57 protein-coding genes (1 of these 57 running past the window's edge) are annotated in these 54,797 nt (G+C 71.9%); 36 read left to right on the top strand and 21 right to left on the bottom strand.

From position 1 onward, the window contains the following. Positions 1-1,083, bottom strand: the 5' portion of a protein-coding gene (locus ACGF3A_RS18035; protein ID WP_393730857.1) for an anion permease. The gene continues 198 nt to the left of window position 1, outside the view; the window shows 1,083 of its 1,281 coding nt (coding positions 1-1,083); the start codon lies at positions 1,081-1,083; the stop codon falls past the left edge of the window. Positions 1,084-1,292: 209 nt separating this feature from the next. Further along, positions 1,293-2,051, bottom strand: coding sequence for a lysozyme (locus ACGF3A_RS18030; RefSeq protein ID WP_393730855.1), 759 nt, complete (start codon positions 2,049-2,051; stop codon positions 1,293-1,295). A gap of 182 nt (positions 2,052-2,233) precedes the next feature. Here ACGF3A_RS18030 and ACGF3A_RS18025 point away from each other — a divergent pair, with 182 nt between their 5' ends. The 5 genes from ACGF3A_RS18025 to ACGF3A_RS18005 all read left to right on the top strand — a co-directional run bounded on the left by ACGF3A_RS18025 (position 2,234) and on the right by ACGF3A_RS18005 (position 8,122). Continuing rightward, a complete protein-coding gene (locus ACGF3A_RS18025; RefSeq protein WP_393730853.1) occupies positions 2,234-3,388 on the top strand; it encodes an alpha/beta hydrolase in 1,155 nt (384 codons plus the stop codon). Between the two features lie 239 nt (positions 3,389-3,627). Then, complete coding sequence (locus ACGF3A_RS18020; RefSeq protein ID WP_393731874.1) at positions 3,628-4,887, top strand: hypothetical protein; 1,260 nt, start codon at positions 3,628-3,630, stop codon at positions 4,885-4,887. A gap of 204 nt (positions 4,888-5,091) precedes the next feature. Further along, positions 5,092-6,690: an ABC-F family ATP-binding cassette domain-containing protein gene (locus ACGF3A_RS18015; protein WP_393730851.1), complete on the top strand. Its 1,599-nt coding sequence runs from the start codon at positions 5,092-5,094 to the stop codon at positions 6,688-6,690. Between the two features lie 354 nt (positions 6,691-7,044). Further along, a complete protein-coding gene (locus ACGF3A_RS18010) occupies positions 7,045-7,266 on the top strand; it encodes a helix-turn-helix domain-containing protein (protein WP_323377788.1) in 222 nt (73 codons plus the stop codon). 76 nt (positions 7,267-7,342) lie between these two features. Then, complete coding sequence (locus ACGF3A_RS18005; RefSeq protein WP_393730849.1) at positions 7,343-8,122, top strand: enoyl-CoA hydratase/isomerase family protein; 780 nt, start codon at positions 7,343-7,345, stop codon at positions 8,120-8,122. Between the two features lie 31 nt (positions 8,123-8,153). Here ACGF3A_RS18005 and ACGF3A_RS18000 read toward each other — a convergent pair whose 3' ends face one another. Continuing rightward, on the bottom strand, positions 8,154-8,951 hold the full coding sequence (locus tag ACGF3A_RS18000) for a nucleopolyhedrovirus P10 family protein (protein ID WP_393730847.1): 798 nt from the start codon (positions 8,949-8,951) through the stop codon (positions 8,154-8,156). A 176-nt stretch (positions 8,952-9,127) separates the two neighbouring features. Between ACGF3A_RS18000 and ACGF3A_RS17995 the strand changes: the two genes are divergently transcribed. The 5 genes from ACGF3A_RS17995 to amaP are packed head-to-tail and all read left to right on the top strand — an operon-like array spanning position 9,128 to position 11,581. Then, positions 9,128-9,640 carry an Asp23/Gls24 family envelope stress response protein gene (locus ACGF3A_RS17995; RefSeq protein ID WP_393730845.1) on the top strand — a complete coding sequence of 171 codons (513 nt, stop codon included), beginning with the start codon at positions 9,128-9,130 and terminating at the stop codon, positions 9,638-9,640. Between the two features lie 50 nt (positions 9,641-9,690). Further along, on the top strand, positions 9,691-9,891 hold the full coding sequence (locus ACGF3A_RS17990; protein ID WP_393730843.1) for a hypothetical protein: 201 nt from the start codon (positions 9,691-9,693) through the stop codon (positions 9,889-9,891). 4 nt (positions 9,892-9,895) lie between these two features. After that, entirely contained in the window at positions 9,896-10,294 is a 399-nt protein-coding gene (locus tag ACGF3A_RS17985) for an Asp23/Gls24 family envelope stress response protein (protein WP_393730841.1), read from the top strand. 26 nt (positions 10,295-10,320) lie between these two features. Next, on the top strand, positions 10,321-10,974 hold the full coding sequence (locus ACGF3A_RS17980) for a DUF6286 domain-containing protein (protein ID WP_393731873.1): 654 nt from the start codon (positions 10,321-10,323) through the stop codon (positions 10,972-10,974). A gap of 10 nt (positions 10,975-10,984) precedes the next feature. Further along, positions 10,985-11,581, top strand: coding sequence for an alkaline shock response membrane anchor protein AmaP (gene amaP, locus ACGF3A_RS17975; RefSeq protein WP_393730839.1), 597 nt, complete (start codon positions 10,985-10,987; stop codon positions 11,579-11,581). Positions 11,582-11,790: 209 nt separating this feature from the next. On the opposite strand, the gene ACGF3A_RS17970 is transcribed toward amaP, so the two are convergent. The 4 genes from ACGF3A_RS17970 to ACGF3A_RS17955 form a co-directional block, all read right to left on the bottom strand. Beyond that, the gene (locus ACGF3A_RS17970; RefSeq protein WP_393730837.1) at positions 11,791-12,558 is read right to left on the bottom strand and encodes an SDR family oxidoreductase; all 768 of its coding nucleotides are present in this window, start codon (positions 12,556-12,558) and stop codon (positions 11,791-11,793) included. A gap of 26 nt (positions 12,559-12,584) precedes the next feature. Then, a complete protein-coding gene (locus tag ACGF3A_RS17965) occupies positions 12,585-13,487 on the bottom strand; it encodes an SURF1 family protein (protein ID WP_393730835.1) in 903 nt (300 codons plus the stop codon). A gap of 26 nt (positions 13,488-13,513) precedes the next feature. Beyond that, positions 13,514-14,596 carry a DEDDh family exonuclease gene (locus tag ACGF3A_RS17960; protein ID WP_393730833.1) on the bottom strand — a complete coding sequence of 361 codons (1,083 nt, stop codon included), beginning with the start codon at positions 14,594-14,596 and terminating at the stop codon, positions 13,514-13,516. Between the two features lie 141 nt (positions 14,597-14,737). Beyond that, entirely contained in the window at positions 14,738-15,373 is a 636-nt protein-coding gene (locus tag ACGF3A_RS17955; protein WP_393730831.1) for a TetR/AcrR family transcriptional regulator, read from the bottom strand. Positions 15,374-15,487: 114 nt separating this feature from the next. Between ACGF3A_RS17955 and ACGF3A_RS17950 the strand changes: the two genes are divergently transcribed. From ACGF3A_RS17950 to ACGF3A_RS17930, 5 genes are all read left to right on the top strand, one after another. Further along, positions 15,488-16,300 (top strand): acetoacetate decarboxylase family protein, encoded by an 813-nt coding sequence (locus tag ACGF3A_RS17950; protein WP_393730829.1) that lies wholly within the window; start codon positions 15,488-15,490, stop codon positions 16,298-16,300. Beyond that, entirely contained in the window at positions 16,300-17,196 is an 897-nt protein-coding gene (locus ACGF3A_RS17945) for an SDR family NAD(P)-dependent oxidoreductase (protein WP_393730827.1), read from the top strand. The genes ACGF3A_RS17950 and ACGF3A_RS17945 overlap by 1 nt, the downstream gene beginning before the upstream one ends. 4 nt (positions 17,197-17,200) lie before the next feature. Continuing rightward, a complete protein-coding gene (locus tag ACGF3A_RS17940; RefSeq protein ID WP_393730825.1) occupies positions 17,201-18,493 on the top strand; it encodes an amidohydrolase family protein in 1,293 nt (430 codons plus the stop codon). Next, a complete protein-coding gene (locus ACGF3A_RS17935; RefSeq protein ID WP_393730823.1) occupies positions 18,490-19,755 on the top strand; it encodes an amidohydrolase family protein in 1,266 nt (421 codons plus the stop codon). The genes ACGF3A_RS17940 and ACGF3A_RS17935 overlap by 4 nt, the downstream gene beginning before the upstream one ends. An 81-nt stretch (positions 19,756-19,836) precedes the next feature. Next, complete coding sequence (locus ACGF3A_RS17930) at positions 19,837-20,790, top strand: sterol desaturase family protein (protein WP_393730821.1); 954 nt, start codon at positions 19,837-19,839, stop codon at positions 20,788-20,790. Here ACGF3A_RS17930 and ACGF3A_RS17925 read toward each other — a convergent pair. Then, a complete protein-coding gene (locus ACGF3A_RS17925; protein ID WP_393730819.1) occupies positions 20,780-22,312 on the bottom strand; it encodes a S8 family serine peptidase in 1,533 nt (510 codons plus the stop codon). The genes ACGF3A_RS17930 and ACGF3A_RS17925 overlap by 11 nt on opposite strands. Positions 22,313-22,558: 246 nt before the next feature. On the opposite strand from ACGF3A_RS17925, the gene ACGF3A_RS17920 reads away from it, so the two are divergent. From ACGF3A_RS17920 to moaA, 3 genes are all read left to right on the top strand, one after another. Beyond that, entirely contained in the window at positions 22,559-22,930 is a 372-nt protein-coding gene (locus ACGF3A_RS17920; protein ID WP_393730817.1) for a DUF485 domain-containing protein, read from the top strand. Further along, positions 22,927-24,576: a cation acetate symporter gene (locus ACGF3A_RS17915; protein ID WP_393730815.1), complete on the top strand. Its 1,650-nt coding sequence runs from the start codon at positions 22,927-22,929 to the stop codon at positions 24,574-24,576. Before ACGF3A_RS17920 ends, ACGF3A_RS17915 begins: the two co-directional genes overlap by 4 nt. Positions 24,577-24,709: 133 nt before the next feature. Continuing rightward, on the top strand, positions 24,710-25,699 hold the full coding sequence (moaA, locus tag ACGF3A_RS17910; protein WP_393730813.1) for a GTP 3',8-cyclase MoaA: 990 nt from the start codon (positions 24,710-24,712) through the stop codon (positions 25,697-25,699). On the opposite strand, the gene ACGF3A_RS17905 is transcribed toward moaA, so the two are convergent. The 5 genes from ACGF3A_RS17905 to ACGF3A_RS17885 form a co-directional block, all read right to left on the bottom strand. Beyond that, positions 25,700-25,948 (bottom strand): hypothetical protein, encoded by a 249-nt coding sequence (locus ACGF3A_RS17905; RefSeq protein ID WP_393730811.1) that lies wholly within the window; start codon positions 25,946-25,948, stop codon positions 25,700-25,702. A gap of 192 nt (positions 25,949-26,140) precedes the next feature. Continuing rightward, positions 26,141-26,497 carry a DUF3099 domain-containing protein gene (locus ACGF3A_RS17900; protein ID WP_393730809.1) on the bottom strand — a complete coding sequence of 119 codons (357 nt, stop codon included), beginning with the start codon at positions 26,495-26,497 and terminating at the stop codon, positions 26,141-26,143. A gap of 256 nt (positions 26,498-26,753) precedes the next feature. Further along, on the bottom strand, positions 26,754-28,172 hold the full coding sequence (gene tyrS / locus ACGF3A_RS17895; RefSeq protein ID WP_393730807.1) for a tyrosine--tRNA ligase: 1,419 nt from the start codon (positions 28,170-28,172) through the stop codon (positions 26,754-26,756). A gap of 62 nt (positions 28,173-28,234) precedes the next feature. After that, positions 28,235-29,695 (bottom strand): metallopeptidase TldD-related protein, encoded by a 1,461-nt coding sequence (locus tag ACGF3A_RS17890; RefSeq protein ID WP_393730805.1) that lies wholly within the window; start codon positions 29,693-29,695, stop codon positions 28,235-28,237. Further along, complete coding sequence (locus tag ACGF3A_RS17885; protein WP_393730803.1) at positions 29,692-31,239, bottom strand: TldD/PmbA family protein; 1,548 nt, start codon at positions 31,237-31,239, stop codon at positions 29,692-29,694. The genes ACGF3A_RS17890 and ACGF3A_RS17885 overlap by 4 nt, the downstream gene beginning before the upstream one ends. Positions 31,240-31,469: 230 nt before the next feature. On the opposite strand from ACGF3A_RS17885, the gene fabG reads away from it, so the two are divergent. The 3 genes from fabG to ACGF3A_RS17870 all read left to right on the top strand — a co-directional run bounded on the left by fabG (position 31,470) and on the right by ACGF3A_RS17870 (position 33,452). Beyond that, complete coding sequence (gene fabG / locus ACGF3A_RS17880; protein ID WP_393730801.1) at positions 31,470-32,174, top strand: 3-oxoacyl-[acyl-carrier-protein] reductase; 705 nt, start codon at positions 31,470-31,472, stop codon at positions 32,172-32,174. A 2-nt stretch (positions 32,175-32,176) separates the two neighbouring features. After that, positions 32,177-32,947 carry an enoyl-ACP reductase FabI gene (gene fabI / locus ACGF3A_RS17875; RefSeq protein WP_393730799.1) on the top strand — a complete coding sequence of 257 codons (771 nt, stop codon included), beginning with the start codon at positions 32,177-32,179 and terminating at the stop codon, positions 32,945-32,947. Positions 32,948-33,125: 178 nt separating this feature from the next. Then, positions 33,126-33,452, top strand: coding sequence for a hypothetical protein (locus ACGF3A_RS17870; protein ID WP_393730797.1), 327 nt, complete (start codon positions 33,126-33,128; stop codon positions 33,450-33,452). On the opposite strand, the gene ACGF3A_RS17865 is transcribed toward ACGF3A_RS17870, so the two are convergent. Further along, positions 33,436-34,134 carry a FadR/GntR family transcriptional regulator gene (locus tag ACGF3A_RS17865; RefSeq protein ID WP_393730795.1) on the bottom strand — a complete coding sequence of 233 codons (699 nt, stop codon included), beginning with the start codon at positions 34,132-34,134 and terminating at the stop codon, positions 33,436-33,438. The genes ACGF3A_RS17870 and ACGF3A_RS17865 overlap by 17 nt on opposite strands. A gap of 69 nt (positions 34,135-34,203) precedes the next feature. Here ACGF3A_RS17865 and ACGF3A_RS17860 point away from each other — a divergent pair, with 69 nt between their 5' ends. From ACGF3A_RS17860 to ACGF3A_RS17845, 4 genes are all read left to right on the top strand, one after another. Then, positions 34,204-35,565 (top strand): CynX/NimT family MFS transporter, encoded by a 1,362-nt coding sequence (locus ACGF3A_RS17860; protein ID WP_393730794.1) that lies wholly within the window; start codon positions 34,204-34,206, stop codon positions 35,563-35,565. Between the two features lie 17 nt (positions 35,566-35,582). Next, entirely contained in the window at positions 35,583-35,699 is a 117-nt protein-coding gene (locus tag ACGF3A_RS17855; RefSeq protein WP_344530045.1) for an SGM_5486 family transporter-associated protein, read from the top strand. Positions 35,700-35,872: 173 nt separating this feature from the next. Next, positions 35,873-36,103, top strand: a complete 231-nt coding sequence (locus ACGF3A_RS17850) for a hypothetical protein (protein WP_393730792.1) — start codon at positions 35,873-35,875, stop codon at positions 36,101-36,103. Positions 36,104-36,193: 90 nt separating this feature from the next. Further along, entirely contained in the window at positions 36,194-36,706 is a 513-nt protein-coding gene (locus ACGF3A_RS17845; RefSeq protein WP_393730790.1) for a SixA phosphatase family protein, read from the top strand. Positions 36,707-36,763: 57 nt separating this feature from the next. On the opposite strand, the gene serB is transcribed toward ACGF3A_RS17845, so the two are convergent. Both serB and ACGF3A_RS17835 read right to left on the bottom strand, forming a co-directional pair. Next, complete coding sequence (gene serB / locus ACGF3A_RS17840) at positions 36,764-38,041, bottom strand: phosphoserine phosphatase SerB (RefSeq protein WP_393730789.1); 1,278 nt, start codon at positions 38,039-38,041, stop codon at positions 36,764-36,766. 138 nt (positions 38,042-38,179) lie between these two features. Continuing rightward, positions 38,180-39,955, bottom strand: coding sequence for a streptophobe family protein (locus tag ACGF3A_RS17835; RefSeq protein ID WP_393730787.1), 1,776 nt, complete (start codon positions 39,953-39,955; stop codon positions 38,180-38,182). A 234-nt stretch (positions 39,956-40,189) separates the two neighbouring features. Between ACGF3A_RS17835 and ACGF3A_RS17830 the strand changes: the two genes are divergently transcribed. Then, the gene (locus ACGF3A_RS17830; protein ID WP_393730785.1) at positions 40,190-42,865 is read left to right on the top strand and encodes an FHA domain-containing protein; all 2,676 of its coding nucleotides are present in this window, start codon (positions 40,190-40,192) and stop codon (positions 42,863-42,865) included. 64 nt (positions 42,866-42,929) lie between these two features. On the opposite strand, the gene ACGF3A_RS17825 is transcribed toward ACGF3A_RS17830, so the two are convergent. Continuing rightward, the gene (locus ACGF3A_RS17825; protein WP_393730783.1) at positions 42,930-43,700 is read right to left on the bottom strand and encodes a transglycosylase SLT domain-containing protein; all 771 of its coding nucleotides are present in this window, start codon (positions 43,698-43,700) and stop codon (positions 42,930-42,932) included. A 497-nt stretch (positions 43,701-44,197) separates the two neighbouring features. On the opposite strand from ACGF3A_RS17825, the gene ACGF3A_RS17820 reads away from it, so the two are divergent. The 4 genes from ACGF3A_RS17820 (at position 44,198) to ACGF3A_RS17805 (ending at position 46,720) form a co-directional block, all read left to right on the top strand. Beyond that, positions 44,198-45,355 carry a GAF domain-containing sensor histidine kinase gene (locus ACGF3A_RS17820; protein WP_393730781.1) on the top strand — a complete coding sequence of 386 codons (1,158 nt, stop codon included), beginning with the start codon at positions 44,198-44,200 and terminating at the stop codon, positions 45,353-45,355. After that, complete coding sequence (locus tag ACGF3A_RS17815) at positions 45,348-45,989, top strand: response regulator (RefSeq protein ID WP_393730779.1); 642 nt, start codon at positions 45,348-45,350, stop codon at positions 45,987-45,989. The genes ACGF3A_RS17820 and ACGF3A_RS17815 overlap by 8 nt, the downstream gene beginning before the upstream one ends. Before the next feature lie 115 nt (positions 45,990-46,104). Next, complete coding sequence (locus tag ACGF3A_RS17810; protein ID WP_393730777.1) at positions 46,105-46,350, top strand: chaplin; 246 nt, start codon at positions 46,105-46,107, stop codon at positions 46,348-46,350. A gap of 124 nt (positions 46,351-46,474) precedes the next feature. After that, positions 46,475-46,720, top strand: a complete 246-nt coding sequence (locus ACGF3A_RS17805; RefSeq protein ID WP_393730775.1) for a chaplin — start codon at positions 46,475-46,477, stop codon at positions 46,718-46,720. Positions 46,721-46,804: 84 nt separating this feature from the next. Here the strand turns inward: ACGF3A_RS17805 and ACGF3A_RS17800 are convergent, their stop codons facing one another. Next, positions 46,805-47,638 (bottom strand): hypothetical protein, encoded by an 834-nt coding sequence (locus tag ACGF3A_RS17800; protein ID WP_393730773.1) that lies wholly within the window; start codon positions 47,636-47,638, stop codon positions 46,805-46,807. A 104-nt stretch (positions 47,639-47,742) separates the two neighbouring features. Between ACGF3A_RS17800 and ACGF3A_RS17795 the strand changes: the two genes are divergently transcribed. The 4 genes from ACGF3A_RS17795 to ACGF3A_RS17780 all read left to right on the top strand — a co-directional run bounded on the left by ACGF3A_RS17795 (position 47,743) and on the right by ACGF3A_RS17780 (position 50,855). Further along, complete coding sequence (locus ACGF3A_RS17795) at positions 47,743-48,534, top strand: ABC transporter ATP-binding protein (protein ID WP_393730771.1); 792 nt, start codon at positions 47,743-47,745, stop codon at positions 48,532-48,534. Positions 48,535-48,555: 21 nt separating this feature from the next. Next, complete coding sequence (locus ACGF3A_RS17790) at positions 48,556-48,978, top strand: NfeD family protein (protein ID WP_393730769.1); 423 nt, start codon at positions 48,556-48,558, stop codon at positions 48,976-48,978. A gap of 71 nt (positions 48,979-49,049) precedes the next feature. Beyond that, on the top strand, positions 49,050-50,021 hold the full coding sequence (locus tag ACGF3A_RS17785; RefSeq protein WP_393730767.1) for an SPFH domain-containing protein: 972 nt from the start codon (positions 49,050-49,052) through the stop codon (positions 50,019-50,021). A gap of 66 nt (positions 50,022-50,087) precedes the next feature. Next, complete coding sequence (locus ACGF3A_RS17780; RefSeq protein WP_393730765.1) at positions 50,088-50,855, top strand: sulfite exporter TauE/SafE family protein; 768 nt, start codon at positions 50,088-50,090, stop codon at positions 50,853-50,855. A gap of 27 nt (positions 50,856-50,882) precedes the next feature. On the opposite strand, the gene ACGF3A_RS17775 is transcribed toward ACGF3A_RS17780, so the two are convergent. Then, positions 50,883-51,404 carry an HNH endonuclease gene (locus tag ACGF3A_RS17775; RefSeq protein ID WP_393730763.1) on the bottom strand — a complete coding sequence of 174 codons (522 nt, stop codon included), beginning with the start codon at positions 51,402-51,404 and terminating at the stop codon, positions 50,883-50,885. 358 nt (positions 51,405-51,762) lie between these two features. Continuing rightward, a complete protein-coding gene (locus ACGF3A_RS17770; RefSeq protein WP_393730761.1) occupies positions 51,763-52,302 on the bottom strand; it encodes a YbhB/YbcL family Raf kinase inhibitor-like protein in 540 nt (179 codons plus the stop codon). 163 nt (positions 52,303-52,465) lie between these two features. Between ACGF3A_RS17770 and ACGF3A_RS17765 the strand changes: the two genes are divergently transcribed. Next, a complete protein-coding gene (locus tag ACGF3A_RS17765) occupies positions 52,466-52,897 on the top strand; it encodes a barstar family protein (RefSeq protein ID WP_393730759.1) in 432 nt (143 codons plus the stop codon). Between the two features lie 5 nt (positions 52,898-52,902). Here ACGF3A_RS17765 and ACGF3A_RS17760 read toward each other — a convergent pair whose 3' ends face one another. Next, positions 52,903-53,685 (bottom strand): sporulation protein, encoded by a 783-nt coding sequence (locus ACGF3A_RS17760; RefSeq protein WP_393730757.1) that lies wholly within the window; start codon positions 53,683-53,685, stop codon positions 52,903-52,905. A gap of 136 nt (positions 53,686-53,821) precedes the next feature. On the opposite strand from ACGF3A_RS17760, the gene ACGF3A_RS17755 reads away from it, so the two are divergent. Further along, positions 53,822-54,490 (top strand): DNA-3-methyladenine glycosylase, encoded by a 669-nt coding sequence (locus ACGF3A_RS17755; protein ID WP_393730755.1) that lies wholly within the window; start codon positions 53,822-53,824, stop codon positions 54,488-54,490. The last annotated feature ends 307 nt before the right edge of the window (positions 54,491-54,797 follow it).

The raw sequence follows: 54,797 nt of genomic DNA, 5'->3' as shown, positions 1-54,797 counted from the left end.
GTGGTCGACCGGCTCCTGTCGGGAGCGGAGCCAGATCGCGGCGCAGATGGCGACCAGCAGCACCGCCACCGTGGTCACGCCCCAGTCGCCCTGGTCGGCCAGCAGGGCCGAACCGGCGGCGACGAGACCGGCGGCGGGCAGGGTCAGCGCCCAGCCGACGACCATGCGGCCCGCCGTCGACCACCGCACGACGCCGCCCTTGCGGCCGATCCCGGAGCCCATGACGGCGCCGGAGCAGACGTGCGTGGTGGAGAGGGAGAAGCCGATGTGCGAGGAGGCCAGGATGGTGGCCGCCGCGCTGGTCTGGGCCGCGAAGCCCTGCGGGGGCTGGATGTCGGTGATGCCCTTGCCCATGGTGCGGATGATCCGCCAGCCGCCGAGGTACGTGCCCAGCGCGATGGCGAGGCCCGCCGAGGCGATGACCCAGACCGGCGGGTCCGAGCCCGGCGCCAGGGCGCCGCCGGTGACCAGGGCGAGGGTGATGACACCCATGGTCTTCTGTGCGTCATTGGTGCCGTGCGCCAGGGAGACGAGGGCCGCGGAGGTGATCTGCCCGGTGCGGTAGCCCTTGGAGGTGTGCTCCGGGTCCGCGTCACGGGCGACGCGGTACGTCAGCCGGGTCGCGAGGACCGAGGCGATGCCCGCGACCAGCGGGGCCGCGAGAGCGGGGATGAGGACCTTCATCACGACGACGTCGCCGTTCACGGCGTTCGTGCCGACGGAGGCGAGGGTGGCGCCGATGAGGCCGCCCATCAGTGCGTGCGAGGAACTGGAGGGAAGTCCGGCCAGCCATGTCAGCAGGTTCCAGATGATCGCGCCGACCAGCCCGGCGAAGATCACTTCGGGCTTGATGCCGGACCCTTCGTCGATGATTCCCGAGGAGATGGTCTTGGCGACCTCGATGGAGAGGAAGGCGCCAACGAGGTTGAGCACCGCGGACATCGCGACCGCGACCCGGGGCGTGAGGGCCCCGGTGGAGATGGTGGTGGCCATGGCGTTGGCCGTGTCGTGGAAGCCGTTCGTGAAGTCGAACACCAAGGCCGTGACGATCACGATCCCGATGAGAAGCGTGATGTGTTCCATCCAGTCACCAGGCACAATCAGTTCGAAGGTCAATGACGTCGTGAACGTAAAGACGGCGGGTGAACGGAAGGTGAACTGGGACGGGCATCGAGGTGTCACCACCCGACACCTGTTGTAATCCCTCCGTCACGCTTTGCTCTATGGTTGGTCAAGCGATCGAAAACCCCGCGCTGACCTGCGACGTCACGCGTTCGTCAGCGGGGTGCGAGTCAGCCGCGAGCGTATCTTCTGAGCTGTTTCATGGACCCGTCGAAGACGTTCTGGTCACCCGGAAGACGCCCTTTGTTCGCGTACTGCCAGATGGTGCGGTATCGCCATCCCGCCGGGAGCGGGCCCGCCTCGGCGCCCCAGTCGGCCAGCCACAGCGGATGGTTCGCCCCGAACTGACGGCTGCCGCCCGTGCAGCGCTGCCACCACCGGGCCGAGGTGTAGATCGTGGGGTAGCGGTCCGTACGGCGCAGCACCTCCGCGCTGAACGACCGGATCCAGCCACGCATCCGGGCCCGGCTCAGCCCGTGACAGGGCTTGCCGTGGACCGACTCCAGGTCCACCGCGGGAGGGAGCGTGACCCCGTCCCGTCGCCACTGGCCGCCGTTGCGGACGAAATAGGCGGCCTGCGCCCGGCCGGAGGACGTGTCGGCCCGCGCGAAATGGTAGGCGCCGCGCAGCAGCCCCGCCGCGCGCGAACCGTCGTACTGCTGGACGAAGTGCGGGTTCTTGTAGCTGGTGCCCTCGGTCGCCTTGACGTACACGAACGAGGCTCCCTTCGCGCGGGCCCGTCTCCAGTCGACCTTCCCCTGGTGCGAGGAGACATCGTGCCCCCTCGGCTTCCCGGCGGAGACCGTTCCGGCGGACACCGCCGGTGCCGGGGTCTCCAGGAAGGCGGTTCCCGCGAGGGCGAGAGCGGCGGCGGTCACGGTCAGCGCGTACGAGCGCCGGCCGGCCGGGGCGACATGCGTGGCGGACATACAGGGCATCCAGGGGAGGGGACGGGGGGTCTGGGCAGGTCATATGCAGAACGCCGCCGGTCCCGCCCGGACACGGGAAGGCCCCGGTGCGCGGGCGCGCGGCCCCCGTCGCACGCCCCGTGCGTCACCCGGGCGACGCAGCCCACTGGCCGTGCACGCCGTCCCCGCTGACACTGGGCGAGATGCGTCTGCGAACGGCGGCCGTCGCCGCCTCCTCCGTACTGAGTGCCGGAGCGGCCGCCGTGGCGGCCGGACGGTACGCCGCCGGGCGCGCCCTGCGCCCCATGAAGGCCCGGCGGGACGGTCGCGGACCGCTCCCCGCCGGGTTCGAGGGTCCACCGCTCACCGTGCACTCCACGGCGCCCGGAACGGTCGCCCTCACCCGCACGCTGACGGCGGGTCTCCCCGGCGTCTACGGGCTGACGGGACGGGGCACCCACGCGGTCGTCGGACCCGTCCTCGACGCACGTACGGACGAAGGGGCGCCCTCCACCGTCGTACGGCGGCTCGACCGCGTCACACAGGGGCAGTTGAGCACCGGTTCGACCGTACGGCTCACTCCCGTCGTGCACACCGGGGACCCGGGGTCCGCGCTCGGGCTGGAGTTCACCGAGGTCGACATCCCCGGCGAACTCGGCACGCTGCCCGCGTGGTTCGTCCCCGGCGACCGCGCGCACTGGGTCATCGCCGTGCACGGCCTGGGCGCCACCAGGGAGCACCCGATGACCGTGCTCCCGTTCCTCCGCCAACAGCGCCTGCCCGTCCTGGACATCGCCTACAGGGGCGACCCGGGCGCGCCGCGCCCCCTGGACGGCATCAGCCACCTCGGCGACTCCGAATGGCGCGACCTGGACGCCGCCATCCGCTACGCCGTCCGGTACGGCGCCGAGCGCGTCATCCTGTACGGCTGGTCCAGCGGGGCCACGATGGCGCTCCACGCGGCCGCCAACTCCGCGCTGCGCGACCGGATCAGCGGACTCGTGCTCGACTCGCCCGTACTGGACTGGAAGCGCACCCTGCGCGCGCTGGCCGCCGCTCAGGGCACTCCGCGCGTCCTGCTGCCCCTCACGGTCCGCGCGGTCCAGGGGCGTACGGGCCTGTCGGAGGAGCGCCTGGCCGCCGTCGCGCACCCGGCGAGCCTCAACCTGCCGACGCTGCTGGTGCACGGCCCGGACGACACCGTCGCGCCCTGGGCCGCCTCGCGGGCGCTCGCGGAGAGCCGCCCCGACCTGGTCACGCTGCACACCGTGGAGCACGCCCCGCACGCCGCCATGTGGAACGCCGACCCGGAGGGGTACGAGGAGGCGCTGCGGCGCTTTCTGACGCCGTTGATGTGAGAGCGGGAGTGAGAACGGGGTTCCGCTTCATCCGTTTCACGCGGTTCACGTGCCGTGTTTCCGGAAAGGGCACCCCAGGTTTGGGTTTCCCCGGCACGCCAGGAAGACTGCTCCCTGTGACGTCGTCCCGTACACCGCGCGACACCCGGCTCCGCCTTGTTCCCCGACAGCCCGTCGCCGCCGCCCGGCGCACGGTGACCACCAGGCGTGCCACGAGCACGCCCAGGCCACCGGAGGGCGTGCCCTCCCGTGACCAACTGGCGCGCATGGCACGCGCGTCGCTCAAGGAGGCCGTCCGGCTGGCGCGCTGGGCCGCGCACGACGGCACCTCGCTCCAGACCTTCGCCGAGGTCGAGCGGGCCGCCACGGGCCTGGGCATCCCCGCCCGGCTCGTCCGTACGCACTGGGACCGTGCCCGTCTCGCCGGGCTCATCGAGCTGCACGGCGACACGGCCCGCGCGGGCTGGCGGCTGCGCGCCTGGGACCGCGACGACAGCGCCGTGCTGCGCGGCTGGGTCGCCCTCTTCGACGCCTGGTCGCTGGCCTACCCGGCGCCCGCCCCGCACGAGCAGGGGCTCGTCTCCGAGATCGTCGAGGCGGTGCCGCAGTTCCTCTCCGTGATGCACCTGTCCGGCGGGCCCGTCACCTTCCCGCTCCTGCACGACCTGCTCGCCCAGCGCATCGCCGAGATCCGCGCCGAGCGCGACCCCGAGGCGCCAACCACCGGGACCGCGCTGGGAGTCACCCTTCCGGGGCTGCTGGACTGGGCGCTCGACGGACTCGCCGCCGTGGGCGCGCTCACCCGCTGCCCGGACGAGGAGACGGGCGTACGGCAGGGCTCCGCCGTCCTCACCCCGCTCGGCAACTGGGCGGTGTGGACCAAGCTCGAACAGATCTGCGTCGCGGCGCAGAGCCCCGCGGGCAACATCGAGCAGCCCGCCGAGGACATGCTGCGCGGCTGCGCCCGTATGACCCCGGGACCCGCCCGCGCCGAGTACCGGGCCTGGCTGGCCGCGCGGCCCACCGGGCCCGCCGTCACCGAGCTGCTGGAGGCGGCACGGGGCGAGGACGCGCTCATCCGCGGACTGGCCTTCGAGGCGCTGCGCGTCGTCGGCGCCCCGGCCGAGGCGGCCGTACGGGAGGCGGCGGGGGAGCCGAGCCTGCGGCCGTACGCGCTGCTGTGGCTCGCGGAACTGGCCGGTACCGACCCGGAGGACCTGGCGGGCGGAGCGCCCGGCGTGCTCACCCGGGAAGAGGCCACCTGGCTGTGGGTGGACACCGCGGCGGCGGTCACCGACCACGGGGAGGAACGGCTTCTCGTCGACCATCTGGAGACGGCCGTCCAGGGCTCGGTTCCGGCCCTTCTCAAAGAGGTCCGAGCCACCGGCCATCCCCGCACCGTGCAGGTGCTGGTCGCGCTCGCGGCGGCGCATCCGGACCCGGCGTTCGCCAAGGCCGTGCGCCGTGCGGCCTTCCAGGTCCACACCGGCGGTGAGTGAGAGGTCACGCCCCGGGGCCGGAAAAGTGTTTGCCCCCCGCCGGTAGACTGGCTTCATGCCTCATCTCCTCGTGCATTAGGTGTGCGTACACCCGGCACGCCCGTGCTGACGCCGCTGCCCTCGGCGCGGCGGTCCCGGCGTGCCCTGCCCGTTCGCTGAACCCGCCTGTGCGTACGTCCGTCTTTTCTGCCTTGGAGTCCTCCCGTGATCACCGCCACCGGTCTTGAGCTGCGCGCCGGAGCCCGCCTGCTGATCGAGTCCGCCACCTTCCGTGTCGCCAAGGGCGACCGCATCGGCCTCGTCGGCCGCAACGGGGCGGGCAAGACCACCCTCACCAAGTGCCTCGCGGGCGAGGGCACCCCGGCGGCGGGCACCATCACGCGCAGCGGCGAGGTCGGCTATCTCCCGCAGGACCCGCGCACCGGCGACCTCGACGTGCTCGCCCGTGACCGCATCCTCTCCGCGCGCGAGCTGGACACCGTGCTCCGCAAGATGAAGGAGAACGAGCAGCGGATCGCGAACGGCCAGGGCGCCACCCGCGAGAAGGCGATGAAGAAGTACGAGCGCCTGGAGACCGAGTTCCTCACCAAGGGCGGATACGCGGCCGAGGCCGAGGCCGCCACCATCGCGGCCAGCCTCGGCCTGCCCGACCGGGTGCTCGGCCAGCCGCTGCACACGCTCTCCGGCGGTCAGCGCCGCCGCGTCGAGCTGGCCCGGATCCTCTTCTCGGACGCCGACATCCTGCTCCTCGACGAGCCCACCAACCACCTCGACGCCGACTCGATCGTCTGGCTGCGCGACTTCCTCAAGACCTACCGCGGCGGCCTCATCGTGATCTCCCACGACGTCGACCTGGTCGAGACGGTCGTCAACAAGGTGTTCGCCCTGGACGCCAACCGCTCGACCATCGACATCTACAACATGGGGTGGAAGCAGTACCAGATCCAGCGTCAGGACGACGAGAAGCGGCGTAAGCGCGAGCGCGCCAACGCCGAGAAGAAGGCCACGGCCCTCGCCACGCAGGCCGCCAAGATGGGGGCCAAGGCCACCAAGGCGGTCGCCGCCAAGAACATGGCCCGCCGTGCCGAGAAGCTGATGTCCGGGCTGGAGAGCGAGCGGCAGTCCGACAAGGTCGCCAAGCTCCGCTTCCCCGACCCGGCGCCCTGCGGGCGTACGCCCCTGATGGCCGAGGACCTCTCGAAGTCGTACGGCTCGCTGGAGATCTTCACCGGCGTCGACCTCGCCATCGACAAGGGCTCGCGCGTCGTCATCCTGGGGCTCAACGGCGCGGGCAAGACGACGCTGCTGCGGCTGCTCGCCGGCGTCGAGGAGCCGGACACCGGCAAGGTCGTCCCGGGCCACGGCCTCAAGCTCGGCTATTACGCGCAGGAGCACGAGACCCTCGACCCGGACCGCACGGTGCTGGAGAACATGCGCTCGGCGGCCCCGGACACGGATCTGGTGGCGCTGCGCAAGACGCTCGGCTCGTTCCTCTTCTCGGGCGACGACGTGGACAAGCCCGCCGGTGTGCTCTCCGGCGGCGAGAAGACGCGGCTGGCGCTGGCCACGCTCGTCGTCTCGTCGGCGAACGTGCTGCTGCTCGACGAGCCCACGAACAACCTGGACCCCGCCAGCCGCGAGGAGATTCTCGGCGCGCTGCACACGTTCACGGGCGCCGTCGTCCTCGTCACGCACGACGAGGGCGCCGTCCAGGCGCTCCAGCCGGAACGCATCATCCTGCTCCCGGACGGCGTCGAGGACCTGTGGGGCGACGAGTACGCGGACCTCGTCGCACTGGCCTGAGCCCCCTGCTCCGCCCTTGATCCATCTCTACTGGATCATTCGGCCGACCGGTGATCCTTCATCTGAGTGAGGGCGGCTCGTACCCCGGCGCGGCCCCGCGCCGGGCGTGCGCTTCTGTGGCACGCGCCTCCCTCGCCACCACGCCGCGTCCCGTACGCGCCCCTGACCTGCCCCTTCCCGCGAAGGGCCGCTGACGGCGGCGCGCGCGGCGCCGCGAAATCGGTCTCTCCGGCGCCGTCACCGCCCGTCCCCGGGTCGAAGCTCGTCGTACGGACCTTGCCGAATGGGTGGCCAGAAGACGGGGGAGGGGTGATCATGAGAGTCACAGAGCGCACTTCCCACGAGGAGGCACGGGTGGCCGAGACTCTGAAGAAGGGCAGCCGGGTGACCGGCGCCGCGCGCGAAAAGCTCGCGGCAGACCTCAAGAAGAAGTACGACTCCGGTGCGTCCATCCGGGCGCTCGCCGAAGAGACGGGCCGTTCCTACGGATTCGTGCATCGGATGCTGAGTGAGTCCGGCGTGACCCTGCGCGGTCGCGGCGGAGCGACGCGGGGAAAGAAGGCCGCCTCGTCCTGACGAGGCTTCCGAGCATCCTTGCCGGTGGTTACTCTTCAGTTAACTTAACCGTGGAGTAACCACCGGAGGATGCTCGATGACCCTGCTCGACAAGGACGGCGTTCGCCTGACGGCGGAAGGTGCCGTGGCCACGGTCACGCTCGCCAATCCGGCCAAGCTGAACGCTCAGACCCCCGCCATGTGGCGCGCCCTCGAAGAAGCGGGGCGTGTGCTGCCGGGGGACATACGGGTCGTCGTGCTGCGCGGCGAGGGCACCTCGTTCTCCGCCGGGCTCGACCGGCGCATGTTCGAGCCCGAAGGCATCGAGGGCGAGCACTCGTTCACCGATCTCGCCCGCGCCTCGGACGAGAAGCTGGACGAGGCGATCGCCACGTACCAGGAGGCGTTCACCTGGTGGCGCCGCCCGGACCTCATCACGGTGGCGGCCGTACAGGGCCATGCCATCGGCGCGGGCTTCCAGCTCGCGCTCTCCTGCGACCTGCGCGTCTGCGCCGATGACGCGCAGTTCGCGATGCGCGAGACCAGCCTGGGCCTCGTGCCCGACCTGACCGGCACCCACCGCCTGGTGGAGCTGGTCGGGTACGCGCGTGCGCTGGAGATCTGCGCGACCGGCCGTGCCGTGCGCGCCGAGGAGGCCGAGCGCACCGGACTGGCCAACCTCGTGGTCCCCGCGGGCGAGCTGGACGCGGCCTGCGCCGATCTGGCGGCCGCCCTGATCGCGGCCCCGCGCGACGCCGTCGTCGAGACCAAGGCCCTGCTCGCGGGCGCGACCTCGCGTCCGTACGAGGAGCAGCGTGCCGCCGAGCGTGCCGCGCAGGCCCGCCGTCTCCGCGACCTGGCGGGCCTCGGCGACTGAGCCCTCCAGGGTAGTCCCGCCGCCTCGCCGGTCAGGCCCGTTCGACGGCCGTGATCAGCACCGCGACGGTCACCTCCCGGTCCGCCGCCTTCGTGGCGGCGGCCCGGGCGGCCCGTGCGACGTCCAGCGCGCGGTGCCCCGGGGCGACGGCGAGCTGCAGCAGGAGGTGCGGCGGGGCGCCGTCACTCTCCTGGACGCGTACGGCGCGGGCGGTCGCGTCGCCCGCGGCGAGCGTCAGGGGCGAGCCCAGCACGGGGGCGGGCCGGGCGACCCCGGGCACCGCGAGGACCGCCGGGGCGACGTCCGCGGCGAGACCCTCACCCTCGCCCTCACCCTGAGCTTCGCTCTCCGCCTGCTCCTCGGGCCTTTCGAGCTCCTGCTCCTGCTCCTCGTCCTCCGGTTCCGGTTCCGGCTCCGGGGCCTCCAGCAGCAGGTCCGTCACCCGCAGGTCGGCCGAGGCGACCGCGAGCCCCAACTCCTCGTCCGCCGCGGCCAGCAGGAGCGTGCGGAGGCGGCCGGTCACCACGGGCAGCGGCTCCTCCACCGTCACCGCGAGCGTCGCCTCCAGCTGGAGCGGGCCCGGCGGCAGCGCGCTCGGCGGCGCCGGAACCGCGGACTCCGACGCCTCCTCCGGATCCTCCGGACCGGCCTCCGCGAGGCGGAGCGTGTCCAGCCGTACGCCCGGCATGGCGCGTGCCGCGGCGCGACGCAGCACCCCGCGCGCCGTCTCCTCGGTCAGCCACGCCCCGTCCCCGGCCTCGCCCAACGGCAGCAGCCGCCCCAGACCGAGCTGGTGCCGTACGGCCTGGGTCAACCTGTCCGCGCCCATGGAACTCACTCCTTTCGCCCTCCGCACAGCCTCCCGTACCGCCCGCCCCCGCGCGGGCGGCGGTCTCCCCGCGTCACTCGTTCGGTGGTGCGTGCACGAGCCGCGGTCTCCTGGGCACGCTTAGTGTGAGCAGAGGAGCGGCAGGCCGTTCCGAACCTCCGAAAGGGGCGAGGGAAATGTCCGAGACCAGTACCCGCGACCGTTCCGACGCCTCCGGCACGGAGAAGTCCGGCACGGACAGGACCAAGGCCAAGAACTCCGGGAACTCCGGCGAGCAGGGCCTCGGTGCCGCGGCGACCCGGGGCCGGACCACCATCGCCGACGGCGTCGTCGAGAAGATCGCCGGGCTCGCCGCGCGCGACGTGGTCGGCGTCCACGCCATGGGCAGCGGCCTCGCCCGGACGTTCGGCGCGGTGCGCGACCGCGTCCCCGGCAGCGGCAAGAGCGTCAGCCGCGGGGTCAAGGCCGAGGTCGGCGAGGTCCAGACGGCGCTCGATCTGGAGATCGTCGTCGAGTACGGCGTCTCGATCGCCGACGTCGCCCGCGCCGTACGGGAGAACGTCATCTCGGCGGTGGAGCGGATGACCGGGCTCGAGGTCGTCGAGGTCAACATCGCGGTGAGCGACGTCAAGCTGCCCGACGAAGAGGACGAGGACGACGAGCAGCAGGACAAGCCGCGCCTCCAGTGACTCTGGCACGGTAGTGCGGGATCTGCGGGATCCAATCGAAGGAGCGCACGATGAGCATGGCCGTGGTCGGCATGATCGCCGGTATGGCGCTGGGCTTCGCCGGGTACTTCGGTGGCTTCGGGGCCTTCCTGCTGGTGGCGGCGCTGGGCGCCGTCGGCTTCGTGGCCGGGAGGTTCCTGGAGGGCGACTGGGAGGCGGGCGACTTCTTCCGCTCCCGCAACGACTCCCGCAACGACGAACGGCGCAGGTGACGCGGTGACCGAGGGCGTGGTGCCCGAGGGCGTGGCGACCGGGGGCGTGGTGCCCGCGGCCGCACGCGGAGAGACCAGGATCGCCGACCGCGTGGTCGCGAAGGTGGCCGCGCAGGCGGCGCGCGAGGCGCTGCGCCAGGACGGCGGGAGCACCGCGCTCCCCGGCGGCGCCGTCGCGCGCCCCCGCGCGACGGTCGATGTCCGCGAGCAGTCCGCGCGCGTCCGGGTCGCACTCGAACTGGCCTACCCCTCCGACATCGGCGCCCAGTGCGGCGCCGTGCGTCGACAAGTCGCCGAACGGGTAAGGGAATTGGTCGGCATGGAGGTGCCGCACGTGGCGGTCGACGTCGAACGGCTGCACTCGGCGCACCTCAAGGGCGGAGCCCCCGGGAGGGTGACGTGAGCGACGCGCACGAGACCACCGGGAACATCACACTGAAGAAGAGCGGCCAGGGCACGGGCCCGGCGTCCGGCGACACTCTCGAACAGTCCGAGTCCGCCGCCGCGTACACCCCCGGCCAGGGCACCGACGCCGAAGGCGGCAGGTCCGGCCGGTTCTGGTCGCCGCGCCGCCGCGTCGCCGGGCTCGTCGCGCTGGTGCTGCTCGCGGGCGCCGGAGTGCTGCTGTACGACGTCGCGTCCGTACGGGCCGACCGGCCGGGCATGTCCTGGCGGCGCACGTTCGCGGACGAGCTGGCGACCACCCGCCTCGACAGCACCCCCGTGCTCGCGGGCGCCGCCGTCGCCGCGCTGCTCGGGCTCTGGCTGCTCGTGCTCGCACTGACCCCCGGCCTGCGCGGGCTGCTGCCCATGCGCCGCGACGTCCCGCAGGTGCGCGCCGGACTGGAGCGCAGGGCGGCGGCGCTGGTGCTGCGCGACCGGGCGATGGAGGTCGCGGGCGTCCGGTCCGTACGGGTCGACGTCAAGCGGCGCAAGGTCAGGGCGCGGGCCCAGGCGCACTTCCGCGACCTCGACGAGGTGCGCGGCGACCTGGACGCGGCGCTGGAGGACGGCATCCAGCAGCTCGGGCTCGCCCGTCGGCCGGGCCTGTCCGTGCACGTACGACGACCGGCGAAACGGTGAGGCGAGGGCGATGCTGCGGATCGTGAACCGGGCGCTGACCGGGCTCACCGGTCTTGTGCTGCTCCTGCTCGGCCTGGCCGTGCTGGCGGGCGGGCTGGACCTGCCGGACCGCTGGAACGTCTCGCTGCCCTCGGGCTGGCCCTGGGCGGGGCCCGACGACGTGCTGCTCACGGACGCCGACCGCACCAAGTGGCGCGGCGAGGGCTGGTGGTGGCCGGTCGTCATCGCCGCGCTCGCCGTCCTCGTCGTGCTGACCCTGTGGTGGCTGCTCGCGCAGCTCCGCCGCAGGCGCCTGGGCGAGGTGCTGGTGGAGAGCGGCGACGGCGAGGGCGCGCTGCTGCGCGGCCGGGCACTGGAGGACGTGCTTGCCGCCGAGGCCGAGTCGCTGCCCGGAGTCGACCGCGCCCGCGTCACGCTGGTGGGCCGCCGGACCGAGCCGGGGGCACGGATCGGGCTGACGCTGGCCGCGCACGCGGAGCCGGGACCCGAGCTGGTCCGGCTCCGCGCCGAGGCGATCGAGCACGCGCGGGCCTCGGCCGGGCTGGCGGAACTCCCGGCCGAGGTGAGGCTGCGCGGCGCGAAGCACCGTCCCGAACGGGTGAGCTGAGGGGCCCCAGGGGTCCCAGGGGTGCGGGGCACTTGGTTGGCCTGTGCCCTGTGCTGTGGTTGCTCGCGCAGTTCCCCGCACCCCTGAGGCCTCAGGGGCGCGGGGAACTGCGCGACAAGCCACGAAGCAGCCGCAGCCTGCGACGCTCGGTACGGGGCAGCCCCTGCCCAGCCCTGATACGAGGGCAACCATGATCCGCCGGATACGGCCTAGAAGCCGTGCCGGGCTCCACCGTCGACGGGAAGCATGACACCGGTCAGATATGAGGCGGCGGGCGAGAGCACGAAGGCGGCGGTACGGCCGAACTCCTCGGGGGTGCCGTAGCGGCGCAGCGGGATGGACGCCTCGTTCCGCTCGCGCGCGGCCTCGCCGTCGCCCGACAGCGAGTCGAGGTACTGCATCCGCTCGGTGCCGATCCGGCCCGGCAGCAGCCCGAGGACGCGGATGCCGCGCGGGCCCAGCTCGTTGGCCAGGGTCTTCGCGAAGCCCGCGAGGCCGGGGCGCAGGCCGTTGGAGATGGTGAGGCCCGGGATCGGCTCGTGCACCGAGCCCGAGAGCACGAACGCGATCGTGCCCCCGCTCTCCAGTTCGGCCGCGGCCGTACGGGCGAGACGGACGGCGCCCAGGAAGACGCTCTCGAACGCCGATTCCCACTGCTCGTCCGTGATGTCCTGGGCGGGGACCCCCGCGGGCGGGCCGCCGACGCTGACCAGGACGCCGTCGAAGCGGCCGAAGCGGGTACGGGCGGCCTCGACGAGGCGGGCCGGGGTGTCGGGCGCGGCGTTGTCGGCGGCGACGCCCACGGCCTCGCCGCCCTCCTTGGCGAGCAGCTCGGCGGCGGCCGTCGCGGACTCCTCGGTGCGGCCGGAGACGACGACCTTGGCGCCCTCGGCGACCAGCTGCCGCGCGGCGGCGAATCCGAGGCCCCGGGTGGCGCCGGTGATGACGTAGACGCGGTCTTTCAGTCCGAGATCCATGGGAGCAGTGTGCCTTTTGGGGGCCGTCAGTCCGACACCGGCTCGGGCTCCTGTTTCCCCTGCTCCTTCTCGGAGGGCGCTTCCGAGGGCTCTTCGGAGGGCTCTTCCGGGGTCGTGTCCGGCGTCGCGTTCTGGGCATCCGGGGCGTCCGGGGCGGACTCGCCCTCCGCGGCCTGATTCTTCCGGTCCTGGCGCTCGCGGCGCACCAGGATCACCCAGCCGACCGGGACGGCCGCGGCGAAGAGCCACCACTGGACGGCGTACGCCATGTGGGGGCCGATGCCGCTGTGGTCGGGCTCGGGGAGCACCTCGGGCTGCTTGCCCGCGGGCTTGGGGGTGGTCTCGGTGAGCTGGACGAAGCCGCCGAGCACGGGGCGGCCGAGCTTCCCGGCCTGCTCCTTGCTGTTGATCAGCATGACCTGGCGGTCGGGCAGGCCCTTGGTGTCCTTGATGCCGCTGGCCTCGGTCGTCTCGTCCGGCATCATCCTGCCGACGATCTTCACCTCGCCCCGGGGGGCCTTCGGGACCTCGGGGAACGCGGTGAGGTCGCGGTCCGCCTTGATCCAGCCCCGGTTGACGAGGACGGCCTTGCCGTCCTTCGTGACGAGGGGGGTGACGACGAAATAGCCGATGGTGTCGCCGTCGGCCGCGGTGCGGTGCCGGACGACGACCTCGTGCTCCGCGTCGTACGTACCGGTGGCCTCGACCGTGCGGAACTTGTCGTCGTCGGACGGCTCACGGCCCGTCCCCGTCAGCTCCGTGACCGGGACGGACGGCGCGGAGAGGCTCGCGGTGACCTCGTCGTTGCGCGCGACCCGCGCCTCGTGCCGGTGGAGCTGCCAGAAGCCCAGCTTGATCATCACGGGGATGAGCACGAGGGCGAGCAGGGTGAGGATCACCCACTGCCGGGACAACAGGAAGCGGTACACGCCTACTGACGGTACCCGCAGCCCGGTCAGCCCTCGGGCGCGGGGGCCACGTCCGGGAGGAGCTGGCTGAAGGCCGCCTCGTCGATCACCGGGGTGCCGAACGAGCGGGCCTTGACGACCTTGGACGTGGGGGAGTCCGGATCGTTGGTCACCAGGAGGCTGGTGAGGCGCGAGACGCTGGAGGCGATGTGCAGACCGGCCTCGATGGCGCGGTCCTCCAGCAGCTCACGGTCGACGGAGGTGTCGCCGGAGATCGCCACGCGCATGCCCTGGACGAGCGGCCCGCCCGGCTCGTAACGCCCCGGGTTCGGGTACGGGCACTTGGGGCGCTTGCGGGAGGGGCGCCACGTGCTGGCGTACGACCGGCCGGACCAGCCGCCTCCGCCTCCTGCTCCTGCTCCGCCCGTGCCGCCGCCCCCACCGCTCCCGCCGCCGCGCGGCACGACCGTGTCCGACCACTCGCTGAGGGGCTGGCAGGCCAGCAGCGGGAGGCGGACGTCCTGCCGGGCCGCGAGGTGGAGGCTGGGGCGGAACGCCTCGGCGAGCACGCGCGCGTCGTCCAGCGCGTGGTGCGCGCGCTGCTGCACCACGCCGTAGTGCGCGGCGAGGGACTCCAGCTTGTGGTTGGGCAGCGGGAGGGAGAGCTCCTTGGAGAGCGCGATGGTGCACAGCCGCTGCCGCACGGGGGCGGCGCGCCGGGCGCGGGCGAACTCCCGGGCGATCATCGACCAGTCGAAGATGGCGTTGTGCGCGACCAGGACGCGGTCGGCGAGGTGCTCCGCGAACTCGTCGGCGATGTCCTCGAAGAGAGGGGCGTCGGCCAGGGCCTCGGCCGTCAGCCCGTGGATCCAGGTGGGGCCCGGGTCGCGGCGCGGATTGACCGGCGTGTACCAGTGGTCCTCCACGTCCCCGTGCGCGTCCAGCCGGTAGACCGCGGCGGACACTATCCGGTCGTCGCGCGCGAGGCCGGTGGTCTCCACGTCCACCACCGCATAGCGCTCCGGAAATCCGGACGGCCAGGAGACGGGGGCGTCATGGGGGTCGGCGGCGGGCTGCGCGGGGATGGCGGCCGCCGCCCCGTCCGGAAGTGCCGTCTGGTCTTCGAGCATGGTCCCAGAGAATACGGGTCGGCACTGACAGTGCCCGAAGCGCGCCCGGCGCGCGGTTGACTTCCGCGCGCCGCGCCGTGCCGCGACGCCTCTCCCGTACGTCCGTTCCGCCGCGGCCCCGTGCGGCACTCCGGGCAGCCGTCACGAATCGAGCAAACCGGTCACCAATGCCCGTATCGACGCGGTGAACACCCGCTCCGCGTCGGGCGGACGGGACAGCGCGCGGGCGAGCGCGGGGTCGTCCTCGGCGCTCGCGGCGGACCACAGCTCGGGCTCGCCGGGCCGCTGGACGGGGGCGCGCTCGCGGTTGCGCTCGACCAGCAGATGGCCGATGACGGCGAACTGCACGGCCCGTACGGCCTCGGCCGCGCGGGCGCCGCGCAGTCCGGCCGCGTGCGTCTCGTGGACGAGCGCGCGCTGCGCGGGGAGGAACATCCGCTCGGTCAGGCCGCGTTCGTGGACCATCGCGATCAGGTGCGGGTGCGCGCGCAGTTCGCGGCGCAGCGCGCGGGCGAGCGAGACGACGCGCTCCGCGGGCGTACGGCCGCGCGGTCTGATGTCGCCCAGCTCGCGCACCGTGCGCTCGACCAGCGCGTCCAGGAGGGACTCGCGGTTGCCCACGTGCCAGTAGATCGACGTGACGGCCGTGCCGAGTTCGGCGGCGAGCTTGCGCATGGTGAGGGCCTGCGGACCGTGCTGGATGACGAGCGAGGCGGCGGCGCCGAGGACCGCTTCCCGGGTGAGGGGCGAGCGGGAGGGCGGCTCGGTGCGCGTCATGGGGCCCCCAATTCTGGTCGGTGCGCATGTCTTTACCCTTCGAGGGCCGCGCTGTAACAGGGTTACAGGCCGCCGGAATCAGAGAGGCGGACGCGCGACGAAGGGTGGCACGGCATGGTGCGCGTACGGTACGGCCCGCGTTCCGAGGAGGAGACCGCGCGGGCGAGGGAGGCGAGCACGCGGCTCCCCGACATCTGGTCGACGGGCGTGACCGCCGTCTGGGAGACCGACCCCGGGGTGGTGGCCGAGGTGCTGCCCCCGCCCCTCAAGCCGGGCGAACGGCCCCTCGTCCGGGTCAGCGTCAGCAAGGTCGACCTGCCCGGCTATCCGCTCGGCGCGGGCTCCGTGGCCGTCGCCGCGCGGCACGGGGGCGCCGAGGGCTGGTACCCGCTGGTGATGCCCATGACGCACGAGAGGGCGCTCATCGGCGGCCGGGAGGTCTTCGGCGAGCCCAAGAAGCTCGGCGAGGTCACCGTCGAGCGCGGGCCCGACGGCGCGCTGCGCGCGGCGCTCGCCCGGCACGGTGTGGCCTTCGTCGAGATACGCGGCACCGTGGGCGGCGCACTGCCGCTGCCGGAGCCCGCGGAGAAGCTCGACTTCTACCTGAAGTTCCTGCCCGCCGTGGACGGGAGCGGATTCGACGTCGACCCGGTCCTCGTGCACTGCCTCCGTCACGAGAAGGTGCGCCGGCTGGAGGCCGTGGACGGTGAGGTGGTGCTGCGCGAGTCCCCGTACGACCCCGTGGCCGACCTGCCCGTACGGCGGCTGGTGGAGCTCACCCTGGGCGAGAAGACCAGCGACCAGAAGGGACGCGTCGCCGAACGGCTCGGCGCGGCCGACGTGCTGCCGTACGTGCACCAGCGCTACGACGACGCCGCACAGGTCCTGGACGGACCGCCGGAGCCCTCGCGCGAGGGGAGCGCCTGATGGAGCTGACGGCGGGACGGACGGCGGTCGTGACGGGGGCCGCGAGCGGCATCGGGCTGGCCCTGGCGCGCCGCTTCGCGCGCGAGGGGCTCCGGGTGGTCCTGGCCGACGTGGAGGAGGGCGCGCTGGAGAAGGCGGCGGCCGGGCTGCGCGACGAGGGCGCGACGGTCCTCGCGCGCGTCACGGACGTCAGCGAACGCGCCTCTGTAGAGGCCCTCGCGGACGCGGCGTTCGAGGAGTTCGGCGCGGTCCATGTGCTGTGCAACAACGCGGGCGTCGGCTCCGGGGCCGAGGGCCGCATGTGGGAGCACGACCCGCGCGACTGGGAGTGGGCGTTCGCCGTCAACGTGTGGGGCGTCTTCCACGGCATCCAGGCGTTCGTGCCCCGGATGGTCGCCTCGGGCGAGCCCGGGCACGTCGTGAACACGTCCTCCGGGGACGGCGGGATCGCCCCGCTGCCGACCGCCTCGGTGTACGCGGTGACCAAGGCGGCCGTCGTCACCATGACGGAGTCCCTGTACGCCCATCTGCGGGCCGAGAAGGCGAAGGTGGGCGCCTCCGTGCTCTTCCCCGGGCCGCACATGCTGCGCACCGGGCTGTGGGAGTCGCACCGCAACAGGCCCGAGCGGTACGCCAAGAGCCGCCCGCGCAGGACCCCGTACCGCTCGATCGACCAGTGGGAGGCGGCGATGCGGGAGGCCGGGCACGAGATCCGCTTCACCGATCCGGCCGAGGTCGCCGGCCACGTGGCCGAGGGCCTGCGCGAGGACCGCTTCTGGATGCTCCCCGCGAGCGAGCACAGCGACGGCCAGATCCGGGCCCGTTCCCGTTCGATGCTGGAGCGTGCGAACCCGGCGTACCTGGAGAGCTTCATTCTCGACAAGGACGAGGAGTGAGCCCGTGACCGACACCCAGCGGGACCCGTACCTGATCATCTCCTCCGACTGCCACGCCGGGCTGCCCACCGAGGAGTACCGGCCCTATCTGGAGGCCCGTTTCCACCGGGAGTTCGACGAGTTCCTCTCACAGAGGGACGCCCGTATCGAGGAGTCCACCCGGCTCGGCATCCGGAACGAGACCTTCGCGCGCAAATGGTTCGAGGACAACGAGGAGGGACTGCGCGGCGGCTGGGACGCGGCCCAGCGCGTCAAGGAACTGGACGGCGACGGCGTCGCCGGCGAGGTCGTCTTCCCCGACGCGGACGCCGTGGACAGCGGTACGGCCGCGCCCTTCGGCGTCGGCCTCGGGCTCAGCGGCGACCAGGACCCCGAGCTGGGCATGGCGGGCGCCCAGGCGCACAACAGGTGGCTCGCCGAACTCTGCTCCCAGCACCCCGAACGGCACTGCGGAGTGGCCCTCCTGCCCGTCACGGGGGACGTCGAAAAGGTCGTCGCCGAGATCCACCGCGCCAGGGAGTCGGGGCTCGGGGCGCTGATGATCCCCTCCATGTGGGTCGACAAGGCGCCCTACCACGACCGCCGTTACGACCCGGTGTGGGCAGCGGCGGCGGAGACCCGTATGCCCGTCGTGACGCACTCGGGCGCCGCGCCGCGCCACGAGTACGGCGACCATCTGGGCATCTATGTCAGCGAGGTCACCTGGTGGCCCGCGCGCCCCCTGTGGTTCCTGCTGTGGTCCGGCGCCTTCGAGCGGCACCCGGGGCTGCGCTTCGGGATTGCCGAGTCGGGCTGCTGGTGGCTGCCCAATCTGCTCTGGTTCATGGACCGGCTCTACCTGGGCGCGCACGGGGGCAAGAAACTCTCGCCCTTCGCCGAACTGAAGCGCCCTCCGCACGAGTACCTGGACCGCCAGGTGTTCGTGTGCGCGACCAACACCAAGAGGCGCGAGCTCGCCCAGCGGTACGAGATCGGCGTCGACAACATCCTGTGGGGCAGCGATTTCCCGCACCCCGAGGGCACCTGGCCCGCGACCCGGGAGTGGCTGCGGAAGACGTTCCACGACATCCCCGTGTCCGAGACCCGCCGGATGCTGGGCGGCGCGGCGGCCGAGGTCTTCGGCTTCGACACGGCGGCCCTGGAGCCCCTCGCGCGCCGCATAGGGCCGACGCCGGAGGAGCTGGGCCAGCCGGCGGACCAGGGGCCCGTGGAGGAGTCCTGGCGGCGCTCCAGGGAGACGGGGCGCCACTGGCTGACGGACCACGACTTCCCGTTCGTGGGAAGGGACACGCCATGAGCGGCACGGAGCACGGCACGGACCGCACGGAGCACGGCACGGACCGCTACACGGTCATCTCTGCGGACTGCCACGCGGGGGCCGACCTTCTCGACTACAGGCCGTACCTGGAGAAGGCGTACCACGACGACTTCGACGCCTGGGCCGCCGACTACGTCAACCCGTACGAGGACCTGCTCGCCGACACGGCGGACCGGAACTGGAACTCCGGGCGGCGGCTGGCCGAGATGGAGGCGGACGGCATCGTGGCGGAAGTGGTGTTCCCGAACACCATCCCGCCCTTCTTCCCCTCCGCGTCCCTGATGGCCCCGGCCCCCACGCGCGAGGAGTACGAGCAGCGCTGGGCCGGGCTGCGGGCGCACAACAGGTGGCTCGCGGACTTCTGCGCCGCGGCGCCCGGACGGCGCGCGGGAGTGGCCCAGATCCTCCTGAACGACGTGGCGGAGGCCGTCAAGGAGGTCCGCTGGGCCAAGGAGAACGGGCTCACCGGAGGCATCCTGCTCCCCGGCGCCCCGCCGGGCTCGGGCGTCCCCGAGCTGTACTCGGAGGCGTACGACCCGCTGTGGGCCGTCTGTGCCGAACTGGGCGTCCCCGTCAACCATCACGGCGGCTCCGCCTCGCCCCCGCTGGGCGAGGAACCGGCGGCCCGCGCGGTCTTCATGGTGGAGACCACCTGGTTCTCGCACAGGGCGCTGTGGCACCTCGTCTTCGGCGGCGCCTTCCGGCGTCATCCCGAGTTGACACTGGTCCTGACGGAGCAGGGCTCGGGATGGATCCCCGGAGTGCTGGAGATGCTGGACTACTACCACGGCAGGCTGGTCGCGGCGGCGACGAAGGCGGCCACGGCCGAGGCCAAGTTCGGCGCGGGGCTGGCCGAGGCCATGGGCAAGGGCCCCAGCGAGGTCTGGCGGGAGAACTGCTACGTGGGTGCGAGCTTCATGCGCCCCCACGAGGTGCCGCTGCGCCACCGGATCGGCCTCGACAAGATCATGTGGGGCAGCGACTACCCGCACGACGAGGGTACCCAGCCGTACTCCCGCGAGGGCCTGCGGATCGCCTACGCGGGTCTCCCGCGCGACGAGGTGGCCGCCATGGTGGGCGGCAACGCCGCGCGCGTCTACGGCTTCGACACGGCCCTCCTGGACCCCGTGGCGGCCCGTGTGGGCCCGACGGCCGAGGAGATCGCCGAACCGCTCACCGCCGTCCCCGAGGACGCGAGCAGCCCGGCCTTCGCGCCCGGGGGAAAGGTGCGGGTCTGGTGAGATCTCATGAAAGGGGGCGTTGCAATACGCGCGGGTAACAACCCCTAGCGCGGAGTTCACCAGCGGCCTTACCTTGCTGACATGCCGTCTAGCCTGCCCGATGTCGTGCTGTGGTCGATCCCCGCCTTCGTGCTCCTCACCGTGGTGGAGATGGTGAGCCACCATCTCCACCCGGACGAGGACGCGGCCGGATACGAGACCAAGGACGCCGCGACCAGCATCACCATGGGACTCGGCAGCCTGGTCTTCGACGCGCTCTGGAAGATACCGATCGTCGCGGTCTACGCGGCCGTCTACGAGCTCACGCCGCTCCGCGTCCCGATCCTGTGGTGGACGCTGCCGCTGATGCTGCTCGCGCAAGACTTCTTCTACTACTGGTCGCACCGCGGCCACCACGTGATCCGCATCCTGTGGGCCTGCCACGTGGTGCACCACTCCAGCGAGAAGTTCAACTTCACCACCGCGCTGCGGCAGCCCTGGACGACCTGGACGGTCTGGCCGTTCTACGTGCCGATGATCGCCCTCGGCGTGCACCCCGCGGCGGTCGCGTTCTGCTCCTCCGTGAACCTCGTCTACCAGTTCTGGATCCACACCGAACGCGTCGGAAAGTGCTGGCGGCCGATCGAGTTCGTCTTCAACACGCCCTCGCACCACCGGGTGCACCACGCCTCGCAGGGCGGCTATCTGGACCGCAACTTCGGCGGCATCCTCATCGTCTGGGACCGGCTCTTCCGCTCGTTCGTCCCGGAGACGACGGCGCCCGTGTACGGCCTGACGAAGAACATCCACACCTACAACCCGCTGCGCGTGGCCACCCACGAGTACGCCGCCATCGCCCGCGACGTGCGCGCCTCCCGCGACTGGCGCGAGCGCGCCGGGCGGGTCTTCCGCGGCCCGGGCTGGCAGCCGAAGGCCGTACAGCAGGCGGAACAGGCAGAAGGGGCCGGACCGCCGCAGCGGTCCGACCCCTCGCTCACCTCACCGGCAGCCGAAGGCGTACCGGCTCAGGAGAGCCCTTCCGCCGTCACTTCGTGACCGCGGCCAGCGCGTCCACGATGCCGTGGCCGTAGAAGCTGTTGTTGCCCTTCACGCCGGTGCACTTGGCGGCGTACGTGCCCTTGCCGTCCGGGTCGTACTTCTCGGGGCAGGCCACGCTCGTCGCCTGCGCCTTCAGCCGCCAGGCGATCTCCTGCGGGGTGGCCTTGGGGTGCTGGCTCTTGATGAGCGCCGCGACACCCGCGACCTGCGGGCCCGCCATCGAGGTGCCCTGGAGGTACGCGTAGTCACCGCCCGGCATGGTGGAGACGACGCCGCCGTCCTTGGCCGGCTCGGGAACCTCCTGGTAGCGGCGGTCGCCGCCCGGGGCCGTGACGTCGATCTTGTCGAGGCCGTAGTTGGAGTAGTACGACTTCCGGTTGTCCTGCGGACCCGAGGCCGAGACGGAGATGGCGCCGTCCAGCATGGTCGGCACGTCCGGGCACTCGGCCGGGTTGATCGTGCGCTTCACCGGAGTGGAGTCGTTGGGGCTCGTGTCGTCGACGATCTCCTTCGCGGCGTGGTCCTGCGAGGAGTTGCCCGCCGAGCTGACGGTGGTGACGCCCTTGCCCTGCGCGTACTTCACCGCACGGCCGACGGCGTCCGCGATGGCCTTCTGGTCGGCCTGGTCGCCGCAGTTGTAGAGCCACGGGTCGGTGTAGTAGCTGTTGTTCGTGACCTCGACGCCGTGGTCGGCCGCGAAGACCATGGCGCAGACCACGGCCTCCGTGTAGAAGAGCGAGGTCTCCGGCTCGCTCACCTTGATGGCCGAGAGCTTGACGCCCGGGGCCGCGCCCGCGATGCCGACGCCGTTGCGCGGAGCGCCGATGATGCCCGCCACGTGCGTGCCGTGGTAGTCGTCGGTGGCGCTGTACGGGCGCCAGGCGCCCGGCGTGGTGTCGGGCTTGCCGCCGACGCAGTTCGCGGACTGCTTGGCGGAGAAGTTGCCCTTGAGGTCGGGGTGCGTGTCGTCCACACCGGTGTCGATGACACCGACGGTGACGTTCTTGCTGCCCTCACTGACCTCGCTGGCCTTGTCGGCCTTGATGGCCCGCTTGTCCCACTGCAGGGACTCCAGCGGCTCCTCGCCCTTCGCCTTGGCCTTCGCGGCGAGCGAGGCCTTGGGCTGCTTGACGAACTCGGGCTTGCCGACCTCGGTGGTGCCCGCGGCCTTCAGCGGCGCCGTACGGGTGGCACCGGCGGAGTCCACTCCGTCGACCGCGCGCAGCGTGTCGCCGAACTCCGGGTTGGCCGAATGGGCGACGATGATGCCGAGCTTCTTGTAGGAGGTGACGATCTTGCCGTCGGCCGCCCGTATTTCCTTCTTGACCCGATCGATCGTGCCCGGGTCCTTTTCGGTGTTGACGACGTAGCTCAGCTTCTCGCCGGCTTTCGCCTTCGGAGCGGAGGGCTCGTCCTGAGCGTTCGCCGCGGCGGCTCCTGCGAGGCCGAGCGAAGCGGTCAGCACGAGTCCCAGCGGCAGTGCGAGAACACGCCGCCGTCTGGAAGGTCTTGAAACCATGGGGTCTCCATGTCGTCTGAAGTTGTCCACAGACGACGGAAGTTATCCCTGGTGGGCCCGGAACTGCAATGGATTGCGAGAGAAAGTCCGAAGGGAGTGTGGTGTGACGAGGTGCCTTATGTGATTCCGCGGGCGGGCCCCCTGTTGTAACGCTGGTGCGCGATCTACGATGCGCGCACTGTACGCCCAGGGAGATATACGTCACACCAACCCTCCCTCCGCCCCCGTATTCCGTCTGGAGTCACTGTGGACACCGCCCCAGAGCACGCGAGTTCCGGCCCGCCGGGCAGTCGGGACTACACGGAGGTACAGCAGAGTCCTGAGTTCGGCGAACTCCGGCGCGGGTACCGTTCGTTCGTCTTTCCCCTCACCGTGGCGTTCATCGTCTGGTACCTGCTCTACGTCCTGCTGTCGAACTACGCGGGCGGGTTCATGGGCACCAAGGTGGTCGGCAGTATCAACATCGCGTTCGTCTTCGGCCTCGCCCAGTTCGTGACCACGTTCCTCATCGCGTGGTGGTACTCGCGGGTCGCCGCCGAGAGGTTCGACCCGAAGGCCGAGGCCATCAAGGCCCGGCTGGAGGCCGCAAGCGCCGAGGACGGGGAGAGGGACGCATGAGCCTGACGCACCAGCTCGCGGCGTCGCCCGCCGTGAGCCAGTTCGCCGCCGGGGACGCCAGCGAGCACCGGCCACTGATCATCACCCTCTTCTCCGTCTTCGTCGTCGGCACCCTCGCCATCACCGTGTGGGCGGGCCGCAAGACCAAGGACGCCACCGACTTCTACGCGGGCGGGCGCTCCTTCACCGGCTTCCAGAACGGGCTGGCCATCTCCGGCGACTACATGTCGGCAGCCTCCTTCCTCGGCATCGCAGGCGCCATCGCCCTCTCCGGGTACGACGGCTTCCTCTATTCCATCGGCTTCCTGGTCGCCTGGCTCGTCGCGTTGCTCCTGGTGGCTGAACCGCTGCGGAACTCGGGCCGCTACACGATGGGCGACGTCCTCGCCTACCGGATGCGCCAGCGCCCCGTCCGTACGGCCGCCGGGGTCTCCACGATCATCGTGTCGATCTTCTACCTGCTGGCCCAGATGGTCGGCGCGGGCGCGCTCGTGGCCCTGCTGCTGGGCATCACGGGGGAGACGGGCAAGAACCTGATCGTCGTCTTCGTCGGCGTCGTGATGATCCTCTACGTGACCATCGGCGGCATGAAGGGCACCACCTGGGTGCAGATGATCAAGGCGTGCCTGCTGATCGGCGGGACCCTGATCATCACCGTGCTGGTGTTCCACAAGTACAACTACAACCTCTCCACGCTCCTCAGCGAGGCCGCGGAGAACAGCGGCAAGGGCGCGGCGTTCCTCGAACCCGGCCTGAAGTACGGGATCAGCACCACCTCGAAGATCGACTTCATCTCGCTCGGCATCGCGCTCGTCCTCGGCACCGCCGGGCTGCCGCACATCCTCATCCGCTTCTACACCGTGCCGACGGCCAAGGCCGCGCGGAAGTCCGTGAACTGGGCGATCGGCATCATCGGCGTCTTCTACCTGATGACCATCGCGCTCGGCTTCGGCGCCGCCGCGATGCTCACCCCGAAGGAGATCACCGACAAGAACCCCGCGGGCAACACGGCCGCTCCCCAGCTCGCCGAGGCCATCGGCGGCGGCAGCGACTCGACCGGAGGGGCGATCCTTCTCGCACTGATCTCGGCCGTCGCCTTCGCGACGATCCTCGCCGTGGTCGCGGGGCTGACGCTCGCCTCGTCCTCGTCGTTCGCGCACGACCTGTACGCGAACGTCATCCGCAAGGGTCAGGCCACCGAGAAGGAGGAGGTCGGCGCGGCCCGTATCTCCGCCGTCGTCATCGGCGGCGTCGCCATCGGGCTGGGCATCTTCGCGGGCAAGCTGAACGTCGCGGGACTCGTGGCGCTCGCCTTCGCCGTCGCGGCCTCGGCCAACCTGCCGACGATCCTCTACAGCCTGTTCTGGAAGAGGTTCACCACGCAGGGCGCGCTGTGGTCGATCTACGGCGGCCTCATCTCCTCCGTGGGGCTCGTCTTCTTCTCGCCCGTGGTCTCCGGCAAGGAGACCTCGATGTTCACGGACTGGGACTTCGACTTCTTCCCGCTGGAGAACCCGGGCCTGATCTCGATCCCGCTGGGCTTCCTGCTCGGCTGGCTCGGCTCGATCCTCTCCAAGGAGGAGCCCGACGCGAAGAAGTACGCCGAGCTGGAGGTGCGGTCCATGACCGGTTACGGCGCCCACTGACGGCCGCCGCACCCCTCGCACCAGGCGCGGGTCACCTCGCGTAGACGGCCCCTCACCAGGCGGAACTGTCACATGTCAGTGGCGTGGCATACGCTGCGAAGCAGTTCATACGCCTGTGGGAGGGGCCGTCAGCATGCTGCTCGACACCTATGGCCGGGTCGCCACCGATCTGCGCGTCTCGCTGACCGACCGCTGCAATCTCCGCTGCACCTACTGCATGCCGGAAGAGGGCCTTCAGTGGCTCGCCAAGCCCGAGCTGCTCACGGACGACGAGATCGTCCGCCTCGTCCGCGTCGCCGTCACGGAACTGGGCGTGAAGGAGGTGCGCTTCACCGGCGGCGAGCCGCTGCTGCGCCCCGGCCTCACCGGCATCGTCGCCCGCTGCGCGGAGCTGGAGCCCCGCCCCCGGATGTCCCTGACCACCAACGGGATCGGGCTGGAGCGCACCGCCGAGGCCCTCCGCGACGCCGGTCTCGACCGGGTGAACGTCTCGCTGGACACCCTCAGCCCCGAGACCTTCCAGAAGATGACCCGCCGCAAGCGCCACGCCGATGTGCTGCGCGGCCTCGCGGCCGCCAAGGAGGCGGGCCTCACCCCCGTGAAGGTCAACGCGGTCCTGATGCCGGGGCTCAACGAGACAGAGGCCCCCGACCTCCTCGCCTGGGCCCTGGAGGAGGATTACGAGCTGCGGTTCATCGAGCAGATGCCCCTCGACGCGCAGCACGGCTGGCAGCGCGACGGCATGATCACCGCCGGGGACATCCTGGAGTCGCTGCGCACCCGCTTCACGCTCACCCCGGAGGGCGAGGAGCAGCGCGGCTCGGCCCCCGCCGAGCGCTGGCTGGTCGACGGCGGCCCGCAGCGCGTCGGCGTCATCGCCTCCGTCACCCGCCCCTTCTGCCGCGCCTGCGACCGTACGCGCCTGACGGCCGACGGGCAGGTGCGCACCTGCCTCTTCGCCACCGAGGAGTCCGATCTGCGCGGCGCGCTGCGCGCGGGCGCCGGGGACGAGGAGATCGCCGCGCTCTGGCGCAAGGCGATGTGGGGCAAGAAGGCGGGCGCGGGGATCGACGACCCCTCGTTCGTGCAGCCGCAGCGCCCGATGTCGGCGATCGGGGGCTAGCTAGGAGCCCTGGGGCCGCTCTTCCCACTCGGCGAGCTCCACGGTCTCCTTCAGGAAGCCCCGCATGCCGAGGAAGTTCGACAGGTGCTCGCGGTGGTCGTCGCACGCGAGCCATGTCTTGCGCCGCTCCGGCGTGTGCACCTTCGGATTGTTCCAGGCCAGCACCCACACGGCGGCGGCGCGGCAGCCCTTGGCTGAGCAGATGGGGGACTCGGGGCCCTCGTCGGAGGGCGAGGCGGAGGGGATCACGGCCCCATCATCCACCAGGGTCCGGACATTAAGCGACGCCGGGCAGCCACGGGGGGAGCCGCCCGGCGTCGGTCCATCGCTCCGACGGGGGATGCGGAGCGCACCTGAAGTATGGCATGCCATGCCTCGCGCCGTGCACCGGAACAGCATGATTGATCTGAGGTTTTCTTGAGCTTGCCGGGAAGGTCCAGATCAACTGGGGTCGCCAGTCGCCCCGTTCGACCCTCCGGCCTGGGACTCCGGTGTGCGTTCCGCCGCGTTGAGCATCGGGCGGGGAGGGGTCGCGAGGTAGGTGGAGGGCAGCGAAGGCACGTTCTCCCGGCCCGCGTTGGCGATCACCACCGCGACGTACGGCAGGAGCGCGCCCAGCACCAGGGTCACCACGGCCAACGGGCGTTCCACATTCCACAGCAACACTGTGGCCAGCACCGAAGCGGTGCGGATCAGCATCGAGATCACATAGCGCCGCTGCCGCCCGCGCACATCCGCCTGGAGCCCCTGACGGGCGCCGGTGATCCGGAAAACCTCCGTGCTGTGCTGCTTCCGCATCACATTCCACCACCTGGTCACTGTGCCGATCCGCGGGCCGGCACGCGAGGTTCCGGACGTCTTCCACGGTACGCCCCGGCTCCGACGCCTTCGAGACCGGGGCGCCTGGCACCGCGTGCCAGAGCTCCTACGCCGCCGTCGTGAGGGGGCGGTCCGCCGCGCGGCGCAGCATCGCTACGCCGCGCGGCGTTCTGTCCCGGTTCGCCGGATTGTCCGTCGGGTCCCGTCAGTTCCCGTCAGATCCCGTCGGCTCCCGTCAGACCCCGTCGATCCGGGCGATCTTCCGGCCGGCCTTGAGGTAGACCGCGTCGGCGGCGCCGTCCGCCTCGGCGGCGAGCTTCTCGCGCACCACCTCGGCGAGCGGGCGCAGCGCGTCCGCCTCCGGCAGCACCACGGCCTTCTGGTCCTCGCCGCTCTTCTCGACGACGAGCCGCAGCCCGTTCTGCTTGGCGATCCGGCGCGCGGCCGAGGCGCTCGGGGTGAACTCCAGGACCTTGGTGAGCACCGCGGCGATGCCCTCCTGGCCGTGCTCGCCCGCGTCCACCGACGGCAGCGTGTCCACGTCGCCGAAGGTCTTGTTCGAGAACTGCGCGACGAAACCGGCGCGCGCCGTCATCGCCGCCTCGGCCCCGTACAGCGCCATGACGACCTCGCCCGCCAGGATCTTCTTCAGGTCCATCGGGTGCAGCGTCCGCGCCTCGATACGGGCCGTCGCCTGGTCGATCTCGGCGTCGGTCCACTCGGTCCACGCCCGCAGGTACGGCACCATCAGCCGGTCGGGGATCGACATGACCTTGCCGAAGACGTCCTCGGCGGTGGTGGTCAGGCCGATGTAGTTCCCCTTGGACTTGGACATCTTGGCGCCCGAGCCGTCGGTGCCCTCGATCAGCGGGTTGGTGGCGACGAGCTGCGGGCGCTGGCCCTTGACCTCCATCAGCCTGCGGCCCATCTGGAGGTTCAGCAGCTGGTCGACGCCGCCCAGCTCCACGTCGCACTCCAGCGCCACCGAGTCCAGGCCCTGCGCGACCGGGTACATGACCTCGGCCATCGTCAGGCCCGAGCCCTCCGCCAGCCGGTTGCGGAAGTCCTCGCGCTGGAGCAGCGAGGACGCCGGGACCTGGGTGAGGAGCGAGAGCAGCTCGGGGAAGGTGTACGGCGCCAGCCACTCGCTGTTCTGCCGGAACCTGACCTTCTCGAAGTCGAAGAACGGCCGCACCTGCTCGCGGTACGTGGCGAGGTTGCGGGCGATGTCCTCGTCGGTCAGCGGCGGACGCTCCGCCGTACGCCCCGAGGGGTCGCCGATCTTCGCGGTGAAGTCGCCGATCAGCAGCGTGACCTCGTGCCCCATCCGCTGGAAGCGGCTGAGGGTGATCATCGGGACCGCGTGGCCCAGGTGGACGTCCGTCGCGGTCGGGTCGATGCCCAGCTTGACGCTGAGGCCCCGCCCCTCGTTACGGCGCTCCTCGATGCGCTCGGCGAGCTGCTCCTCCGACGGCAGCAGATCCACGGCCCGCGAGCCGATCAGCGCGGCCTGCTCCTTCGCCGGAAGATCGCTCAGGTCCAGATAGCGGCGCGACCCGGTCTCCGCGAGCAGGCGCTCGACGGTCTTGTCGGAGGAGAGGTCCTGGGCCAGCAGTTCGCTGGCGCGCTGCACGGAGTCGCCGAGGCGTGTCACGTCACTGTCCTGATGAAGAGGTATGGATGGGTCACCGAAAGTCTATGCGCGTCCCCGCTCTCTCAGACGCCGCGGCTGACCGAACTCATGTGGAAGTCCGGCACCCGCAGCGGCGGCATCGCGGTCGGCGCGCCGCGCCCCGCCCACTCGCGCGGCAGCGTGCGCTCGGTACGGCCAGCCTCGGTGGCCCGCCCGAGGAGGGAGACGGGGGACTCGTTGAACCGGAAGTTGTTCACCGCCGCCGTGACCTCGCCGTCCTCCACCAGGAACACCCCGTCCCGGGTCAGCCCCGTCAGCAGCAGGGTCGCCGGGTCGACCTCGCGGACGTACCAGAGCGAGGTCAGCAGCAGGCCGCGCCTCGTGCCCGCCACCAGGTCGTCGAGCGAGCGGGAGGCCGAGGGTCCGGCGCACTCCAGCAGCAGGTTGCCCGCCGCGGGCGCGAGCGGCAGTCCCGTGAGCTCCGCGCCGTGCCGCGAGGCGAGCAGCCCGGTCAGCACGCCGTCCCGCATCCAGTGGGTGGGGGAGAGGGGCAGCCCGTTGTCGAACACGGACGCGGGCGAGCCGCCCGGACCGCCCGCGTCCGGCGGCTCCCCGCCCGAGGCGTACGCGAGCAGGAAAGGGGCGGTCTCCAGCCCGGGCGCGCCGGGGTCGCTGCGCAGTGTCAGCGGCAGCTCCGAGAGCCGCTCGCCGACCCGGGTGCCGCCGCCCGGCGCGCTGAAGACGGTGCGGCCCTCCGCCGCGTCCCGCGCCGAGGACGCCCAGAGCTGGGCGATCAGCAGATCGGCCACGGCCGTCGGCGGCAGCAGCGTCTCGTACCTCCCGGGCGGCAGCTCCACCGTCCGCCGCGACCACTCCAGCCGCCGCGCCAGCTCCGCGTCGAGCGCCGCCGGATCGGCCTCGGAGAGGTCGGTGAAGTCCCGCGCCGTACGCCCCGCCCAGGCGGAGGCGCCCAGCGCGGGCGACTTGGCGTTGAGCGTGAACGTGCCCGTCGGCTGGTCGTGGCGGAGCCGCAGGCCGGTCGAGGTGCCCAGGAAGCTCGACACCGTCCGGTGCTCGGCGAAGCCGTACAGCTCGCGCCCCTCGGCGCGCGCCCGCGCGAACGTCTCGCCGAGCGCGGGCGCCAGGCGCGCGAACACCGACGGACGCGTCTCGCCCGGCGGCTCCGCGAAGCCGGGCGAGACCGGGACGCCCTCGACCAGCGGGCGCGCGTCCTCGGCGGGTCCCGCCGCGCGGGCCGCTGCCTCGGCCGCGCGCACCAGCGGCTCCAGCTCTTCCCCGGCCACGCCGGTCCGCTGGACGACCCCGGCGGCCGTGCCCCGCGCGCCCCCGGCCGTCGCGACGACCGTGACCCTACGGCCGCGGGAGACCCCGTTCGTCGTCAGCGCGTTGCCCGCCCAGCGCAGCTGGACCGAGGACGTCTCGTCGACGACGACCACGCAGCCGTCCGTACGGGAGAGCGCGAGCGCGCGTTCGACCAGCTCGTGCGGCGCCTGTGCCCTCGCCGCTGCCGTACGGGCGCTCATCGACCCGCCTCCCTCGTGGTGTTGAGGACCCGGACCCCGCGGAAGAGCGCCGACGGGCAGCCGTGCGAGACGGCGGCGACCTGCGCGGGCTGGCCCTTGCCGCACATGAACGAGCCGCCGAGCCGGTACGTCCCCGGGCCGCCGACCGCCTCCATCGAGCCCCAGAAGTCGGTGGTCGTCGCCTGGTACGCCACGTCGCGGAGCTGCCCGGCCAGCCGCCCGCCCCGGATCCGGTGGAAGCGCTGGGCGCTGAACTGGAAGTTGTACCTCTGCATGTCGATCGACCAGGAGCGGTCGCCCACCACGTAGATCCCGTCCTCCACGCCGCCGATCAGCTCCTGTGTCGAGGGGCCGCCGGGGCCGGGCGCGGGCCGCAGCGAGACGTTGGCCATCCGCTGGAGTGGCGCGTGCGCGGGGGAGTCCGCGAAGGCGCAGCCGTTGGACCGCGCGCTCCCCGCGATCCGTGCCGCGCGCCGGTCGAGCTGGTAGCCGACGAGCGTCCCGTCCCTGATCAGGTCCCAGGACCGCGCCGCCACGCCCTCGTCGTCGTACCCGACCGTGGCGAGCCCGTGCGGCGCCGTACGGTCGCCCGTCACGTGCATCACCGGCGAGCCGTACCGCAGCGTGCCGAGCAGCTCGGGGGTGGCGAACGAGGTGCCCGCGTACGCCGCCTCGTAGCCGAGCGCCCGGTCCAGCTCGGTGGCGTGGCCGATGGACTCGTGGATGGTGAGCCAGAGGTTCGTCGGGTCGATCACCAGGTCGTACGCGCCGGGTTCCACGCCCGGCGCGCGCCGCTTCTCCGCGAGCAGCGCGGGCAGTTCCGCCAGCTCGGAGTCCCAGTCCCAGCCGGTGCCGGTCAGGTACTCCCAGCCGCGCCCCACGGGCGGCGCCAGCGAGCTGAGCGTCTCGGCGGGGCCGTGCGCGTCCTCCACCGCCATGACCGCCAGCGTCGGCCGCACGCGGACCCGCTGCTGCGTGGTGACGGTGCCCGCCGTGTCCGCGTAGAACTTGTTCTCCCGTACGGCGCTCAGCCCCGCGCGCACATGCGCGACACCGTCGGCCGCGAGCAGCCGCGCGCTCCGCTCGGCGAGCAGCCCGGTCTTCTCGCCCTCGGGGACGTCGAAGGGGTCGGTCTCGTACGCCGACACCCACGTCCGTTCGCCGTGCGAGGGCTCCTCGGCCAGCTCGACCCGGTCGCCGCCACCCGCGGCGCGGGCGGCCTGCCCCGCCAGCTCGGCCATCGCCACCGCCCGCTGGGCCGTCCCGGCCGCCGCCTCCGGGGTCAGCTCGTCCCCCGAGGCGAAGCCCCATACCCCGTCGCGCACCACCCGCACCGCGTACCCCTGGTCGGTGGTGTCCTCGGCCCCGGCGGTACGCGCGTCCCGCAGCCGCCACCGCGCCGTACGCACGCGCTCCAGCCGGAAGTCCGCGTGCCCGGCACCGAGCGCCAGCGCGCGGGAGAGCGCGGCGTCCGCGAGCGGGCGGAGGGGGAGGGCGAGGAACGAAGGGTCGAGCGGGGCCCGAGGGCCGTTGGAGTCGCGCACGTGTGCCTCCTGCGACGGTGGTCCTGGAGGGTGCCTTGGGCGGTGCCTTGGAGGGAAGCATGCCGTTCCGGCGGCCTCCCCGTCCCGGCCCCGTCCCGGGATTTCTGTAGAGACCCGACAGGACCCCGCGCGGCCCCCTGTCCATGGCCGAGTGCCCGGAGAGGACGGGTGCCCGATAGGTTCTCCAGGGGAGACACCGTGAACGCAGAAGCAGAGAGGGTGGTCACACCTTGAGCCGCTCAGTGCTCGTCACCGGAGGCAACCGCGGCATCGGCCTCGCCATCGCCCGGGCCTTCGCCGAGGGAGGCGACAACGTCGCCGTCACCTACCGTTCCGGGGAGCCGCCCGAGGGTCTGCTCGGCGTCAAGTGCGACATCACCGACACGGAGCAGGTGGAGCGGGCCTACAAAGAGGTCGAGGAGAAGCAGGGCCCGGTCGAGGTCCTCGTCGCCAACGCGGGGATCACCAAGGACCAGCTCCTGCTGCGGATGTCCGAGGAGGACTTCACCGCCGTCCTCGACACCAACCTCACCGGCAGCTTCCGGATGGTCAAGCGCGCCTCGCGCGGCATGCTGCGCGCCCGTAAGGGCCGGATCGTGCTGATCTCCTCGGTCGTCGGCCTGATGGGCCAGGCCGGACAGGCCAACTACGCGGCGTCCAAGGCGGGCCTCGTCGGCTTCGCCCGCTCGCTCTCCCGCGAACTGGGCTCGCGCAACATCACCTGCAACGTCGTCGCACCGGGCTTCGTCGACACGGACATGACGCGCGCCCTCCCCGAGGAGCAGCGCGCGGAGTTCATCAAGCAGATCCCCGCGGGCCGCTACGCGGAGCCCGAGGAGATCGCCTCCTCGGTCCGCTTCCTGGCCTCCGACGAGGCCGCGTACATCACTGGAGCCGTCATCCCGGTCGACGGCGGATTGGGCATGGGTCACTGAACATGAGCGGAATCCTCGCCGGCAAGCGGATCCTCGTCACGGGCGTCCTCACCGACGGTTCGATCGCCTTCCACGCGGCGAAGGTCGCGCAGGAGGAGGGCGCCGAGGTGCTGCTGACCGGCTTCGGCCGCCTCAGCCTCGTGGAGCGCATCGCCAAGCGACTGCCCAAGCCCGTGCCGGTCATCGAGCTGGACGCCACCAACCAGGAGCACCTGGACGCGCTCCCCGAGCGCATCCGCGAGCACTGGGGCGACGACGCGCAGCTCGACGGCATCGTGCACTCGATCGCCTTCGGCCCGCAGGGCGCCTTCAACTTCCTGGAGGCGAGCTGGGAGGACGTCGGCACGGCCGTGCACGTCTCGGCGTACTCGCTGAAGTCGCTGACCATGGCGTGCATGCCGCTGATGCCGCGCGGCGGCTCGGTCGTCGGCCTCACCTTCGACGCGCAGATCGCCTGGCCGAAGTACGACTGGATGGGCGTGGCCAAGGCCGCGCTGGAGTCCACCAGCCGCTACCTCGCCCGCGACCTCGGCGCGAAGAACGTCCGCTGCAACCTCGTCTCGGCCGGTCCCATCAAGTCGATGGCCGCCAAGTCCATCCCGGGCTTCGAGGAGCTGGCCGACGTCTGGAACCACCGCGCCCCGATCGGCTGGGACCTCACCGACCCGGACCCGGCGGGCCGCGGCGTCGTGGGCCTGCTCTCGGACTTCTTCCCGAAGACGACGGGGGAGATCGTCCACGTCGACGGCGGCGTCCACATGATGGGGGCCTGAGGCTCCTTAAGTTGAGGGCTGAGATTCACAGCCCGTACGGATTACGCGCCCGGGTCGCTCGAACGGCGGAAGCCGTCGGGCGGCCCGGGCGTTTCGCCGCGCACCATGGACTGCGGAGGCACCGCCGCAACCGGCGGTCGCCGCACGGGGGTTGAGCCCTCCGGAGGAGGTGCTGTGGGTGCGTACGTACCTCATGGCCTGCGCAGTTCTGGGCGCGTTGCTGGTGACGGGGCTCCTGAGCCCGTTCACCGACGCCGAAGCAGAGACGACGACCACCACCGCCCGTCCCGCCTGCCGCGCGGAGATCGACGGCAGCACGGGACGCGTCGCCTGCCGCAACGAGACGGGGCGTACGGCGCGCGTCCAGCTCCACATCGAGTGCCGTCGCTGGTGGGACATCGACGTCGACGGCGAACCGGTGACGCTCGCCCCCGGCAAGAGCGTCCGCCTCGCGGACCGCTGCTGGGCGGAGGTGCGCAAGGCGTGGGTCAGCTTTCCGCGCTGATCCCCGGGCCGATCGCCTCCTGGCCCCACTCCGCCGTGTACGAGGCGGCCTCCCGTACGGCCGTTTCCGCGTCGCCCTCGCGGATCGCCTCGATCAGCCGCGCGTGGTCCATGTGCTCGTCCGGCGTCAGCTCCTCGCCGACGTCCTTGCGCAGGAAGGTGCGCAGGACCTCGCCGAGGTCCGCGTAGACCGCGGTCAGCACCTCGTTGTGCGAGGCCGCGACCACGCCCATGTGCAGGCTGTGGTCCGCCTTCACGAACCGCTCCGGATCCCCCGTCTCCCAGGCCGCCTCGCGGCGGGCCAGCAGCAGGTCGAGCTGGTCCAGGTCGCGCGCGGTGCGCCGCCGCGCCGCGAGCCGGGCCCCGGCGGTCTCCAGCGCGTCGCGCAGCTCGGCGACGTGCTTCATGTCGGCGTTCTCGAAGCGGCGCTGCATCACCCCCGCCAGCTCGCTCGTCGCGACGACGTACGTCCCCGAGCCCTGCCGGATGTCCAGCAGCCCGTTGTGCGCGAGGGCGCGGACGGCCTCCCGCACCGTGTTACGGGCGACGCCGAGCTGCTCGACCAGCTCGGGCTCGGTCGGGATCCGGCTGCCGACGGGCCACGCGCCCGAGGAGATCTGGGTGCGGAGCGTGGCGATGACCTGGTCGGCGAGTGCCGCGCGCTGGGGCGGGGGCAGTGACATGGCTCTCTGTTCTCCCGGTGGACGAGAAACCGTTGGGCTGAATTCGTCCCATGATTCTATGATGGCGCCATGGCAACCGCAGACGACGACGTGAAGACGAAGGTTCTCCGCTCCTCCGACCCCGGGCCGGGCCCCGCCCCCACCGCCCGTCCCACCGCCCGTCCCACCGGGCCCGGAGGCTTCTCGCCCTGGCTGCTCCGGGTGGTCGTCGTCGGACTCGTCGTCGCCGCGCTCAACCTCCGCCCCGCGATATCCGGCCTCGGCCCGCTGCTGGAGGAGGTGCGCAAGGGCCTCGGGATGAACGGGACCGTGGCGGGCCTGCTCACCTCCGTGCCCCCGCTCTGCTTCGCGGTCTTCGGCGGCCTCGCCCCCCGGCTGGCCCGCCGCCGCGGCCCCGCCGCCGTCGTGCTCGCCGGAATGGTGGCGATCACCGTCGGCCTCGCGCTGCGCCCGTTCGCCAACGGGACGGTCACCTTCCTCGCCGCCACCGCGCTCGCCCTCGCGGGCATCGCGGTGAGCAACGTGCTGATGCCGGTGATCGTCAAGCACTGGTTCCCCGACCGCGTCGGCTCGATGACGGGCCTCTACTCGATGGCGCTCGCGCTCGGCACCGCCGGTGCCGCCGCGCTCACGGTGCCCATGACCGACGCGCTGGGCGGCAGTTGGCGCGTGGGGATCGGCGCCTGGGCCGTGCTCGGCGTCGTCGCGATCGTGCCGTGGGTCCTGATCTTCAAGGACCGCGCGGCCCGCGCCCCGGAGCCGGACGCCGCGGCGGAGGCGGTGCCGGAGGAGACCGAGGAGGGCGAGGCCCGCACCGAGGCGACCCACGGGAGCGCAGGTAACGAAGCGCCCGTACGGATGGTGAAGTCGCCCACCGCGTGGTCCCTCGGCGTCTTCTTCGGCCTCCAGGCGTCCGCCGCGTACATCACCATGGGCTGGCTGCCGCAGATCTTCCGGGACGCGGGCGTCTCCGCCTCGATGGCCGGGCTGATGCTCGCCGTGGTCATGGGCATGGGCGTGCCCCTCTCCTTCGTACTGCCGAAGATGGCGGCGCGGATGCGGCACCAGGGCCCGCTCGTCCTCGCGCTCGGCGTGTGCGGCCTGATCGGCTACGCGGGCCTGTGGTTCGCGCCGCAGGCGGGCGCCTGGGTCTGGGCGCTGGTGCTGGGCATCTCCAACTGCGCGTTCCCGCTGGCGCTCACGATGATCGGGATGCGCTCGCGCTCCAGCGCGGGCGTCGTCAAGCTCTCCGCCTTCGCGCAGAGCACCGGCTATCTGATCTCGATCCCCGGCCCCCTCCTGGTCGGCGCCCTGCACGACGCCAGCGGCGGCTGGAAGGTGCCGCTGCTGCTGATGACCGGCCTGATGCTGGGGCAGATGGTGATGGGCGTCCTCGCGGGCAGGGACCGGGTCATCGAGGACGGGCGCTGAGTGCGACACTGGCTGACATGCCAGTGCTCGAACCGAATCCGCCCAAGCCGCAGAAGAAGCTCCTCCTGATCTTCGGCGCGATGATGGCCGTCACCGTCGTCATCGGCGTGATCGCCAGCATCGCCGCGCCGTGATCTCCGTGCCGTGATCCCTGCCCGGGGTTCCCGGGGTGGTGCTAGCCCCACCATCCCCTAGGGGGTTGGGGTCAGGGGTAAGTGGGTGGGTCACCCGATGGGAAGGCCCGCCCCGTTTCCGTACCGTCGAAGCAGACGATGAAGATCGACGGAGACAGACGGAGGCGAGCCCCATGACGGCCCCCGCGCACACCACCGCAGCCACCCCCCACCGCCCCGGCAGCACGGCGCCCGGCGGTGTGCAGACGCGGCTGCCGTGGTGGGCCGTGCTGCTGCCCGCCGCCGCCTTCGTCGCGCTCCTGGTGCTCCTCGTCGGCGGGGGAGAGGCGAACGCGGCGGAACAGCCCGGCGGCTCCCTCTTCGTCACGGTGCTGGAGCAGCTCAGGGACGCGCTGCCGGGGTGACGTCGCTGAGCGTCATCGCTCCTCACCCGTGCCGGGGAGCCGTCCCAACACCCCGCGCCCGGCGGCGCGTTTCGTGCGAAGCTGGGGAGCATGAGCGTCGATGTGCCCCGCAATATCGTCCTTCTCCGGCACGCCAAGGCTGACTGGCCCCAGGTGGCGGACCATGAGCGGCCCCTCGCCGAGCGAGGCCGTCAGGACGCCCCGGCAGCAGGCGAATGGCTCGCCGAACACGGCATCAATCCGCAACTGACCCTCTGCTCGACCGCGACCCGGACCCGCGAGACCTGGAAGCTCGCCGTCCACCAGCTCCCCAAGCGCCCCCGGACGGTCTACGAGGACCGGTTGTACGAGGCGCCGCCCGGCCAGATCATCGAGGTGATCAACGAAGCGCCGGACGAGGTGCGGGACTTGCTGGTGATCGGCCACAACCCCGGCATGCAGGGCGTGGCCGACGTCCTCGCGGGCCGGGGCGACGAGGACGCGCTGACGCGGCTCGCCCGCGGTTTCCCCACGGCGGCGATCGCTGTGCTCCGCTTCAGCGGGCCCTGGAAATCCCTTGAGCCCGGCACCGCCGAGCTGACGGACTTCTGGACGCCCCGCTAGCCCCGCCAGCCCGTCGGCTCTGCCAGCCCGTCGGCTCTGCCAGCCCGTCGGCTCCGGTCAGCTGACTCCGCCGTCTCCGCTGTCTCCTCCGAGGCGGTCGTCGCCGAGGATCTCCTCCTCGCCGTCGGCCGCCTCGACCTCCTCGCGCGTGATGCCGAGCAGATAGAGCACGGTGTCCAGGAAGGGCACGTTGACGGCGGTGTGCGCGGCCTCGCGGACCACGGGCTTCGCGTTGAAGGCCACGCCGAGACCCGCGGCGTTGAGCATGTCCAGGTCGTTGGCCCCGTCGCCGATCGCGACGGTCTGCGCCAGCGGCACCCCCGCCTCGGTGGCGAAGCGGCGCAGCAGCCGCGCCTTGCCCGCGCGGTCCACGATCTCGCCCGTGACGCGGCCGGTGAGCTTGCCGTCCACGATCTCCAGGGTGTTGGCGGAGGCGAAGTCCAGGCCTAGCTCGTCCTGGAGCGCGTCGGTGACCTGGGTGAAGCCGCCGGAGACGACGCCGACCTGGAATCCGAGCCGCTTGAGCGTACGTACGAGCGTGCGCGCCCCCGGAGTGAGCCGCACCTCCTTGCGCACCTTGTCCACCACCGACGCGTCGAGCCCGCCGAGGAGTTCGACGCGCGCGTGCAGCGACTGCTCGAAGTCCAGCTCGCCGCGCATCGCCCGCGCGGTCACCTCGGCGACCTCGGCCTCGCAGCCCGCGTGGGCGGCGAACAGCTCGATCACCTCGTCCTGGATCAGCGTCGAGTCCACGTCCATGACGACCAGGCGCTGCGCCCGGCGCTGCAGCCCGGAGGCGACGACGGCGACGTCCACGCCGTACTTGACCGCCTCCAGCGCCAGCGAGGTGCGCAGCGGCGCCGTCTCCGCGCCGGAGACGTCGAACTCGACGGCCAGCACGGGGTACTTGGCGAGCCGGAAGATACGGTCGATGTTCCCGCCGGTCGAGGTGATGCTGGCCGCTATGGCCGCCGTCGACTCCGCGGTCAGGGGGTGGCCCAGCACGGTCACGTGCGAACGGCCGGTGCCGCGCGGGCGGTTGTCGCCCGTGCCGGAGATGATCTCGGCCTCCAGCCGCATGGACTCGGCCCAGCTGTGGACGGTCGCACGGAGCTCACCCTCCGTCGCGGTGCCGTCGTGCGGCGAGGTGACCAGCGCGCAGAGCGTGATCCTTCCTCGGGTGACGAGCTGCTCGATGTCGACGACCTCCACCGCGAAGGCGGCGAGGGTGTCGAAGAGTCCGGCCGTGATGCCGGGCTGGTCCTTGCCGAAGATCTTGACGAGGAGCGTCGGCGTCTCGGCGTACGAAGGTGGCGGGGCGAGAGGTGCGCTCATGGTTCTCTCACAGTAGCGGCTGCGGGGCGTGCGGCTCCTCGGGGGGCGCTGTCCCGCACTCCCCCCGCACCTCGTCTCAACCCCAGCTCCACCCCCGCGCAACCCGCACGTGAGCTGCGGGGCGCCGTCCGAGGGACCTCAGCGGCGGCCGCCGCCCTCCGGGCCCCTGCCCCCGCCCTCAGGGCCCCTGCCGCCCGGCCCTCCGCCCGCCGGACCGCCCCCGCGCCGTCCGCGGTCCGAGCCGGGCGGCGGCGGCCCGGGCGGCGGGGGCTCGGGCCGCACGCGGGGGCCCAGCGTCTCCCCGTCGACGGTCGGCTGGGAGTACGGACCGGCGCCTCCCGCCCCGCGCCCGCCCTCCCCGCGCCCCCCGGCGCCGTGCTTGTACGGGTTCGCCCATCCCTCGTCGGTCCCGGGCGGTCCCGCCGGTGGCCGGTACGGTCCGCGTTCGTACGCGATCGAGGGATACGTGCGCGACGCGTCGTACGTACTCCCCTCGCGCCCCGCCGCGATCCCGGGCCCCAGCGCGTACGCCGAGGCGTGCCGTCCCGCCGCCCCCGTCGCGCAGGCCAGCAGCGCGCCGGTGAACCCGGCGAGCGCGCCCCAGGCGCAGCCCAGCAGCAGCGCCTCCGGGACGCTGCCCCGCATCTCGATCCCCGCGCCGTAGGCGTCGACGCCGAGCACCGAGAGCCCCGCGTTCGCGGAGAGGCCGGTCAGCCACACCAGCAGCGGCCAGGCCAGCCCCGTCACGATCCCGAGGCGCAGCCCGCAGCGCACCGCGAACGGCAGCGCACGGGCGCCCCTGCGGGGCGTGCGCGCGGCCGTCAGCACCCCCGCCGTCAGCATCGCCAGCACGGTGGCGACGGCCATCAGCCACACCCGTCCGTCCAGCTCGGCGAGGTCGCGGACGGTCACCCCGCCGCCGTCGGCCCGCCGCATCACGTCGTCGAGCGGATCGGGCAGCATCCGCGACATGGCGCCCGAGGAGTGGCCGCTCCAGGCGACGAAGAGGCCGAGCGGCATGCCCGTCCACGTCCCGTTCGGCGCGCCCACGAGCGCGGCGCCCACCACGCGCTTCGGGTGCGCGTCGCCCACGGCCGCGTACGCGGCGGCGGCCAGCCCGGCGACCACCGTGACCAGCGCGACCTGCGTGAACGCCGAGGCCGCCGGCCGGACCGTACGGTGCACGGCGTCCCAGAACCGGCCCGGCGGCAGCGGCGTGAACCGCGAGGAGACCAGCGCGATCAGCAGCACCCCGGCCGCCCAGCACGCGCCCGTCAGCACCGTCGGCACCAGCTCGACGCGGAAGCCGACGTCCGCCTTCGCCTTGGCCAGGTCGCCGACGCGGTCGAGGAAGCCGCCGCCGATGTCCCCGAGCGCCCCGCCGCCCAGCTCGTCCTTGACCTTGCCCTTGAGCGCCTCGGCCCCCAGCGCGGACCCGTCGATGGTCACGGTCGAGCGCCCGGCCCAGGCCAGCGCCCCGAGGGAGACGGTGAACAGGGCCAGCGCCGTGCCCGTACGGGCCACCAGCTCGCCCCGGCGCAGCGGACCGCGCACGCGGGCCGCGCGCAACCCCCGCAGGAAGACGAGCGCCAGCAGGAGCGCCCCCGCCAGCGTCACGCCCAGCGGCATCACGTCGAGCGCGGCGTTCGCCTCCGCGCCCTTGAGGCCGAAGACGCGCACGTCACCGTCGGGGACGACGGAGCCGCCGACCGCCAGCGCGACCGCGGCGGCCGTGAGCGCGCCCAGCGAACCCGTCGCGTCGACGTCCAGCAGGTGCAGCCCGAGCGCCGCGACACCGGCCATGCCGAGCAGCGACCAGCCGACGGCCGCGAGGGACGTGAGGAGGATCTCGGTGACCGGGAGGCTCCGGGGGGCGGGGGCGACCGTCCGGCTCGTACGTGCGACCGTGGGCATGGCGGCTCCAGCGCGTAGCCCAGTTGTCCGCATCAGTCGTGATCAGAGCGGATCCATGGGTACTTCTACTGTCCGAGCCGGTATCGCCCCGGTCAACGGGGCTTGACAGGGCTCTTCTTCCGGGTCGGCTTCCTGTTGAGCGGCCAAGCCTGAAATAGTTCCCCACGATGTTCGCCATCCCTAGACTCCCTTTCCGCAGGGGGTACCTCGGGGGACAACTTTGTGGGGCATGGAGTGCCGGAACTCGTACTGGAATTGAACGGACAGACCTGGACGCTGGACCCGTCCAGGGCGTACACGCTCGGTCGCGATCCGCAGGGCGACGTGGCGATCGAAGACGCCAGGGTCTCCTGGCGGCACGCCACGGTGCGCTGGGGAGGGCGTAGCTGGGTCATAGAGGACCACGGCAGCACGAACGGCACCTATGTGCAGGGGCGGCGGCTTCAGCAGCTGGAAGTGGGCCCCGGCATGACGGTCCACCTGGGCAACGCCACGGACGGTCCGCAGCTGAACTTCTCCGGGGAGGGCGGCGCGGGGGCGCCCGTCTCGACCGCCGCGGACAACATGTACAGCGCTCAGACGGTGGCCCCGGAGGCCCGCCAGGGCGCGGCCCAGGCGGCACCGCCGCAGCCGGCGCCCCCGGCCCAGCCGGGTCCCGGCTGGCAGCAGCAGGGCCAGCCTCAGCAGCCGCCGCAGCACCAGCAGCCCGGCTGGCAGCAGCAGGCACCGCACGTACCGCCGCAGGCGCAGCAGCAGGCGCCTCAGGCGCAGCAGGCCCCGCAGGCGCAGTACGCCCAGCAGGGCTCGCCGCAGCAGCGCCCGCCGCAGCAGGGCATGCCCGGCCAGGGCCAGGGTCAGGGCCAGGGCCCGGGCCCGATGGGCGCCACCGGCGCTCCCGGCGGCGACCGCAGCCCGACGACGTTCCACCAGGTCGCGCTCGGCCGCGTCATGCAGATCGGCCGTGCGCTGGAGAACGACCTGGTCGTCTCCGACCTCCAGGTCTCGCGGCACCACGCGGAGTTCCGCGCCTCGCCCGACGGCCGCGCCGAGATCCACGACCTCGGCAGCCACAACGGCACGTACGTCAACGGTCAGCCGCTGCCCAAGGCGGGCTCGGCCGTCATCACGCCGCAGGACACGGTCGGCGTCGGCCACTCGACGTTCCGGCTGGTCGGCGACCGCCTTGAGGAGTTCATCGACACCGGTGAGGTCTCCTTCTCGGCCCGCCATCTGACCGTGAAGGTCGACGGCGGCAAGGTGATCCTCAACAACGTCACCTTCGGTGTCCCCGAGAAGTCGCTGATCGGCGTCATCGGCCCCTCCGGTTCCGGCAAGTCCACGCTGCTGCGGGCCCTGACCGGCTACCGCCCGGCCGACGTCGGCGAGGTCCTGTACGACAACAGGAACCTCTACCAGCACTTCGCCGAGCTCCGGCAGCGCATCGGTCTCGTTCCGCAGGACGACATCCTGCACAAGGAGCTGAAGGTCAGGACCGCGCTGCGGCTCGCCGCCAAGCTCCGCTTCCCCGGCGACGTCGCGGACGCCGAGCGCAACGCGCGCGTCGAGGAGGTCCTCGCCGAGCTCAAGCTCGACATCCACGCGACCAAAAAGATCACCTCGCTCTCCGGCGGACAGCGCAAGCGCGTCTCGGTCGCCCTGGAGCTGCTGACCAAGCCGTCACTGATCTTCCTGGACGAGCCCACCTCGGGCCTCGACCCGGGCATGGACCGCGACGTCATGCAGCTCCTGCGCGGCCTGGCCGACGACGGCCGTACGGTCCTCGTCGTCACCCACTCCGTGGCCGAGCTGCAGCTGTGCGACAAGCTCCTGGTGATGGCGCCGGGCGGCGGCGTGGCCTACTTCGGCCCGCCCGAGGAAGCGCTGAACTTCTTCGGCTACGACACCTGGGCCGACGTCTTCTCCGCCTTCGAGAACTACCGCGACTACGACTGGATGGGCCGCTGGCAGGGCTCGCAGCACTACCAGATGTACGCGGCGGACCTCGACTCCGTCGCCCCGCAGGCCCAGCAGGTGCAGGGCCCGTCCGCGCACATGCAGAAGCCGCAGAGCTGGGGCTCCCAGCTCTGGACGCTCATCCGGAGATACGTCTCGGTGATCGCGTCCGACAAGGGCTTCATGGCGCTGATGCTGATCCTCCCGGCGGTGCTGGGCGTCGTGAGCACCGTGATCCCCGCGGAGCACGGACTCGCGCCGAACCCGAACCCGAAGCTCTCCAACTCGGCGGCGGGCACGATCATGCTGATCCTCGCGGTCGGCATGTGCTTCTCCGGAGCGGCCAACTCCGTCCGTGAGTTGATCAAGGAGCGGGTGATCTACGAACGGGAACGCGCGACCGGCCTGTCCCGGTCCGCGTACCTGATGTCGAAGGTCATCGTCCTCGGGCTCGTCACCGCCGTGCAGGGCGGCATCATCTGCGCCATCGGCCTCACGCCGCGCAAGCTGCCCGACGAGGGCCTGGTCCTGCCGCCCGCCGTCGAGGTCTGCCTGTCGGTCATCGCCCTGGGCTTCACCTCGATGATGTTCGGCCTGATCATCTCCTCGCTCGTGAAGACGGCCGAGAAGACGATGCCGCTGCTGGTGATGTTCGCGATCGTCCAGGTCGTGTTCACCGGCGTGCTGTTCCAGATCTACGGCAAGCTCGGCGTCGAGCAGCTCGCCTGGCTGATGCCCTCGCGCTGGGCCGTCGGCGCGGCGGGCGCCACGCTCGACCTCTCGCACACGATGCCGCCGTGGGACCGCGACAACCCCACGGACCTCGACCCGCTGTGGGAGAACTCCACGGGCATCTGGGCGCTCGACATGTTCGTCCTGCTCGCCATGGGCATCGCCTGCGGCTTCGTCGTGGCCCGCCTGCTGCGGCGCCACGAGCCGGAGGTCATGCGCAAGTAGCGCGTACGTACGTGAAATGGGCGGCACCCCCGGACCGGGGGTGCCGCCCATTTCACGTAGGGGATCAGTACCAGTTGTTGGCCTGCCAGAACGACCACGCGCCGCACGGGCTGCCGTACGTGGACTTCATGTAGCCCAGGCCCCACTTGATCTGGGTGGCCGGGTTGGTGCGCCAGTCTGCGCCCGCCGACGCCATCTTGGTGCCCGGCAGCGCCTGGACGAGCCCGTACGCCCCGCTGCCGGCGTTCTGCGCGTTCACGCGCCACCCGCTCTCGCGCTCGACGATCTGCGAGAAGCACTGGAACTGCGCGTCGTCCCCGATGATCTGCTTCGCGATCTGCTGCGGCGAACCGGAGGGCGCGGCCGGGCGCTGCGCCGAGCGGCTCGCGGCGTTCTTCCGGGCCCGCTCGGCCGCTGCCTGTGCCTTCGCCTTCGCGGCCCGCGCGGCCTCCGCCTTCCGCTTCTCCGCGGCGGCCCTGGCCTTACGGGCGTCCGCCTCCGCCTTCTTCTTCGCGGCCTCGGCCTTCTTCCGGGCCTCCGCCTTCCTGGTCTCGGCCCGCTCGCGCGCGCCCGCCAGCTCCGACTGCCGGGTCACGCTCGCGCGCTGCGCCTCCGGGCTGTGCCGCACGGTCTGCCATGCCACCGGCGTCACGTCGAGGTCCCCGCCGGCGACCTGCACCTTGCCGCTGTCCTGGCCGGAGCCGAGCCCGGCGGCCAGCACCGTGGCGCCCACGGCGGCGACGCCCGTCGCCGCGGAGATCTTCTGGAGCCGCGTGAAGCGACGGGGCCTGCGGTGCTGCGGCTCGGACGGCTCGGAGCCCTGGGGAGCGGACATGCGGAGGGGAACCTCTTTCGACGGGGGAAGCCGCGGACCGGCCCGCGGCAGCGCGGGCCATTCTTAGCGGCGGGTGAAGAAAGGGGCAAAGGTCCCGATTACTACCCCGCTTCGTGGCCGTACGCCGTCCCAGCACCCTCAGCCGTCGCCCACCCCGCGCGAGCACGCCCCGCGTCCACTAAGCACCCCCGTATGTGACGTCCGTCCTGTGCCGGGGCTCACACACGGCCCTCTTAAGAGGCCCCTAGGGGGCTTCTGATGGATCTCCGCGGCGTCGAGGCGTCCGGCACGCACGCTCGCGGCGTTGCCGAAATGGCCTAGTAGCTCCGCTACGAGGCCATCCCGGCGCCTTGCGATCGCACGCACCGGACGCCTCTCCTTGCTCCACGGAGATCCATCAGAAGCCCCCTAGGTCCCCGGCCCTAGGACCAGGGCCCCGCCTCCCGCACGGCCGCTGCCCGATACCCCCGGGGGACCCCGCCGGTACGGTGATCGGCATGGTCCCCCGTTCCGGACTCGCCGCCGTCAGCGCAGCCCTGCTCGCCATGAACAGGCAGCTCGACGTGCGCGAGGTCCTCCAGACGATCGTCGCCTCGGCGCGCGAGCTGCTCGACGCCGAGTACGCGGCCCTGGGCGTGCCCGACGACCACGGCGGCTTCGCCCAGTTCGTCGTCGCGGGCGTCAGCGACCGGCAGTGGAAGGCCATCGGCCCGCTGCCCCGCCAGCACGGCATCCTCGCCGCGATGCTCCAGGACGCCACGCCCCAGCGCCTCGCCGACGTCCGTACGGACCCCCGTTTCGGCGGCTGGCCCAAGGCCCACCCCGACATGTCGGACTTCCTGGGCATGCCGATCGCCGACGGCGAGGAGGTCCTCGGCGCCCTCTTCCTCGCCAACAAGCGCTGCGCCCCCGGCGAGACCCCCACCAACCGCAAGGGCACCTGCGCCTTCACCGAGGACGACGAGGAGCTGCTGCGCCTCCTCGCCCAGCACGCGGCCATCGCCCTGACCAACGCGCGGCTCTACGAGCGCAGCCGCGAGCTGACCATCGCCGGTGAGCGCGCCCGTATCGGCCACGAGCTGCACGACGCCGTCGCCCAGAAGCTCTTCTCGCTCCGCCTCACCGCGCAGGCCGCCACGGCCCTCGTCGACCGCGACCCGGCCCGCGCCAAGGCCGAGCTGCACGAGATCGCCCGCCTCTCCGCCGAGGCCGCCGACGAGCTGCGCGCCGCCGTCGTCGAGATGCGCCCCACGGGGCTGGACGAGGACGGTCTCGTCGCCACCCTGCGCACCCAGGCGGGTGTCCTCGACCGCGCCCACTCCGCCGCCGTCACCTTCACCTGCGAGGGCGTACGCGCGCTGCCCGCGGCCCAGGAGGAGGCCCTGCTCCGCGTCGCCCAGGAGGCCCTGCACAACGCGCTCCGGCACGCCGGGGCCTCCCGCGTCGACGTCGCACTCGTACGCCGCGGACCCGGGGCCGTCCTCACCGTGACCGACGACGGCACCGGCTTCGACCCCGGCGCCGTCCGCAGCGCGGGCCGCCACCTCGGCCTGGTCTCCATGCGGGACCGGGCCAACGGCGTCGGCGGCACGCTGACCGTCCAGTCGGAGCCCGGCAAGGGCACCGCAGTCGAAATGGAGGTGCCCGGTGGCTGACCCGATCCGCGTGCTGCTCGTCGACGACCACCAGGTCGTACGGCGCGGACTGCGCACGTTCCTGGAAGTGCAGGACGACATCGAGGTCGTCGGCGAGGCGGCCGACGGCGAGGAGGGAGTGGCCCGCGCCGAGGAGCTGCGCCCCGACGTCGTCCTCATGGACGTCAAGATGCCGGGCACCGACGGCATCGAGGCACTGCGCAGGCTCCGCGAGTGCGGCAACCCGGCCCGCGTCCTGGTCGTCACCAGCTTCACCGAGCAGCGCACCGTCGTCCCGGCCCTGCGCGCGGGTGCCGCCGGGTACGTCTACAAGGACGTCGACCCCGAGGCGCTCGCCGGAGCCATCCGCTCCGTCCACGCGGGCCACGTGCTGCTGCAGCCGGAGGTCGCGGGCGCCCTGCTCTCCGAGGACGACGCGTACGGCAGCGCCGGGCGCGGCCCGGCGCTCACCGAACGCGAGCGCGAGGTCCTCGGCCTCATCGCCGACGGCCGCTCCAACCGCGAGATCGCCCGCGCCCTGGTCCTCTCCGAGAAGACCGTGAAGACCCATGTGTCGAACATTCTGATGAAGCTCGATCTCTCGGACCGCACCCAGGCGGCCCTGTGGGCGGTGCGTCACGGAGTGACAGGCTGAGATTCATACTGTCGTGTGGTCGTCTTCTCGACAGCGCATCCTCACTGACCGTGACCCGTTCTCCATGGCGTGCCGCGGCGGCTGGCCGCGGCCACTCGCAAGGAGGGTCAAGACAGTGAAGAACCTGAAGAGGGCAGCGGCGGTGACGATGGCCGCCGGTGGCGTGCTCGCCGCGGGTGCCGGCGCCGCCGCCGCGCACGGGGGAGCGACCGCCAACGGTGTCGCCACCAAGTCGCCCGGCGTCGGTTCGGGGAACCAGGCGCAGCTCCCCGTCCACGTTCCGGTGAACGCGACGGGCAACACCGCCTCGATCGTCGGCATCCTCAACCCCGCCTTCGCCAACGGCAGCGTCAACCACTGACGTTGATCCGCCGATTGGGCCGAACGAGCGGATGACGCGCCCGGACCGTGCCGTCCGCCTCGGCCCAGCCGTTTCTCAGCGTGCGACCCCCTCGTGGGGCCGCGAACTCCAGGAGGACCACCCCATGAACACTGCCAAGAAGGCCGCACTCGTGATCGCCGCCGCGGGCGTCGCCACCGGTGCTGCCACTGGCTCAGCGTTCGCCACCGGAGGAGCCGCCGCCAACGGCGGTGCGCACCACTCGCCGGGTGTGGGCTCGGGCAACTCAGCCCAGGCCCCCGTCCACGTCCCGGTGAACTTCTCGGGCAACTCCGTCAACGTCGTTGGAGTGCTCAATTCCGCCTTCGGGAACCACGCGCAGAACGTCTGATCTGCGTCCCCTCCAGGGAAACGACAGGCCCCGCGGACCGCACGGTCCACGGGGCCTGTCGTCTGTCCCACCGCACCCGTGCCCTCAGGGCCGCTCGGCGTCCCGCCGCCGCTCCGTCTCCTCCGCGTACGCGTTGTACGCCGCGACCTGCGCCCGCCGAGCCGTCCGCTCGACCGGCCGCAGCGCCTCCGCGCGCGCCGCGATCTCCGAGGCGCTGACCGCGCCGCCGTGCGACCGCCCGTCACCGCCGTCCCCGTACGCGATCGAGACCAGCGCACCCACCCGCTGCGCCAGTTCGAGCACCCGTACGGCGCGCGGCGGATAGCCCGGCGCCAGCAGCTGCCGCCCCGCCTCCATCCGCGCCCGGTACGCCTCCAGCGCCGCGTCGGCCACCGGCCCCGAACCGGACACGTCCAGCCGCGTCAGCAGCTCCGTCGCGTCCCGCATCGCCTCGGCCAGCTCCCGCTCGGCCTCGCCCAGCGACGGCACGTCGGCGGGCGGCGCCTCCCGTACGGGCAGGCACTCCCAGAGGACCTCCACGTGCGTGTCCTCCGGAGCCACGCCCTCGCCCTCGGGGCCCGCCTCGCTCACCACCGGCACGAGCCCCACTCCGGCGCCCCGCACGACCACCGCCTCACCGGCCTCCAGCGCGTGGGCGTTGAACTCCGGCGGGCCGCTCAGCCCCAGCGGGTGCCCCGGCGCGGGCAGCGCCACCAGCAGGCTCGAAGCGCCCCGCGCGCGCAGCTGCCCCAGCGCCAGCGTCAGCCCCGCCGGGCCCTCCTGCGAGCCCGGCGTCACCACGCGGTGCCGGGCGTCGTCCCCTGTGATCCGCTCGGCCGCCTCGTCGGGGGAGACAAGACCGGCGATCAGCGCGTTGCCCCAGGCGGCCAGCCGCCCGGATCGAGGTTCCATGAGCATGAACCAAGCCTAGGGAACGTACGTCGGACACGGTGGCGTAGGTTTTCCCTGGGGAATGTGCCCACAGGCACCACATCGCGACTGCAATAGGAGACAACGCGCTCATGAGCGAAGTACTGGAGCTGGTGGACGTATCCGTGGTCCGCGACGGACGTGCTCTGGTGGACGACGTCTCCTGGTCCGTGAAGGAGGGCGAGCGCTGGGTCATCCTCGGCCCGAACGGAGCGGGCAAGACCACTCTGCTCAACATCGCCTCGACGTACCTCTTCCCGAGCTCCGGCACCGCCACGATCCTCGGCGAACGGCTCGGTTCCGTCGACGTCTTCGACCTGCGCCCCCGCGTCGGCATGGCCAGCATCGCGATGGCCGACAAGCTGCCCAAGCGCCAGACCGTCCTGGAGACCGTGCTCACCGCGGCGTACGGGATGACCGCGCACTGGCAGGAGAGCTACGAGAAGATCGACGAGGAGCGCGCCCTCGCCTTCCTCGACCGCCTCGGCATGAACGACCTCCTGGAGCGGAAGTTCGGCACCCTCTCCGAGGGCGAGCGGAAGCGGACCATGATCGCCCGCGCCATGATGACCGACCCCGAGCTGCTGCTCCTCGACGAGCCCGCCGCCGGGCTCGACCTCGGCGGGCGCGAGGACCTCGTGCGCCGTCTCGGACGGCTCGCGCGCGACCCGTACGCCCCCTCGATGCTCATGGTCACGCACCATGTCGAGGAGATCGCGCCCGGCTTCACCCACGTCCTCATGCTGCGCCAGGGACAGGTGCTGGCAGCGGGGCCCCTTGAGACCGAGCTGACCTCCCGTAATCTCTCCCTCTGCTTCGGCCTCCCGCTGGTCGTGGAGATGAACGGCGACCGCTGGACCGCACAGGGCCTGCCGCTGCGCTGATCGCACGCCTACCATGGCGGTGTGGACGCTTGGGTCTGGTGGCTGGTCGCCGCCGCAGCGCTGGGAATCCCGCTCGTGCTCACCGCCATGCCGGAATTCGGCATGCTCGCCGTCGGGGCCGTCGCGGGCGCCGTCACGGCCGGGCTGGGCGGGGGGCCCGTCGCGCAGGTCGTCGTCTTCGCCATCGTCTCCACCGCGCTGATCCTCGTCGTGCGCCCCGTAGCCCGCCGGATGCGTGCCGAACGGCCCGAGCTCACCAGCGGCGTCGAGGCGCTCAAGGGACGGCAGGCACTCGTACTGGAAAAGGTCGATGGTCACGGCGGCCGTATCAAGCTCGCGGGAGAGGTCTGGTCGGCCCGCTCGCTCGACGCGGACGAGAGCTACGAAGCCGGTAGTCAGGTGGACGTCGTCGAGATCGACGGGGCCACCGCTGTCGTGATGTGATAGCGCACAGCAACCGTACGATCAGCAACTTTTGACGCCGCGTCATATGAGGAATGCAGGGGGCAACGGCGATGGACGCCATCATCATCGTCCTGATCATCCTGGTGGTGCTTGTCTTCATCGCACTCATCAAGACGATCCAGGTCATCCCGCAGGCGAGCGCCGCCATCGTGGAGCGGTTCGGCCGCTATACGCGCACCCTGAACGCCGGCCTGAACATCGTGGTGCCGTTCATCGACACCGTCCGCAACCGTGTGGACCTCCGCGAGCAGGTCGTCCCGTTCCCCCCGCAGCCGGTGATCACCCAGGACAACCTGGTCGTGAACATCGACACCGTCATCTACTACCAGGTGACCGACGCCCGCGCCGCGACGTACGAGGTCGCGAGCTACATCCAGGCGATCGAGCAGCTCACCGTCACCACGCTCCGCAACATCATCGGCGGCATGGACCTGGAGCGCACCCTGACCTCCCGCGAGGAGATCAACGCGGCGCTGCGCGGCGTCCTCGACGAGGCCACCGGCAAGTGGGGCATCCGCGTCAACCGCGTCGAGCTGAAGGCCATCGAGCCGCCGACCTCCATCCAGGACTCGATGGAGAAGCAGATGCGCGCCGACCGTGACAAGCGCGCCGCGATCCTTCAGGCCGAGGGTGTCCGCCAGTCGCAGATCCTCACCGCAGAGGGTGAGAAGCAGTCCGCGATCCTCCGCGCCGAGGGTGAGTCGCGCTCCGCCGCGCTCCGCGCCGAGGGTGAGGCCCAGGCGATTCGTACGGTCTTCGAGTCCATCCACGCCGGTGACCCGGACCAGAAGCTGCTCTCGTACCAGTACCTCCAGATGCTCCCGAAGATCGCCGAGGGCGACGCCAACAAGCTCTGGATCGTCCCCAGCGAGATCGGCGACGCGCTCAAGGGCCTCGGCGGCGCCCTCGACGGCTTCCGCCCCGGCGGCGGCGACAGCGGCGGCAAGCCCCAGGCGCCGGGTACGCCCGCGACGCCCGGCATCACCAAGTCGCCCCGCGAGCAGCCCCCGCTCGACTCCTGACCTTGCCCCCTTGACCCCTCGGGCATGATCGGTGTCACTGACATCGATCAACCCGAGGGGTTACGCGTGACCATCTGGGAGTCCCTGGCCGTCTTCGCCGCAGGCATCGGCGCGGGCACCATCAACACCGTCGTCGGCTCCGGCACGCTGATCACCTTCCCGGTGCTCCTCGCCACGGGCCTCTCCCCGGTCACCGCGAACGTCTCCAACTCGCTGGGCCTGGTGCCCGGTTCGATCAGCGGAGCCATCGGCTACCGCGCCGAGCTCCGCGGCCAGCGCCAGCGCGTCCTGCGCCTCTGTACCGTCGCGCTCCTCGGCGGGCTCGGCGGCGCGATCCTCCTCACCACCCTGCCGTCCAGCGCCTTCGACATGATCGTCCCGGTGCTCGTCGCGATCGCCCTGGTCCTCGTCGTCCTGCAGCCCCGCCTCGCCCGCGCCGTCCAGGCCCGCCGCGAGCGCAACGGCACCGAGGGCCACCCCCACGGCGGCCTGCCCCTCCAGGCGGGCATCCTCTGCTCCAGCGTCTACGGCGGCTACTTCGGCGCGGCCCAGGGCATCATCTACCTCGGCTTCATGGGGCCCCTGCTCAACGACGACCTGCAGCGCCTCAACGCCGTGAAGAACGTGCTGAGCGCGGTCGTGAACGGCGTCGCGGCGGTCTTCTTCCTCTTCGTCGCCGAGTTCGACTGGCAGGTCGTCGTCCTCATCGCCGTCGGCTCAGCACTCGGGGGCCAGCTCGGCGCCCGTATAGGTCGCAAGCTGGCCCCCGGAGTCCTGCGGGGCGTCATCGTAGCCGTCGGTCTCGTCGCCATCATGCAGCTCGTGCTCCGCTGACGCCCGGTCTCCCTAGGCTCCCGTCGCTCAGGCGGAGGCGGGCACCGCCGACGGCACCGTCAGCCACTCCGGCAGCGACTCGCCCTCCTTGAGCCCCAGCGCCAGGAGCAGCGCGTCGGCGGGCGTCGGCTCGAACGGCTTCCGCAGCAGCGCCATCCCCGCCTGCCCCGGCGTCCGGTCGGCCTTGCGGTGATTGTCCGTCGCACAGGCCGCGACCGTGTTCAGCCAGGTGTCCCCGCCGCCGCGCGACCGGGGAACGACGTGGTCCACCGTGGTCGCCCGGCGCCCGCAGTACGCGCACCGGTGCTGGTCCCGCACCAGGACCCCGCGCCGCGACCACGGCGCCCGTTGTCGGAAGGGCACTCTGACGTACCGGCAGAGCCTGATCACCTGCGGCACCGGAAGCTCCAGATGCGCTGCGCGCACACGGAGGCCGGGGTGCGACTGCTCGACGACGGCCTTGTCCTGCATGACCAGCACGACAGCGCGCCGCAGCGTCACCGTCGACAACGGCTCGAAGCTCGCGTTGAGGACCAGAGTCTCCCGCATCCCGTCCACCTCCCACTCACCGGCCCGCCCCGGCGGCGGGTGGCTCCACTGTGCCGGTGTCCTCGCAGGTCGACAACGCAATTTCCCTACGCTGTACGGGAGATGGCGGAAGCGGGAACGGTACGGGGAATCGCGGAGAATCATGGGGAACACGGAAGAACGCAGGCAGTCGGCGCGGTCATCCAGCCCCCGGCCGAACTCCGGCAGGCGACAGGCGCAGACACGAGCGCCAGCCGCCCCCGTCGCGGTGGTGCGCGCGGTACCGACTGCCCAGAAGAAACAGTGCGCCGCGCGGGACGCGCGGCGCAACGGATTTATGGACGTACGGAAAGGAGTACGGAAAGGAAGGAGCGGTGGGTCAGTCCCCGGCGGGAATCCCGTACTCACCGATCAGCTGGCCGCGGCCGATCGCCTTGAACCGCAGATTGAAGCCCACCACGGCGGGCGAGGCGTCCGCGTCGGGGCCGAGCTTCTCGCTCTCGACCGCGTAGACCGTGAAGACATAGCGGTGGTCCCCGTCCCCGGGCGGCGGGGCGGCGCCGCCGAAATCACGCGTCCCGTAGTCGTTCCGCACATGGACGGCGCCCTCGGGGAGGCCCTTCATGTCGCCCGTGCCCGCGCCCACCGGCAGCTCGGTCACGTGCGCGGGGATGTCGATGACCGACCAGTGCCAGAAGCCGCTCCCGGTCGGCGCGTCGGGGTCGAAGCAGGTGACCGCGAAGCTCTTGGTCTCCGGCGGGAAGCCCTCCCAGCGCAGCTGGGGCGAGGTGTTCCCCTCGGCGTACACCTGCGCGGAACCCAGGGGGCCACCGTCCTGAAGATCGTCGCTCGTCACCCGGAACGACGGCACCGGAGGGTGGTAAGCATGGGGGAGTGGGCGCCGCTGCTGGTCCGTCACGTCGGATCCTCCTCATCGCGCGAAAATCGCTGTACCGGCCAGCCTAACGAGCGTGAACGCCGGTCTTTGCCACCATGTCCAAGTGCGTCGGCACGCGCTCATCCACCCCTGCCCCATGCCCCGAGACTGACCACGACGAGACTCCGAAGCGGTGGTGCGACCCATGACCAGCCCCGTGGAACTGCCCGAACTGCCCCAGGACGACCTGCCCGGCCTCTTCGACGGCACTGTGCCACCCGGCGTCTACAAGCTGCCCTCGGTCGGCCCCGACGCCCTGATGCAGGCCGACGCCGCCGGATGGGTCGACGCCGTGGTCGACCTGGCGGGCGTCACGACCAAGGCCGACTTCATGGACCGCTGCGCCGGCGGCCTGGAGCTTCCCGACTACTTCGGCCGCAACTGGGACGCCCTCGCCGACGTCCTCACCGACCTCTCCTGGTGGGGTGAGACGCGCGGCTATCTCGTCCTCGTGACGAACTGGTCGGCCTTCGAGGAGGCGGCGCCCCAGGAGGCCGACGCCGCGGCCGGGGTCTTCACCGCGGCCGTCGGCTTCTGGGCCGTCCGGGAGACGCCGCTCACCGTCCTCCTCGGCTAGCTCGGCTAGAACCAGTTGCGCTTGCCGCCCACCTCGGACAGCCACTGGTTCAGGTAGGCGTTCCAGTCCGTCTGCTGGTAGCTCGCGAAGTCCACCTTGAACGCGCGGTACGAGTCGCTGCCCTCGGTGAAGAGGCCCGGCTTCTTGTCCATCTCCAGCACGACGTCCATCCCGCGCGAGTCCGCGACGAAGGACAGCTCGACCTGCTTCAGCCCCCGGTACTGCTGCGGCGCGAAGAACTCGATCTCCTGGTAGAAGGGGAGCTGCTGCCGGGTGCCCCGGATGCGGCCCTTCTCCATGTCCGCGGACTTGAAGCGGAAGCCGAGCTGGATGAACGCGTCGAGGATCGCCTGCTGCGCGGGCAGCGGGTGGACGCTCACCGGGTCCAGGTCGGTCGAGTCGACGGCGCGCGCGATGGCCAGCTCGGTCGTCAGCCCCAGGTTCATCCCGGCCAGGTGCTGCCCGTCCACGTCCGTGACCGGCGTCTCCCACGGCACCTCGAAGCTGAACGGCACCGCGTGCTGCGCCCCCGCCTGGAGGGTGATCGCGTCGCCGAGCTTCTGCCGCGCGAACTCGATGTTCTGCTTCATCTCGCCGTCGTTGGTCTCCACCTCGACCTTCGCCTGGAGACCCACGGACAGCCCCTGGATCTCCTGCGCGACGGAGCCGCCCTCGATCCGCACCTCGCCCTGGATGACACCACCGGGCACCGCGTTCGGCTCGTGCAGCACCGTGTCCACGGAGGCGCCACCCATGCCCACGCTCGCGAACAGCTTCTTGAAGCCCATCTCATTCCTCCCCACGTCGGGACGCGAACCGCCCCGGCCGATTCGTTACGACTAGGTACGCCCCGGACGGCTCCCCGGTTCCTCCGGGGCCGGACCCGATCGGTCCGCTCGGCGCGCTCCAGTACGCTCGGACGGCATGATCGCAGGCGGAGACAGCCCCCCGGACACCAGCGCCACCCTCGTACCGCTCCCGCGTGCCTTCTTCGACCGTCCCGTCCTGGATGTCGCACCCGAGCTGCTCGGACAGGTGCTCGTCCGTACGACGGATGAGGGGCCGGTGGAGCTGCGCATCACCGAGGTCGAGGCGTACGCGGGCGAGGCGGACCCCGGCTCCCACGCGTACCGGGGCCGTACGGAACGGAACGCCTCGATGTTCGGCCCTCCCGGCCACGCCTACGTGTACTTCATCTACGGGATGTGGTGGAGCCTCAACCTGGTCTGCGGCCCCGAGGGGCACGCGAGCGGTGTCCTGCTGCGCGGCGGCGAGATCCGCAGGGGTCAGGAGCAGGCCCGCAGGCGCCGCCCGAAGGCCCGCAAGGACACAGAACTGGCCAAGGGCCCGGCCCGCCTGGCGACAGCCCTCGACGTCGACCGCACCCTCAACGGCACCGACCTGTGCACCCCCGACGACACCGCGCCGCTCAGCGTCTTCGCTGGTGACCCTGCCGACGAGAGCGCGATCAAGAGCGGCCCGCGCACCGGTGTCGGCGGCGAGGGAGCCCACCACCCCTGGCGCTTCTGGATCGCTGACGACCCGACAGTGAGCCCATACCGGCCACACCAGCCGAGGCGCCGCAGGAGCTGACTTGACGGAGGTGGGGCCGGGGCCTAATGTAGGTCGAGCCGCTTGAAACGGGACGGCCAGTCACCGAGACCTCAGAGTCCAGTGAGAACACCTCCTGCAAGCGGCAAACTCACTACCTACGACATACCCCAACCTGGGGTCGCTTTCGGCACGCCGAAAACAGACTCCAGAAGCTCGATTAGGAGCTTCCGGGGAAATCCGTTAACGTAGTGGACACACCGAAGGGAAGCGCCCGGAGGAAACCCGAGAGGGAATCCGAAGGAAGCGTCCGTTCCTTGAGAACTCAACAGCGTGCCAAAAGTCAACG

This window comes from Streptomyces sp. NPDC048172 (assembly GCF_043202595.1).
Taxonomy (GTDB): Bacteria; Actinomycetota; Actinomycetes; order Streptomycetales; family Streptomycetaceae; genus Streptomyces.
The sequence above is the reverse complement of the archived record's forward strand: the minus strand, read 5'-3'. Positions and strand labels throughout refer to the sequence as shown.

What these genes read in the sequence shown, in the direction of transcription:
- ACGF3A_RS18030 (WP_393730855.1), bottom strand. Translation starts at nt 2,051, where the DNA reads ATGTCCGCCACGCATGTCGCCCCGGCCGGCCGGCGCTCGTACGCGCTG.
- ACGF3A_RS18025 (WP_393730853.1), top strand. Translation starts at nt 2,234, where the DNA reads ATGCGTCTGCGAACGGCGGCCGTCGCCGCCTCCTCCGTACTGAGTGCC.
- ACGF3A_RS18005 (WP_393730849.1), top strand. Translation starts at nt 7,343, where the DNA reads ATGACCCTGCTCGACAAGGACGGCGTTCGCCTGACGGCGGAAGGTGCC.
- ACGF3A_RS18000 (WP_393730847.1), bottom strand. Translation starts at nt 8,951, where the DNA reads ATGGGCGCGGACAGGTTGACCCAGGCCGTACGGCACCAGCTCGGTCTG.
- ACGF3A_RS17995 (WP_393730845.1), top strand. Translation starts at nt 9,128, where the DNA reads ATGTCCGAGACCAGTACCCGCGACCGTTCCGACGCCTCCGGCACGGAG.
- ACGF3A_RS17990 (WP_393730843.1), top strand. Translation starts at nt 9,691, where the DNA reads ATGAGCATGGCCGTGGTCGGCATGATCGCCGGTATGGCGCTGGGCTTC.
- amaP (WP_393730839.1), top strand. Translation starts at nt 10,985, where the DNA reads ATGCTGCGGATCGTGAACCGGGCGCTGACCGGGCTCACCGGTCTTGTG.
- ACGF3A_RS17970 (WP_393730837.1), bottom strand. Translation starts at nt 12,558, where the DNA reads ATGGATCTCGGACTGAAAGACCGCGTCTACGTCATCACCGGCGCCACC.
- ACGF3A_RS17960 (WP_393730833.1), bottom strand. Translation starts at nt 14,596, where the DNA reads ATGCTCGAAGACCAGACGGCACTTCCGGACGGGGCGGCGGCCGCCATC.
- ACGF3A_RS17955 (WP_393730831.1), bottom strand. Translation starts at nt 15,373, where the DNA reads ATGACGCGCACCGAGCCGCCCTCCCGCTCGCCCCTCACCCGGGAAGCG.
- ACGF3A_RS17950 (WP_393730829.1), top strand. Translation starts at nt 15,488, where the DNA reads ATGGTGCGCGTACGGTACGGCCCGCGTTCCGAGGAGGAGACCGCGCGG.
- ACGF3A_RS17945 (WP_393730827.1), top strand. Translation starts at nt 16,300, where the DNA reads ATGGAGCTGACGGCGGGACGGACGGCGGTCGTGACGGGGGCCGCGAGC.
- ACGF3A_RS17935 (WP_393730823.1), top strand. Translation starts at nt 18,490, where the DNA reads ATGAGCGGCACGGAGCACGGCACGGACCGCACGGAGCACGGCACGGAC.
- ACGF3A_RS17930 (WP_393730821.1), top strand. Translation starts at nt 19,837, where the DNA reads ATGCCGTCTAGCCTGCCCGATGTCGTGCTGTGGTCGATCCCCGCCTTC.
- ACGF3A_RS17925 (WP_393730819.1), bottom strand. Translation starts at nt 22,312, where the DNA reads ATGGTTTCAAGACCTTCCAGACGGCGGCGTGTTCTCGCACTGCCGCTG.
- ACGF3A_RS17915 (WP_393730815.1), top strand. Translation starts at nt 22,927, where the DNA reads ATGAGCCTGACGCACCAGCTCGCGGCGTCGCCCGCCGTGAGCCAGTTC.
- moaA (WP_393730813.1), top strand. Translation starts at nt 24,710, where the DNA reads ATGCTGCTCGACACCTATGGCCGGGTCGCCACCGATCTGCGCGTCTCG.
- ACGF3A_RS17900 (WP_393730809.1), bottom strand. Translation starts at nt 26,497, where the DNA reads ATGCGGAAGCAGCACAGCACGGAGGTTTTCCGGATCACCGGCGCCCGT.
- ACGF3A_RS17890 (WP_393730805.1), bottom strand. Translation starts at nt 29,695, where the DNA reads ATGAGCGCCCGTACGGCAGCGGCGAGGGCACAGGCGCCGCACGAGCTG.
- fabI (WP_393730799.1), top strand. Translation starts at nt 32,177, where the DNA reads ATGAGCGGAATCCTCGCCGGCAAGCGGATCCTCGTCACGGGCGTCCTC.
- ACGF3A_RS17865 (WP_393730795.1), bottom strand. Translation starts at nt 34,134, where the DNA reads ATGTCACTGCCCCCGCCCCAGCGCGCGGCACTCGCCGACCAGGTCATC.
- ACGF3A_RS17860 (WP_393730794.1), top strand. Translation starts at nt 34,204, where the DNA reads ATGGCAACCGCAGACGACGACGTGAAGACGAAGGTTCTCCGCTCCTCC.
- ACGF3A_RS17855 (WP_344530045.1), top strand. Translation starts at nt 35,583, where the DNA reads ATGCCAGTGCTCGAACCGAATCCGCCCAAGCCGCAGAAGAAGCTCCTC.
- ACGF3A_RS17850 (WP_393730792.1), top strand. Translation starts at nt 35,873, where the DNA reads ATGACGGCCCCCGCGCACACCACCGCAGCCACCCCCCACCGCCCCGGC.
- ACGF3A_RS17845 (WP_393730790.1), top strand. Translation starts at nt 36,194, where the DNA reads ATGAGCGTCGATGTGCCCCGCAATATCGTCCTTCTCCGGCACGCCAAG.
- serB (WP_393730789.1), bottom strand. Translation starts at nt 38,041, where the DNA reads ATGAGCGCACCTCTCGCCCCGCCACCTTCGTACGCCGAGACGCCGACG.
- ACGF3A_RS17835 (WP_393730787.1), bottom strand. Translation starts at nt 39,955, where the DNA reads ATGCCCACGGTCGCACGTACGAGCCGGACGGTCGCCCCCGCCCCCCGG.
- ACGF3A_RS17825 (WP_393730783.1), bottom strand. Translation starts at nt 43,700, where the DNA reads ATGTCCGCTCCCCAGGGCTCCGAGCCGTCCGAGCCGCAGCACCGCAGG.
- ACGF3A_RS17820 (WP_393730781.1), top strand. Translation starts at nt 44,198, where the DNA reads ATGGTCCCCCGTTCCGGACTCGCCGCCGTCAGCGCAGCCCTGCTCGCC.
- ACGF3A_RS17805 (WP_393730775.1), top strand. Translation starts at nt 46,475, where the DNA reads ATGAACACTGCCAAGAAGGCCGCACTCGTGATCGCCGCCGCGGGCGTC.
- ACGF3A_RS17800 (WP_393730773.1), bottom strand. Translation starts at nt 47,638, where the DNA reads ATGCTCATGGAACCTCGATCCGGGCGGCTGGCCGCCTGGGGCAACGCG.
- ACGF3A_RS17795 (WP_393730771.1), top strand. Translation starts at nt 47,743, where the DNA reads ATGAGCGAAGTACTGGAGCTGGTGGACGTATCCGTGGTCCGCGACGGA.
- ACGF3A_RS17785 (WP_393730767.1), top strand. Translation starts at nt 49,050, where the DNA reads ATGGACGCCATCATCATCGTCCTGATCATCCTGGTGGTGCTTGTCTTC.
- ACGF3A_RS17775 (WP_393730763.1), bottom strand. Translation starts at nt 51,404, where the DNA reads ATGCGGGAGACTCTGGTCCTCAACGCGAGCTTCGAGCCGTTGTCGACG.
- ACGF3A_RS17765 (WP_393730759.1), top strand. Translation starts at nt 52,466, where the DNA reads ATGACCAGCCCCGTGGAACTGCCCGAACTGCCCCAGGACGACCTGCCC.
- ACGF3A_RS17760 (WP_393730757.1), bottom strand. Translation starts at nt 53,685, where the DNA reads ATGGGCTTCAAGAAGCTGTTCGCGAGCGTGGGCATGGGTGGCGCCTCC.
- ACGF3A_RS17755 (WP_393730755.1), top strand. Translation starts at nt 53,822, where the DNA reads ATGATCGCAGGCGGAGACAGCCCCCCGGACACCAGCGCCACCCTCGTA.